The following is a 57,157-nucleotide window of genomic DNA, read 5'->3' as shown; positions in this document are numbered from 1 at the left end:
TGTTGGATCAGGCGCTGGCTATGCGGTTGCGCCCCTGCGCCTTGGCTGCATAAAGCGCGCTGTCGGCGCGCGCGAGAAATGTGTCAGACGTTTCGTTCGGATTGAGCGTTGCAACGCCGGCGGACATGGTCACCTTCATGCCGGGCGAGAATGCGCTCCAGTCGAGTTCGGCGATCATGGCGCGCAGGCGGTCCACCGCACGCGCCGCGCGCTCGGTCTCCATGTCCGGCAGCACCAGCAGGAATTCCTCGCCGCCATAGCGGCCGAAGCGGTCGACGCTGCGGATGTTGGCGAATGCGGTGATTGAAAACGTGCGCAGAACCTCGTCGCCGGTCGGATGGCCGTAGGCGTCGTTGATGCGCTTGAACCAGTCGAGGTCGATCAGCGCGATGGAGCAGGGCGAACCGCTGCGTCCGGCCCGATCGATTTCCTCCTGCAGCATGCGCATGATGCTGCGGCGGTTGGATGCGCCGGTCAGCTCGTCGATTTCGGCAAGCTCCTCGATCCGCTTGTACGCCGCCTTCAGCTCGAAGCTGCGGTCGTAGAGCATCTTGCGCATGGTCGAGCCGTACAGCCCGACAAAGGCGCATTGGCCGATCGTCAGCACGAAAGAAAGCATCGCGGCGACGCGTTCGGTCGGGGTGGTGATCGGCAGGCCGATCGGGGTGCTGGTAAAGAGGAAGATCGGCGCCAGGCCGATCATGGTCAGCGTCCAGGAGGTGATCGCCTGGCGGGAAGTCATCCGCAGCGCACCGAATCCGAAGATCAGGAACACCACGCTCAGGAAGAAAAATCCGATCTGCGGGGCTGCCAGCAGAAAGCAGAGCTGGAGCGCGACGTGGCCGGCGACCTGGTAGATCGTGAGATAGTGGTCCTCGAAGCGGTCGTTGAAATGCGCTTCCGACAGCACGACGAAGACCGAAAGCAGGCCGACGCCGCAAACGAAATACGCCGAGGGCAGAATGAGCGGGATGCTGCCGGCGTAGCAATAGACCAGCATGACCAGCGTCATGAGCACGTAGCTCACGCCCTGGACGGCCAGCATGTGGCGGCGCTGGCCGACCCGGCGCCTCAACATTTCCGGCGGCCTGAGGACGACGGGCGCGGTCGTACTCTGGGAGCCTTGCCCCTGAAGCAATGAAGCCGCGCTGCTCATGTCCCGTCGCTGTTGGTGTCTGCCGACGAAACTTTAGGAATAAAGCCTTTAGGTTTGGTATCTTTCGGGATCGAATCGGGTCCGTTAGAACCCTGTCAGTGCACTGTTTTCCCAATGGAATCTGCCGGATTCCGATAGTACGGTGCCTAACTTAGCGACAACCTGCGGCGTCAGGCGGCTGCTGCCCTGCCGGTGAAGCCTTGCTAAGGTTGCGGTGGCGCGTCTTTTGGAAAGTGTTTCCGTAATATGGTACCAGCTTTGGGACTCAGCTCGCTTCTGCCGGGGACATGGCCCGGCACCGCTCGTCTGTGGGGTAGGTCACACATGCAACTACGGCATTGCCGTATTGTGAATAATCTCACTCTTCACATCGAACCGCAGGCCACCTCCGTCCGACCAACGTTGCGAGACGGCCATTGAGCGCGGCACAGGCGGCTTCAGACGACGTTCTGATCGCTCGGATCGCTCAAGGCGACCGGCTCGCCATGCAGGTGCTCTATGGAAGGCACCATGTCAGGGTGTTCCGTTTCGGGCTTCGGCTCGTAAGGGATGAACAAGTCGCGGAGGATCTCATCAGCGAGGTTTTTCTCGATGTGTGGCGTCAGGCCGGCAAGTTCGAAGGCCGCTCCGCCGTTACCACCTGGCTGCTGGCGATTACCCGGTTCAAGGCCCTTTCGGCACTTCGGCGCCGCAAGGACGTTGGATTGGACGACGAGACCGCGAACGCGATCGAGGATACGTCCGATGATCCGGAAGTGGCCGCACAGAAGAAGGATACGGGTGAGGCGTTGCGCAAGTGCATGACGGCACTTTCGCCGGAGCACCGGGAGATCGTCGATCTCGTCTACTACCACGAGAAGTCCGTGGAAGAGGTGGCCGAGATCGTCGGAATTCCGGAGAACACCGTCAAGACGCGCCTGTTTTATGCGCGCAAGAAATTGGCCGAGTTGCTCAAGGCAGCAGGCATAGAGCGAGGTTGGCCATGATGGCTGCGAGCAGGCAAATGCTGGATCAAGAGCCCGGCGAGATCGAGATGCTGCTGCCGTTCCACGCGGCCGGCACCCTGAACGCGCGCGACGCTCGCCGCGTCGAGGACGCGCTCGCCAGCGATCCCGCGCTCGCCCGGCAGTACGCCGTCATCCGCGAGGAATATGCCGAGACGATCAGCCTCAACGAGAGCCTCGGTGCGCCGTCCGCGCGTGCCATGCAGAAGCTGTTCGCCGCCATCGATGCCGAGCCGGTGCGCGAGCCGCAGCGTTCGGTGAGCCTGTCGGTGCACGTATCGGAGTTTTTCGCAAGCCTGTCGCCGCGAACGCTCGCCTGGTCGGCAAGCCTCGGCGCCGTGGCGCTCGTGTTGCAGGCCGGCGTGATCGGCGCGGTGCTGATGAAGAATCAGACCGCCTCGTTCCAGACGGCATCGCTGAGCATGAACGAGCCGTCGTCCGGGCCGATTACACGCGGTCTCGAGAGCGGCCTGGCGCCGGCGCGCGTATTGGTGCGGTTTACGCCCGAGGCCCGCATCGCCGACATCACGGCGCTGCTCGACAATTACCAGGCCTCGATCATCGACGGCGCCAAGGGCGGCATGTTCCGCCTGCAGTTCGGCAAGGCGATGAGCAAGGACGAAACCGCCGGCCTGATCGCGAGGCTGCAGCGCGAGAAGATCGTCAGCCTGGCGGTGGCGACGCCGTAAGTCCGCCGCGCGGGACGGTCAAGCCGAGGTCCCATGGTTCATGATCGCAAGAGTTCGCGGCCAGGCATCCTGCGTATGGCAGGGGCGATGTCGGCCGCGCTGCTGCTGCCATTGATCGCGGTCGGACCATCCGCGGTGCAGGCGCAGAGCATCATGCGCACCCCCAATCTGAACGTTGGCGCGCGGGTACCCACCATCAACCCGACGGTGGCGCCGCGCATCAACCCCACGATTGCCGCCCGGCCGAATGTGAGCGTGGACAGGGTCGCGCGCACGCCGCCGACCCGGATCGGCACCATGAGTTCGACCCTGCGCGTGCACCCCGGCGCCGGCGTGCAGTCGACGCTTCCCCATGCGCGGCTTTCGCCCAACCTGTATCCGGGCTGCCAGGCTGCGATGCGCGGCCCGGGTGGCGAGTGCTTCGATCGTCCGGTCACATCGGCCGGAGGAGGCGGCGGCGACAGCACCTCGGGCAGGAAGGGCAAGGGCGGATCGGGCAAGAACAACGCCCAGGCCGCGGTCAATCTGAGCGCGGTCAGGAACGAGCTCGTCGCCGAGATCGACGGCGCGCTATCCGACACGGAAGCGGATGCGCTGGCCCGGCGTCACGGCCTGGAGCGCATCGCCTCGCAGAGCTTCCCGCTGATCGGCGGGACCATCGGCCTGTTCCGCATCGTCGATAACCGGCCCGTGGACACCGTGCGCCGCCAACTTGCGGCCGATGGCAGCGTGCGCTCGGTGCAACTCAATTTCCGCTATGTCCTGCAGGACCAGAAGAAGCCCGTGGTCGAGGGCGACGCCGCGCAATACGCGATCGCCCAGCTCAGGCTGCCGCAGGCGCACGCGGTGGTCCGCGGCATGAACGTCACCATCGCGGTGATCGATTCCGGTATCGACGCCAGGCATCCCGAACTTGCCAATTCGGTTTCCGACAGTTTCGACGCCCTCGGCAGCAAGGAAGGCCCGCATACCCATGGCACCGGGATTGCGGGTGCGATCGTCGCGCACGCCAGGCTGATGGGCAGCGCGCCGGAGGCGAGGCTGATCGCGATCCGCGCCTTCGCCTCGGGATCGAAGGGCGCGGAGAGCACCTCCTATGTGATCCTCAGGGGATTGGACTATGCGGCGCAGCATGGTGCGCAGATCATCAATATGAGCTTTGCCGGCCCCAAGGATCCGCTGATCGAACGGGGCATCGCCGCGACGGCGGCCCGCGGGATCCTGATGGTGGCCGCGGCCGGCAATGCCGGCGCGAAATCGCCGCCGCTCTATCCAGCCGCCAATCCGAACGTCATCGCGGTGAGCGGCACCGACGCGCAGGAAAGGCTGTTTGCAGCGTCGAACCGCGGCAACCACATCGCGATCGCTGCACCCGGCGCGGACATCTTCCTGCCGGCGCCGGATGAAAAATATCAGATCACCTCGGGCACCTCGTTCTCCGCCGCCTATGTCAGCGGCGTGGCGGCGCTGATCATGGAGTGTAATCCGGCACTGAAGCCGGGCGATGTTCGCGCCATTCTGACCAGCACGGCCCGCGATCTCGGCGCCCCCGGCCGTGACGATCTGTTCGGCGCAGGCGAGGCCGACGCCTTTGCCGCGGTGACCGCGGCTGCCGCGGCCCCGGGGCTTCCGCTCGCCGCGGCCTCCGGCAAGCCGGCTGAAAAAGCTCCGGCGCTCGATCCGGCCGCAGATAACGCTTCCGTGAGCCGGGCGCTCAACGAACCCCCGCCGTCGACGGCATCGGAAAAATCGGCCGCAAACGCCGCCAAATAGCGCCGATACGCCGCATTTCGCGGCAATCGCTCCCAAACACGAGGTTAAAAAAATCCTCCGGCGTTTTGAACGTCCGGCGACGGTGCCGCGACTTATCAATGTGGGAGCGGTAATCCCTCCCCAATGGCTATATTCGGCGCGAGCGCCCATCCACCCCAAGCGCCCATATGGCTTGACCCGTCCGGTTGTCCCCCCGGACGGGTCTTTTATTTTCGGCAAATGCCTTTCAACGAAGTCGCGCGACACGCGGTGCCGCGTTCACCGCAGTTACACGTTTTTCGCTTGCCAGAACGGTGAACAATTATTGCGTGTGTCATCGCGAGTGGCATCGTCGGGCGTGCTCTGTGGATAGAGCAGGTAAACTCCGTATTTGTCCGGGTGCTTTCGATCCTTTTGCGCTTTAGTAGCTTTCGCGCACTGGACAACGAAAAAGTTTTCCACAGAATATCCTGGTCATCTCCAAACTGATTCGTCGCTGGTTGCGTCTGCGTCCGTCTCTCTCTTACGGGCTAATTTATGGCACATCCTGCAGACGTGGCACGCGGCCGCAACATCGTTGCGCGCTGGTGCAACCTCGCCGAGCAACGGCTGGACTACCTCACTGAACTGTTCGAGACCGGGCGCTGGCGCCGCTTTCACAGCGAGCGCGAATTTCTCGAAAACATCCAGGAGGCCAAAGCCGCGGTCGCAACGTGGCGCGATCTCCTGAACCGCGAGGCCTCGCTCGACAACACGACGATCGACCTGGCCTGGCTTGGCCGCCGTGGAACCTTGCGGCTGCCGCTGACGCCGCTGCCGCGCGACGAGGGGTACCGCCGTCCGATTGTGTCGCTTCAGCCGCAAGCGGCGCCGATTGCCGCCGCGCCACCGCCGCGCGACATGCCCGCTGACTTCCTGGTCGCGCTGGAGAACCGGATCGCCGTTGCGGAAGACGCTCTGCCCGCGCCCGACGTGGTCGCGCTCGACGAACTGCCGGTCCCGGTGCTCGATCTCGACGCGATGAAGAATCGCTATCCGCTGCTGCGCAACGCGCTTTAGGCAGCGGCGAACGGCGCAGACTAGCGCCGCACCGCATTGCCGCCGACCACGACCTGCACATGGCGCTGCGCGCCCTCGGCCGACAGATCGGTCGTGATGGTGCGGGCGTGGTCGAGCCCGACCACGGCGCCGCGCGGGGTTTCCGAGATCATGTTGTTGCTGACCAGCGCCGTGCCGGCGCCCGGCAGCACCGAGACGCCGACGCCGACGAAGGCGTTGCGGATCACGTTGCCCGTGATGGCGACATCGCGGAGATATTTGCCCCAGCCGGCGATGATGCCGAACGACGGCGCGTTCTCGACCACGTTACCCGTAACCGTCGTATCAGCTTCGACATAGATGCCGATCCCGGCGTCGTCGTCGGGCGCGGTGCCGATCGGCCGCTTCGGCAGCAGGTTGCGGATGATGTTGCCCTGGACCACCGCGATGCGGCCGCCCTCGTTGAAATTGCAGACGGAGACGCCGACGGCCGCGCCGTCCACGGTGTTGTTGGCGATCACGGCGGCCTCGAACGCAAATTCCGAATAGAGCGCGACCTCGCGGACATTGCTGACGCTGTTGTCCGTGATGTGGATGTTGGACGCCGAATTGCCGCGCACCGCCGAATAGTCGCAATTTTTGATGCGGTTGCCGCGCACGATCACGTTGCCGGCGCGGAATGCGTTGATCGCGTTGCCGTACTGCCCGGAGCCGCCGGGGCCGGCCTTGATGTCCTCGATGCGGTTGTCCAGAACCAGCGTGCCGTCGTCGCCGATCGCGGTGCGCAGGATCTCGATGCCGTTGTCGTTGGTATCGATGATGGTGTTGCGCGAGACGATCAGGCCTTTGCCGTCGAACGACACGACGGCGGTGGCCGCGATCTTCCGGAAGATGTTGTTGGAGATATCGCCGGAGACCTGCTCGAGCCAGATGCCGTTGCCGCCGCTTGCTGTGATTTCGCAGCCGGCGATGCGCACGTCGCGGCCGCCGAGGCAATGGATCAGTCCCTGGCGCGGCGGCAACGGGATATTGCCGCCATCGAGGGTCAGGCCGGTCAGGCCGAGGCTGCCGGCGCTTTCGCCCAGGAACATCGAGCTGCCGCCGGTGAATACAAGTTTGGTCGCGCCGCGCACGCCGACCAGTTGCGTGCCGTTCGCAAGCCGCAGCATGCCGGTGCGATAGACGCCCGGCGGCAGCGCCAGCGGCGCCTGCGCCCGCGCCGCCTCGTCGATTGCACGCTGCAGCTTGGCCGTCTGGTCATCCGGAGCGCCCGGACGCACGCCGAATTGCGTGACGTCGCGACCGAACGTGGAGGTGAGGGGTGCCGCGCGGGCGGCGTCGGGCGACATCGCGAGCGCGCCGGCCACGCCGGCGGCGGACCCTCCAATGAGATGGCGGCGGTTCATGTCCATGATGAGTGGCCTTCGCGCTCCAGACATTCGCGTTTTCCCCAGGTATCGCGGAAATCCGGCTCCGCTTGGTGAAGATGCGGGGCGGGAGCGGTGATTGTTGGGGGTAGGGTTAATCATCCCCGTCGTCCCGGGTTAGCCGGCCCTTCTTGCCAGCCGCACCATTTCCAGCAGCATCGCTTCGCCGGCGTCGACCAGTTCCTCGAGCGTGATGCGCGGAGAACCCTTGCGCCTGACGGCGCCGGCGCGCGCCAGCGGCGGGATGTGAACGAAGGCGGCGAGACGGGGGCCGGTGTCGGCGCCGGCCGTCTCGATCGCGCGCCAGCTCAGATAGTTGCAGAGATAGCTGCCGGCATCGCGCGAGGCGCGGGCATCGAGGCCGGTGGCTTTTGCCGCGCGCAGCAGCTTTGCGGTATGCGGCCCGAACCTGCGCGCGTCGGCGGCGGCGGCGATCGAACCTTTCCGGACCCGCGTCTGCGCGGCGTCGGGCCACAGCATGGTGACGGCGTTGCGGGCGCGGGTTTCGATCCGCAAGTATGGAGTTCGCGAGGCGAGGCCGAACATCAGCAGCGCATGCGGCCTGTGCTGCAGGAGTGCGAGCGGCAATTCGCGATCGACCGCGGCATAGGTGACAGGAAAGATGTGGCTGGAGAGTTCGACATCGCCGAAAGCGGGGCGACGCAGCCGCGTCAGGCGCGCCACCAGCGGCTGCGTCGGGTTGTGGGGCGCGCCGGGAAACGGGCCGAAGCCGGTGACGAGAACGCGCAGTCCTTCGCTCACCGCAGCCACTCCGCGATCTGTTCGGCCGCGAGCGCCGGCGTGATGCGGCCCTCGGCGACGTCGGCCTCGGTCTTCTTGACCCTGGCGCGGATCGAGGGGTCGGAACGCAGCCGCGCCATCATGCGCTGCTCCAGCATCGACCACATCCATTTCACCTGCTGCTCGCGCCGCCGGCCTGCAAATTCGCCCGAAGCGTTCATCGCAGTGCGGTGATCGACGACCTTCTGCCACAATGCGTCCATGCCGATGCCCGTCAGCGCCGAATAGGTCACGACCGGCGGATGCCAGTGCTGCGAGCGCGGCGTCAGGATATGCAGCGCCGAGCGATATTCCGCCGCCGCCATGTTGGCGCGCTTGATGTTGTCGCCGTCGGCCTTGTTGATCGCGATCATGTCGGCAAGCTCGACCAGGCCCTTCTTGATGCCCTGCAATTCGTCGCCCGCGCCGGGCAGCATCAACGCCAGGAAGAAGTCGGTCATGTCGCAGACCGCGGTCTCGGACTGGCCGATGCCGACGGTCTCCACCAGCACCACGTCGAAGCCGGCCGCCTCGCACAGCAGCATCGCCTCGCGGGTCTTGGCCGCGACGCCGCCGAGCGTGCCTGATGAGGGCGAGGGCCGGATGAAGGCGGCCTCCGAATTCGCAAGCCGCGCCATCCGTGTCTTGTCGCCGAGGATCGAGCCGCCGGTGCGGGCCGAGGAGGGGTCCACCGCCAGCACCGCGACCTTGTGGCCGCGCTCGATCAGGAACATGCCCAGCGCGTCGATGGTGGTGGACTTGCCGACCCCGGGCGAGCCGGTGATGCCGACGCGGAATGCCTTGCCGGTCTCAGGCAGCAGCGCCTGCACCAGGTCGCGGGCGGCGGCCTGGTGATCTCCACGCCGGCTCTCGATCAGCGTGATCGCGCGCGCCAGCGCCGCGCGCTGGCCGGCACGGAGGTCCTTGGCGAGCTTCTTGATGTCGAGGGAAGCAGTTTTCGGCAGGGTCATGCCGCTGGTTTACAACGGCCGTGCCGTGCAGGCGAGGGGCCTGCACGGGTCGTTCACCGGGACGACGTGGCGGGGACAGGTCCGCGCTTCATCTTGCGCCACACCCAGACCAGCACCGGCCAGATCAGCGCGCCGATCGCGAAGGCGGCGAGGATCGCCGCGATCGGCCGCTCGAAGAACGGCAGCACGCTGCCGTCGGACTTGATCAGCGAGGTGACGAAGCTCTGCTCGATCATGGTGCCCATGACGATGCCGAGCACCATGGCGGCGACCGGATAGCCGTTCTCCTCCATGACGTAGCCGATGACCCCGAAGGCCGCCACCGTCACGACGCCGAACATGTTGTTGCCGATCGCGAAGGAGCCGACCGCGCAGCACAGCATGATGACCGGCATCACGCTGGAGCGCGGCGCGCGCAGCACGAGGCTCGCCAGGCGGATCATGACGATGCCGAACGGGATCATGATGACGTTGGCGATGATGAACATCAGGTAGATCGCGTACATGCTCGACGCTTTTTCGGTGAACAGCGTCGGCCCCGGGTTGAGGCCCTTCATGTAGAGCACGCCGATCGCGATCGCCGCGATGGTGTCGCCGGGAATGCCGAACAGCAGCGAAGGCACCCAGCCGGAGGCGATGCTGGCATTGTTGCTGGCGCCGGCCTCGACCAGGCCCTCGACATGGCCGGTGCCGAACTTTTCCGGTTCCTTGGAGAAGCGTTTCGACATGGCGTAGCTGACCCAGGCCGCCATGTCGGCGCCGGCGCCCGGCAGCACGCCGATGATGATGCCGATGATGTTTCCGCGCGTCATCTGCCAGTGATATTTCCTGGTCAGCAGCCACTGTCCCGCCATGATGCTCCCGAACCTGCGCCGCGGGATCGGCGGCGGCTCCGGCGTCAGCATCGCGCGCATCACCTGCGCCACCGCGAACACGCCGACCAGCGCCGGGATCGGCTCGATGCCGCCGAGCAGGTTGGTGACGCCGAAGGTGAAGCGGGGAACGCCGCCGGGATTCTCGATGCCGACGCAGGACACCAGCAGGCCGATGAACATGCCGGCGATCGCCTTCACCGGCGAGGAGCGCGCGACCAGCGTGGCGCACATCAGGCCGAGCAGCGCCAGCCAGAAATATTCGAAGGTCGAGAACGACAGCGCGATCTCGGCCAGCGGCGGCGCCAGGATCATCAGCGAGAGCGTGCCGGCGATGCCGCCGACCGCGGAGAACCAGACGCCGGCGCCGAGCGCCAGTTCCGCCTCGCCCTTGCGCGTCATCGCATAGGCTTCGTCCGCATAGGCCGCCGAGGCCGGCGTGCCGGGGATGCGCAGCAGCGCGCCGGGGATGTCACCGGAAAAGATCGCCATCGAGGAGGCCGCCACGATGGTGGCGATCGCGGCAATCGGCGACAGATAGAAGGTGACGGGAACGAGCAGCGCGGTCGCCATCGTGGCGGACAGCCCGGGCAGCGATCCGATGACGAGGCCGTAGACCGATGCCGCCAGCATCGCAACGATGACTTCCCAGGTGCAGATCAGCGAGAAGGCTTGGCCGAGTGTATTGAGCATCGATCACCAGGGCATCGGCAGCAGCCCGGCCGGCAACGGCACGCGCAGCAGTTTGGAGAAGATCAGGTGAATGCCGATCGGCGCCAGCGCGGCGAGCGGCAGCGACAGCTTCCAGCGGGCACCGAGTGCGGTGGAAGTAACGTACACGATCAGCCCCGCCGTGATGATGAAGCCGAGCAGGTCGGCCGCCGCCACATAGAACAACAGCAGCGCCGGCGGCAGCAGCGCGCGCAGGCCGTAGAACCTGCTGGCCGGAGGCGGCGGCTGGCCGCCCTCGACCGGAATCAGTTCTTCTTCCTCTTCGAAGCTGTGGCCGATGCCGAGCGCGATGGCGAGCCCGCACAGTGCGAGGCCGGTTCCGATCACCAGCGGAAACACATTGGGTCCGACCGGCTGGCCGGGCACCGGGGGCAACTGCCAGCCGCCATAGGCGGCGGCAGCGCCGAGGCCAACGAGAAACAATCCCGTGACGCGATCGGGAAGACGCATGAAGTGGCTCCGCAGAGGACGATATCAGCCGACGAAGATCAGGCCTTCGAGAGACCGGCGGCCTTCATCGCCACGCCCATCTGGGCATCGCCCTTGTCCATGAAGGTGGCGAATTCATTGGCATCGCCCCAGACCGTCCCGAAGCCGCGGTTGCTCATGAACTCCTTGAACTCCTTGGAGTCGTAAACCTTCTTCAGCGCCGACGTCAGCTTGGCCGAGACATCGGCGGGCAAGCCCTTGGGGCCGGCAATGCCGCGCCACGCGCCGGTCGAATAGTCGATGCCCATGGCTTCCTTCAGCGTCGGCACGTCGGGGAAGGCCGGGTTGCGCGTATGCGACATCAGCGCGAGGCTGCGCGCCTTGCCGGCCTCGATGATGGCGCGGGCTTCGGGCACCGAGCATGTCGTGAGGTCGAGGCCGCCGGCCGCGAGGTCCTGCATCGCCGGCGCGGCGCCGTTCGAGGGCACCCAGGCGACATGGTTCGGCGCCAGTCCCATCGCCTGCATCCAGCCGACCAGCGCCAGATGCCAGATGCCGCCCTGGCCGGTGCCCGAAGCCTTCATCTTGCCCGCGGGCGCTGCCTTGATGGCATCGGCGAGTTCCTTCACGGTCTTGTAGGGCGAGGTGGAACTGACCTGGATGCCGGGCGGGTCCTCGTTCATCAGCGCCAGCGGCGTGTAGCTCTTCGGCGCGAGTTCGGTGAGCCCCTGCCAGTGCATCATCGAGATTTCCACCGTCAGCATGCCGATGGTGTAGCCGTCGGGCGCGGCGGTCGCGATCGCGGAATGGCCGACCACGCCGGAGCCGCCGGTGCGATTGACCACGTTGAAGGGCTGGCCGAGATCCTTCTCCAGCAGCGCCGCCACGATGCGCGCGGTCGCGTCGGTGCCGCCGCCGGCGCCCCAGGGCACGATCACGGTCACCGGCCGGGCCGGATAGGCCTGCGCCAACGCCGGCTTGAAGCCAAATCCGGCAACGGCCGCGGCAGCCGCGGATGAAGCCGCAAAGGCGCGGCGCGTGATCTTCCTGGACATCGGTGATCCTCCCTGCGGCATCCGTGAAGCCGGACGCTCTTGTGATGCGCCATTCTAGGCGGCTTTGCGCTGGGGTCGCAAGGCGTTGGCTGATGATGCGGGCATGCTGCCGGTGGGCATCTCGCCACAGCCGGAAATCGGGTGGCGGCGATCAGGCTACCCGAAATAGGTATCCATGTGCGGCTCGCCAATCGGGCCGCGATCGACCGCAGAGAGAACCATGACGACAGCCTATTACAGCAGCGTGCTGAACCATCCGCTGGAAACCGTGTGGACCTTGATCCGCGATTTCAACAACTACCCGGCCTATATCGACGGCGTCAGCGAGAGCATCATCGAGGACGACAAGGGCGGTGACGAGATCGGCGCCATCAGGCGCTTCTGCTATCTCGGCAACTGGATCCGGCAGCGCCTCGCCGGTCACTCGGATGAGGCGCATTCGCTGACTTATGCGGGGATCGAGCCGCTGCCGTTTCCGTCCGAAGCGTCGACGGATACGCCCGCACCGACGCGCTACGAAGGCACGATGCATTTGCGTCCGGTCGTCGCGGGCAACCGAACCTTCATCGAATGGACCGTGACGCTCGACACCGCGCCTGACGACGCCGAGCGTTGGCAAACGCTGTTTCAATCCTGGATTCCGGATTGGACGCATTCGCTCGAACGGGCGCTGGGCCGTGTACCCATGAACCCGGCGGCGTGATGCGGCGAAGGCTGCATCCGCTTTGTCCCGATGGCGACTCAATGTCATGCGGCGCAGCATAACACCTATTCGATCACCTCATCGGCACTGGCGAGAACGGATGGTGGGATTGAAAGACCGAGCTTGTTGGCTGTCTTGAGATTTAATCTCATCTCAAATCTGGTTGGCACCTGCACGGGAAGCTCTGCTGGGTTAGCGCCGTGGAGGATGCGGTCGACGTAAAGGGCGGCACCAAGAAACAAGTCCTCGTCGACCGGCCCGTACGAGAGCAGGCCACCACTCTGAGGAGGAAGCGTTTGATCAGAGACCGCAGGCACATTGTGTTGGGTCACGAGCGATATGATCTTTGCGCGATGGCCAACCATGAAGCCGTCCGACTGGACGATAAGGCCACCGCCCGGCTGTTGTGCCAGCATCGTGATTGCTGTTTCAATTTCGGCCTCGCTGTGAACGGGTACTGTAAGTGGTACAACGTCAAGGGATCGCGCGGCCGCCTCGAACGAGGGGAGAAAATAAGAACCACCTCCGGGCGCAGTATTGGGGTTAAAGATAATTGCGACGCGCTTAACGCTGGGTGCGATCTCCTTGAGAAGTTCTAGCCATTTGCCTCCCATTGTCGGCTCAAGATTAATGAACCCGGTGATATTTGCGCCGGGATGAGACAGGCTCGCGGCGAAGCCAGCCCCAACCGGGTCGGAAACAGTTACAAATACAATTGGAATGGTTCGTGTCTCTCGTTGGAGCGCTGCGGTCGCAGGAGTGGTAGCTGTGACAACTAGGTCGGGTTTCAGAGCAACCAACTCTTTCGCGAAGGCCTGCATCCGTTCAAGATTTCCCGCCCCCCAGCGAACATCAAATCGGATGTTGCTGCCTTCTCTCCAGCCCGACTCGCGAAGCCTTTGTGTAAATTTGGCAAGAAGGAGCTTTCCCGAGGGATTGCCTTCCTCCCATCCGATCAGGATGCCAACCCGTCGTATGCGCTCCTGCTGCGCTCGTGCAGCGAACGACCACACGATTGCAATAGTCGAACCAGTAAGAAGTTCGATGAACTCCCGCCGTTTCATTCGATCACCTCGTCAGTGACGCGCGGGACGGACTGTACCTGGTTTCACGTGCAATTAAAGCGGTCATCTGACTGAGATTGCGCCACGTCCGCTTAGACAAACAAAGCGGACTTCCATCGACCCGACCTCAAAGTCGGCTCAGGGCCCAGAAGACGACCCGGTGTGTCCTTCAACACCAAACGGCTTACAATCACGCGCTGCGACAAACTCGCGCTATCTCGCAGAACAACCTTCCACGCCAGCAGCCCGCGATTGCGGGATGGGTTCGCGCTGGCGAAGGCTTCGGCCGGCGCGCGAGTAATACTAAGCATTACCCGAGCTACTAAACGGAAGAACACGGACTCGCTTGCCGGTCGCCTGAAAGTAGGCATTGGCAACGGCCGGGCCGACAGGCGGGACGCCTGGTTCTCCGACGCCGGTCGGCGGCGCCGATGACTTGACGAGATGAACCTCGACGCTCGGCATCTCGTTGAGGCGCAACACGTCATAGCCGTCGAAATTGCCTTGTACGACTCTGCCCTTGTCGAGCGTAAGCTCCGATTTCAAGATGGCACCGAGGCCAAAGCCGATGCCCCCTTCCATCTGCGCCCGCACCTGGTCGGGATTGACAGCGACGCCGCAATCGACAGCACAGACCACCCGGTGAACGCGCGGTATGCCTCCCTTGCCCACCGAAATCTCGGCAACTTGCGCCACATATGAGCGGAAGGACTCCGCCACTGCAATCCCGCGATAGCGACCGGCCGGCAGAGCTTTATCCCACCCGGCTTTTTCCGCCGCGAGTTTCAGTACCGCGACGTGGCGCGGCTTGTCCTTCAACATCGCCAGGCGGAACTCTACCGGGTCTTTCCCGCCGCTGTGCGCCACTTCGTCGATGAAAGTCTCGAGCGCGTACGCAGTGTGCGTTGAGCCCACCGCGCGCCACCACAGGACAGGCACCTTCACATCCGTCGTTGTCAGGTCGATCCGGACGTTCGGGATGGCGTAAGGCTGGTTGGCGACCCCCTCGACAGAGAGGGCGTCGACGCCCCCCTTTACCAAGGCTTGCTCCAGCAACGTGCCCTTCGCTATCGACTGGCCGACAAGCGTATCGCGAAGGGCGATCAAGTTGCCGCTTTCGTCCAGCGCGGCCCTCAGCTTGTGGACGAAGGCTGGTCGATAGCGGCCGCCGCGCATATCGTCCTCGCGCGTCCATTGCACCTTTACTGGCGCGGTCCAACCAAGCGCCTTGGCAGTGGCAACCGCCTCGACGATGATATCGGCATCGGGCGTGGCGCGGCGGCCGAAGCCGCCACCGGTCTTCATCACCCGGAGAATCACCTTGTCCGGAGTCACGCCGGCGACCCTCGCCGCAACCGCCTGATAGAGATCTGGCATCTGATGCCCGCCCCAAACCTCCAGCGTACCGTCGGGGTTCATTCGCGCCGCGGCATTGATCGGCTCGAGCGGCGCGTGAGCCAGATAGGGAAACTCATAGCGAGCCTCGATGACTTTCGCGGCCTTGGCGAATGCGACGTCAACGTCGCCAATGTTGGTCGCGACCACCGCGCCGTCATCGTCGGAAGCAGCCCTGTACTCGGCAGCCAGTTCCGACGAACTCCGCTTCTCGGCTTGAGAATCATCCCATTCGACAATGACGGCGTCACGGGCCTTCATCGCCTCCCACATGCCACTCGCGACGACGGCGATCCCAAGCGGCGTCACGACTACGTCAGCGACGCCCTTCATCTGCTTGGCTTTCGATGCGTCGAAGCTTTTGAGCGTTGCGCCGAATAGAGGCGGGTGGATCATCACTGCGGTCAGCATGCCCGGCTCTCGCAGGTCGATCGTATATTGCTGCCGTCCATTCGATTTTGGCGCAGAGTCATAGCGAGGCAACGTCTCGCTGCCGATATATTTCCAATCCTTCGCGTCCTTCAGCGCGACGTTTGAGGGTACTGCCGCAACCGCGGCAGCGGACGCCAACGCGCCATAGGTCGCTGACCTTCCGGACGGATGACTCACCACACCTTTCTCGACCTTGATCTCGCTGTCTGGAACGCCCCACTGAGCCGCTGCAGCCGCAACGAGCATGGCTCGTGCAGTCGCGCCTGCGCGCCGGTAGCGCTCCCAGGACGAAGCGGTGCCAGTCGAGCCGCCGGTGAACTGCATTTTTCCACCCAGGCGGACGTTTCCGTAGAGCGCCGTGTTGCCGGCACGGCCCACAACCGTCACCTTCGCCCAATCCGCGTCCAGTTCCTCCTGAACAAGGCTGGCGAGGCCGTGGTAGATGCCTTGCCCCATTTCCATATGAGCGGAAAAGACTGTTACCGTCTCGTCGGGCGCGATTTCCACATACCCAGCAAACGGGTTAGCCGCAGGTTTCTCCGGGTCCTGCGTGCTTTGGGCGTGGGCGGCAAAGCCGACGATAAGGCTTGAACCTACGGCGGTCGCGCCGATGAGGAACGAGCGACGGGAGGGGAATGTGTCTTGCAGGAGGCGTACGGATGCCATGTCGATCATGTCAAGCTCCCAATATCCTGGCAGCCTCATGGATGGCGCCACGGATGCGCTGATAGGTGTTGCAGCGACATAAATTGCCGCTCATCGCGTCATCGATCGCCTGGTCGGACGGCTTGCTGTTCTCGCTCAACAGATTGATGGCCGCCATTACCTGGCCGGATTGACAGTAGCCGCATTGCGGTACGTCCAACCTGGTCCACGTCGCCTGCACCGCTTCAGCGACCCTGCCAGACACGCCTTCGATGGTAACGACGCCTCGTCCATCAACGTCAGTGATTCTGGTTTGGCAAGAACGTGCGGGATGGCCGTCGACGTGAACCGTGCAAGCGCCGCAGAGCGCCTGGCCACAACCATACTTGGTACCAACAAGACCCAAATCGTCGCGCAAAACCCAGAGGAGAGGTTTGTCAAGATCAACGTCAATTTCCCGTGGCTCACCATTGAGAGTAAAGCGGATCATATTCTCCTCCCACTTCTGAAGGCTTTGCGCGGATCCGAGCTACTGGAAAATTTCAGATACCCCTTCTTCGTCGGGGAAAGTCGGATGCCTGAGCTGATCTTGTCGCTTCGAAAAATATGTAAGGAATACGAAATTGCAGTAGGACTCTTACACCCAATGACCGATCGAAAATACTATCTTCACCAATTGATTTGTCAGAAGGTCACCCATCCTGACATAGAAAAGTGAACCGAAAATTGGATGAGTAGATTGAGCGACAATCCACAATGCTCAATGCCGCGTTCGGATCAAAAAGCTGACTTCGGGGAGTCGCGTGCGCATCGTGTCGTCGCGGAGTTCCGCGCCGCGGTGACAGGCTATTCCGACGATCCGGATATTCGCCGGCTCGTCGACGAACTGAGAATTGGAAGCTCCGACTTCGAGCGCTGCTGGCAGACGCAGGGAGTCTTGGCGCGCGAAGGGGGCGAACGTGCGTTTCAATCATCCGACCATGGGACTGCTGCACTATCAGCAGGTGTCGCTGTCGCTAGCGGGCTGGCCCGACTATCGACTGACGATGCTTCTCTCTGCACCAGCCACACGCGATCGATGACCTGTATCGATGCCCCGCGCTGTGACCTGCGGGAACTTTTTGGGGGCGATGCGGCCGCCGATTCCTGCTTTTGCGCCGCAATAATTCCTCAATTGAGGATGCCAATGCGCCCGCGCCTGGGGGTCAGAGCATGGGGAAACTTCATGACTGACAACGTAAATTGGAAGGAGCGCAGAAATCAAATAGCGCGCTATCGGGCGATGGAGCAGGGAACTACGGATCCGCTCGCAGCGCGTTTGCTTCACGACATCGTTTTGGATTTGGAAGCAGAGTTGGAAGAATTGCGGCAAAGCATCGGGCTTGATGCTGCCGCGTGAAAATCCCAGCATCGGGGATGTTCTACGTCGGGGGCACCTGAGGCGATCGAGATGATCGCACGGTGCCCCCTCGCGACACCGCGCAATCGCATATGTGTGCTCCCTGTCGGAGCGCTACTCCGCCGCCTCGCTGCTGTGGCCGAGCCGGGCGTTCAGCTTCTGGATCAACTCCTCCGCCGCATCCGAGATCACAGTGCCGGGTGGGAAGATCGCTTCGGCGCCGGCCTTGTAGAGCGCGTCATAATCCTGCGGCGGGACCACGCCGCCGATGATGATCATGATGTCCTCGCGGCCGTGCTTCTTCAGCGCGGCCTTGAGTTCAGGCACGGCGGTGAGATGGGCCGCCGCCAGTGACGAGACGCCGAGGATATGCACGTCGTTCTCAACCGCCTGCCGCGCCGCCTCGTCGGCGGTGGCAAACAGCGGCCCGATATCGACGTCGAAGCCGACATCGGCGAAGGCCGATGCGATCACCTTCTGGCCGCGGTCATGGCCGTCCTGGCCGATCTTGGCGACGAGGATGCGAGGGCGGCGGCCCTCGGCATTCTCGAACGCATCGATCAGTTCCTGCACCTTCTCGACCCGGTTGGACATGGCGGACGCCTCCCGCTTGTAGACGCCGGTGATGGATTTGATCTCGGCGCGGTGACGCCCGAATACCTTCTCCATCGCGTCCGAAATTTCGCCGACGGTTGCCTTGGCGCGGGCCGCGTCGATCGCGAGTGCCAGCAGATTGCCGTTGCCTTCGCCGGCGCTCCGCGTCAGCGCCGCCAGTGCCTGATCTACTTCCTTCTGGTCGCGCTCCGAGCGCAGCCGCTTCAGCTTGTCGATCTGCAGGCGCCGCACCGTGGAGTTCTCCACCTTGAGCACGTCGATCGCGGCCTCGCTGACCGGCTTGTACTTGTTGACGCCGATCACCGCCTGCCGCCCGGCGTCGATCCGCGCCTGCGTCTTGGCGGAGGCTTCCTCGATGCGCAGTTTCGGCACGCCGGCTTCGATCGCCTTGGCCATACCGCCGAGCGCCTCGACCTCCTGGATATGTCCCCACGCTTTCGCCGCGAGGTCGCGGGTCAGCCGTTCGACATAATAGGAGCCGCCCCAGGGATCGATGATGCGGTTGGTGCCGCTTTCCTGCTGCAGGAACAATTGGGTGTTGCGGGCGATGCGGGCCGAGAAATCCGTCGGCAGCGCCAGCGCCTCGTCGAGCGCGTTGGTGTGCAGCGACTGTGTATGCCCTTGCGTCGCCGCCATCGCCTCGATGGTCGTGCGCATCACATTGTTGAACACGTCCTGCGCGGTCAGCGACCAGCCGGACGTCTGGCAATGCGTGCGCAGCGACAGCGAGCGCGGGTCCTTCGGGTTGAACTGCTTCAGCAGCTTGGCCCAGAGCAGCCGCGCGGCGCGCATCTTGGCGACTTCCATGAAGAAGTTCATGCCGATCGCCCAGAAGAACGACAGCCGCGGCGCGAAGCGGTCGACATCGAGTCCGGCGGCAAGGCCCGCGCGCAGATATTCGACGCCGTCGGCCAGCGTGTAGGCGAGCTCGAGATCCTGCGTCGCGCCGGCTTCCTGCATGTGGTAGCCGGAAATGGAAATCGAGTTGTACTTCGGCATCTTCTGCGAGGTGTACGCAAAGATGTCGGAGATGATCCGCATCGATGGGCTGGGCGGATAGATGTAGGTGTTGCGCACCATGAACTCTTTCAGAATGTCGTTCTGAATGGTGCCTGAAAGCTTCTCCGGCGGTACGCCCTGTTCCTCGGCGGCGGCGACGAACAGCGCGAGGATCGGCAGCACCGCGCCGTTCATGGTCATCGACACGCTCATCCGGTCGAGCGGAATGCCCGCAAACAGCGTGCGCATGTCGTAGATGGAATCGATCGCAACGCCGGCCATGCCGACGTCGCCGGAGACGCGCGGATGATCGGAGTCGTAGCCGCGGTGGGTCGCGAGGTCGAACGCGACCGACAGGCCCTTCTGGCCGGCGGCGAGGTTGCGGCGGTAGAAGGCGTTGGAATCCTCCGCCGTGGAGAAGCCGGCATACTGCCGGATGGTCCAGGGCTGGTTGACATACATGGTCGGGTAGGGGCCGCGCAGGTAGGGCGCAATGCCCGGCCATGTCTCGAGGAAGTCGATGCCCTCGAGATCGGCCTCGCTGTAGGCCGGTTTGACCGGAATGCCCTCGGGCGTCAGCCACGGCTCGGCGCTGCCGGTGGGCGCAGCGGGTGCTACGGCTTCAAAGGTGATGTCTGCGAAATCAGGTATGCGGCTCATGGTACCCATCATAGCATATGCGAGTTGAGGAGACGTCGCTCCTAATCATGGTCCGGATGCTGGTGGCTCATGATCGTCGCCATCTTCTCCGGTCCGTAATTCTGCATCGTGGTCAGGCTCGGCAGGTTGGCGATGCCGACCACCCAGCCGAGCCGGGATTCGGTTCCATATTGCCGCGTCGGCACCACCCGGTCCGGGCGGTCGAAGGCGCCCGTCATGATCTCGATCCGGGGGCCGCCGATCCGCCGGTAGGTGAGCGGCGTGCCGCAGGCCGGGCAGAAATCGCGCTCGGCGATGGAGGAGGATTGGAACGTCGCCGGCTTGCCGCGGGTCCAGCTGAAATGCTCGTGCTCGATATCGGCGAGGGAGGCGAAGGGCGCGCCCGATGCCTTCTGGCACATCCGGCAATGGCAGATGCTGACCCTGCTCGGCACCTGCGACATCGCAAAGCGGACGGCGCCGCACTGGCAGCCGCCGGTCAGAACCGCCTTGGGATTGGCTTCCGTCATGCCTGCTCCATCCGCCGCCACGCGTCCTGCAGCATCGCCAGCGCATCGCCGCCGGCAAAGATGAAGTCACCGACGCCGGCTCCGCGCAGCGCGGCCTCCTGCTCACCCGGCCGCCCTGCCAGATAGATATGCCTGGCGCCGGCGGCTTGAAGGGCCTTGGCGGCGGCGACTGCGTGTTCCGCATAGACCTTGTCGGACGAGCACAGGCAGGCGATGTCGGCGCCCGACGATTTGAAAGCCGCGGCAAGCGCCGCAGGATCGGCGAAACCCTGCGTGTCCAGTGCTTCGATGCCGCCGGTCTCGAAGAAACTCTTGGCAAAGGTGGCGCGCGCGGTGAAATCAGCGGCCGTGCCGAGATTGGCGAGGAAGACGTTTGGCCGGGCGCCCGATGCCTTCAGCTTGTCGTCCGACTTGTCGCGCAGTGCTTCGAACGGCGCAGCGAGCCGGATCGGCGGCAGCGGATCGAACTTGATCTTCGCCTCGCCATAGGGCGGCAGCACGATCGGCGCCGCATCCAGCACCGCGATGTCGTCTTCATGCAGGTTCGGGAATTCGCTGGCGCCGGTCAGGACGTCCCGCCGCTTGGCGATATTGGCCTCCCGCGCAGCGCGGGTGGCGGCGACCTTCTTCTGGAGCAGGTTCTGTTCGAGTGCGGCGAAGATGCCGCCGGCCTTGTCGATCTCCTGGAACAGCGACCACGCCGCTTCGCAGAGTTGCCTGGTCAGCGTTTCGATGCCGCCGGAGCCGGCGGCGGGATCGCTCACCTTGGCGAGGTTGGACTCTTCCAGCAGCACCAGTTGCGTGTTGCGCGCGACACGCCGCGCAAACGGATCGGGCAGGCCCCGCGCCAGCGTATGCGGCAAGACCGTGATGGCATTGGCGCCGCCGAGACCGGCGGAGAAGGTCGCCATCGTCGCGCGCAGCATGTTCACGTTGGCGTCGCGCTGCGTCAGCATGCGCCAGGCGGTATCGGCCGAAACGAACAACGGCTTCGGCGTCAGCCCGCAGGCCTGCTCGACCCGCGCCCAGAGCAGCCGCAGCGCGCGGAATTTGGCCAGCGTCAGGAACTGGTCCGCATCGGCGCGCAGCCGCGCATAGATCATGCCCTGTGCGTCTTCGAGCGCAATGCCAGCGCCTTCGATCGCGCGCAGATAGGCGACGCCGCACGCCAGCACGAACGCCAGCTCCTGGACTTCCGATCCTCCGGCATCATGGATCACCCGCCCGTCGGCGGCGGCAAGCGGGCCCTTGAAGCCCATCGCGGCGAGGCCCTTGATCGCGCCGGTGACGGCGGGAACGATTTCGTCCCAGCTATAGGGGCTGTGCCCCCACACTGCGCCGGACCCGAGCGGGTCGAGGCCGAAACGGATGTCACAGGCGGCGAGGTCGATACCCCCGCGCTTGATGTGTTCGGCGAGGTGAATGGCGGCCATCCGCGACTGCGGGCCGATCTGCAGCTCGATAGCGATGCCGGCGTCGAGATAGATGCCGTCGAGGACCTGCGCGACCGCTTCCGGCGAGGGATCGAGCCCGAAACCATGGGCGCCGTTGGCGCCGGCGAATACCAGTGTCAGCCCGGTCGCGCCGTTCTCCAGGTCGTGCAGCGTCTGGGCATTGGCCGCCTTGGCATCGGGATGGTCGATCCGCTGCATGATCTGCCAGGGCGCAGCGGCGGCGCGGCCGGCAACTGGCGACGCGCCCCTGGCGCGACGGTAGATCGGGTCGATTTTCAGCCCGTCGGACGTCTTGCTGACCAGTTTCTCGAACGCGGCGCCCTTCAGCACCCCGTCGACCAGCTTGCGCCAGTCATCATAGGTCGCCTGCGGAAATTCCGCTGCCAATGTCAGCTCGTCAGTCCTGGTCATCCGGCCCATTATTCCCTGGTCGTCTTCCGATTTGGCCGGAAATTGCCACGCCGCGCCCGCCAAGCCAAACGGTTGTTTGGGGTCTTTCGGGGGTCAATCGAGGTCGGGCAGCCGCCGGATACCCTCGGTCGAAACCTTAGCCAGCGCGTCGCTGACGCGGTGTCCCGCAATGACACGATCGGGGGCGATCTCGGCCAGCGGCACCAGCACGAAGGCGCGCTCGAACGCGCGCGGATGCGGCAGCGTCAGTTCCGGCTTGTCAAGCCTGACATCGTCATAGGCGATCAGATCGAGGTCGAGGGTGCGTGGTCCCCAGCGCGTCTCCTGCGCGCGGTCGCGGCCGAATTTCTTCTCGATCTTGTGCAGCGTGAACAGCAGCGCATGCGGATCGAGGCTGGTCTCGATCTCGATGCAGGCGTTGGTGAAGGGGGCCTGGTCTTCCTCGCCCCAAGGCGGCGTGGTGTAATCGGACGATCGCGCGATCAGGGCGGCCTGCGTCATGCCGCAAATATTGGCGATGGCCTTGCGGAATGTCGTGCGGACGTCGCCGACATTGCCGCCGAGCGCGATCAGCACATCAGCCATCTCAGGGCGAGCGCCGCTTGCGCATCAGCACCACGCCGACATCCTCGAAGATCGCTGCAATCGGCGCGTGCGGCTTGTGGACGGTGACCTTGACCGCATCGATGCGCGGGAAGGCCGCAAAGATCGCGTCAGAAACGGCGCCGGCCGCGCGTTCCAGCAGCTTGTAATTGGTGTTCTTGAACGCCGCGGTAGCGGTCGCGACCACGCTGGCGTAGGACACCGTGTCGGAAAGTCGATCGGTGTGCGAGGATTCCGACAGGTCGACGGAGAGCTCGAGATCGATGACAAAACGCTGGCCGACCTCGGTCTCGTGATCCATGACGCCATGGCGGGCGTGAATGACGAGGCCGGTGACGAAGATGGTATCGCTCATCCCTGTTCCCTGATTGCGGCCGCCACGCGCAGCGCCTGTACGGTTTCGGCGACGTCATGCGCCCGGATGATCCGCGCGCCGCTTTCGGCTGCCAGCAGATGGGCCGCAATCGAGCCGCCGAGACGCTGTTGCGGTTCCGACGGCGTGACCGTGCTGATGAAGCGCTTGCGGGAGGCGCCGACCAGTAGCGGCAAGCCGAACGACTGCAATTCCCTGAGCCGCGCCAGCGCGATCATGCTCTGCTCCGGCGTCTTGCCAAAGCCGATACCGGGGTCGAGCACGATATTGTCGGATGAAATGCCGGCTTTCGCAGCGATGTCGAGTGAACGGGCAAAGAAAGCGGCGATATCCTGCATGATGTCGATGGCTGGATCGGCGTGCTCGCGGTTGTGCATGATGATGACGGGCACGCCACGTTCGGCGATCAGTCCGGCCATGTCGGGATCGCGCTGCAGGCCCCAGACATCGTTGGCGATGACCGCGCCGTGGTCGAGCGCCCAGCCGACGACGGCGGATTTCATGCTGTCGATCGAAACGGGAACGCCGAGTGCTGCGACGTCGGCCAGCATCGGCTGCAGGCGCCCCAATTCCTCTTCCGCCGAGATCGGCTCCGATCCATAGGGGCGGGTGGATTCCGCGCCGATATCGATGATGTCGGCGCCCTCGGCAATCATCCGCCGGGCCTGCGCCAGCGCGTGCTCGGGAGTTGAGAACTGCCCGCCGTCGGAGAATGAATCGGGCGTTACATTCAGCACGCCCATCACGGCCGGGTAAGGCATCGACAGCAGCGCAGGCAGCACCGCATGGCCGGCATGACCTGATACGGCTGATGTCCTGGGCTTGGCTGCGATCATGCGGTCGCTTTGCGCGGTCCGCGGCGGGGAGTCAAGGCGCGAGAATGGTATCGAGGCCAGTCCTAATAGCTGATCTTGGGTGGGAGCTTGCGGGCCTGTTCGATCAGTTGCTCCACCGACCTTTCGGAGGGCAGGATCCGTACGAGCTTACGCTTGACATTGACGTCTTTCATGTTCCGGGCGAGCCGCGCCGGATTGCGATGGGCAAGTTCTCGCACCGTGGCGACGCCTGCCGCGCGCACCAGGCCGACCTTGGCCTTGCCCATTCCGGGTATGCGCATGTAGTCGGAGAAATTGGCCCATTCCAGCAGTTGCTGCTCGCTGATGCCGGTCTTGGCCGAAAGCGTCTTGCGACCCTTCACCGTACGTGCGGCTTCCAGCAGCGCATCGGTGGTACGAATGCCCAGCGATTTGAGCTTCGAGGCAGAGTAGGCGTTCAAGCCGTCGATCTCGGAAAGAGGATAAGTCATGATACCGGATGAAAAGGAATGTGCCGCGTAGAGTGTGCTAAAAAGCTCCCTTGCTATGCGAACTGGCCGAGACCCGGCGTGCCTGAAATGATTTCACCCATCTGATCCGCTCCGATTTTGTCGCGTCCGAACTTGAAAAGTTCACGCGCCACGCTCTGAATTTCGTTCATGCCCAGGCCAAGCGCCATCAGCCTGGTACCAACCGCCACCAAGCCACCGCCCATCAGCCGCGAAAATCCGCTGGCGCCGTTGGCTGCGATCGCAGCTTCGGCCCCCGGTATGTGGTCAATCAGCGCCTGAACCTTCTCGGCGGGGCCCTCGTTGCGGAGAAACCCAAGAACGATACCGATGGTTTTTTCAGCGACAGCGCTATCGATGCCGGCCTTGGAGGCCAGCCGCCCAATCAGTTCGTCCATATTTGCCCCGTCCCCCAACCGGCCGTTTGACGGGCCGCTTGCTCAAAATTGATCTTGAGCGCCCGCGTTCTGAAATACAAGCGACCAGGACGGTCTTGATTCGAGACGCGGCGCAAGTGTTGCAACAATGCAAGCGTGAAGGCCGGATTCACTCAGAATTATTGCGCTGCGTTCTCGATTTCTTCGCTGAAGATTGGACAAAAGCATCAGAAACGGGAACGACGAGGCGAGCGAACACTCACGTATCCGCCGCTGACGGTTTTAATCGGCGGGCAGGATGCGATATGATCGTCTACCAAATTTCCCCGATGCGCGCGAAGAGGCGATGCGATGGCGACTTCCGATAAGACGGCCGATACCGACGAGAAGATCTTTATCGGAAAGGGCGACGAGACGGCCTGGCTGACGCTCGCGCTCGCCAATCGGCATGGTCTTGTCACCGGTGCGACGGGCACGGGAAAGACCGTGTCGCTTCAGGTGATGGCGGAGGGCTTTGCCCGTGCCGGAGTTCCCGTATTCGCGGCTGATATCAAGGGCGATCTGTCCGGAATTGCCGAGGTCGGCGAGGCCAAGGACTTCCTGCTCAAGCGCGCCGGCGAGATGGGCCTCAAATTCCAGCCTGACCAGTTCTCGACGGTGTTCTGGGACGTGTTCGGCGAGCAGGGCCATCCGGTGCGCGCGACGGTGACGGAAATGGGTCCGCTGCTGCTGTCGCGGATGCTCGATCTGAACGACGTGCAGGAAGGCGTCCTCAACGTCGCGTTCCGCGTCGCGGATGAAAATGGCCTGACGCTGATCGACATGAAGGATCTGCGATCGCTGCTGGATGCGATCGCGCCGGCCGGCGGCAAGAAGGGGCCGGATGCCGAGCCCGATCCTTATGAGGAGATACGAAAGGCCGCGCAGAGCTACGGCAACGTCAGCAAGGCGACGATCGGAACCATCCAGCGTCAGCTCCTGGTTCTGGAAAACCAGGGCGGAACGAAATTCTTCGGCGAACCGGCGCTGCTGCTGAAGGATTTCATGAAGGCCGACAGCGACGGCAGGGGCATGGTCAACATCCTGGTCGCCGACAAGCTGATGCAGAGCCCGAGGCTGTACGCCACGTTCCTGTTGTGGATGCTGTCGGAACTGTTCGAGGAACTGCCCGAGGCCGGTGACCTGCCGAAGCCGAAACTGGTGTTCTTCTTCGACGAGGCGCATCTGCTGTTCAACGATGCGCCGAAGGCGCTGCTCGACAAGATCGAGCAGGTGGTCCGCCTGATCCGCTCCAAGGGCGTCGGCGTCTATTTCGTCACCCAGAATCCGATCGACGTGCCGGACAAGGTGCTGGCGCAGTTGGGCAACCGCGTGCAGCACGCGCTGCGCGCCTTCACGCCGCGCGACCAGAAGGCGGTCAATGCGGCGGCGCAGACTTTCCGCCCCAATCCCAAGCTCGATACCGCGCGCGTCATCATGGAGCTCGGCAAGGGCGAAGCGCTGGTGTCGTTCCTCGAAGGCGGCGGCACGCCGACCATGGTCGAGCGCGTCATGATCCGGCCGCCGACGGCGCGGATCGGGCCGGTCACGCCGGAAGAGCGCAAGGCGATCATGAGCAACAGCCCGGTCAAGGGCAAATACGACACCTCGATCGACGCCGAATCCGCCTACGAGATGCTGCAGAAGCGGGTGGCCGGAACGGCCGCGCCCGCCGGCGGCACGCATGGCGATGGAGGCGGCGGTGGAGGAATTTTGGGCCAGATCGGTTCGATCGTCGGCACGATCTTCGGCACCAACGTCAAGCGCGGCCGGCTCTCCACCGGCCAGGTCATTGCGCGCGACGTGACGCGGTCCGTCACCAACAAGGTGGTCGGTGGCATCGCCGCCGATCTCGGCAAATCGGTCGGCGGATCGCTCGGCAGTTCGATCGGGCGCACGCTGGTACGCGGCGCGCTCGGCGGATTGCTGCGGCGGTGAGTGCCGGGTGGAAGCGGCAGCCAGTGCGCGTTAAGAAGTGTGGCGAAGTCTTCTCTGAATCCGGAACGAGCGCGTGCTGAGATATCCGTCGCTGCGAAGGCCGCTCGACATCCTGTTCCTGGTCTGCTGCATCGCCCTGACGGCCGATGTCCTCGTTCCGGAAATCTGGGGCAACGGCAAGACCAAGGACTATCCGCTGTGGTTCTGGGCTGGGCAGCAGGTTCTGCAGGGCGGGAATCTCTACCCGGGAAGTCCCACCGCCTATTTCGAATTCATCTATCCGCCGCTGCCGGCGGTGCTGCTGGCGATCCCGAGCTGGTTCGGCAAGATCCCGCTCTATCTCTGCCTGTCGTTGCTCAACGTGGTCGCATGGTGGCTGACGGCGCAGTTCTCCCATGCGATGGCGGGGTCGGGGCAAAAACCCGGGCCCTGGCTGGAAGCGTTGCCGGGCATTATCACCGTCACCTTCGTGTTCGACATGTTCGACCTCGGCCAGCCGAACCTCGTGCTGCTGGCCTTGATGCTCTATGGCTTCTGGCTGCTGCGGGATCAGCGCGGCTGGATGGCAGGCAGCATGTTTGCGCTCGCCACCGCGATCAAGGTGTTTCCGGTCGCGGTGCTGCCGTATCTGGTGTGGCGCAGGCAGTGGGCCGCCGCCGCGAGCATGCTGGTCTTCATCGGCATGTTCCTGTTCGTGCTGCCCGCGCCGTTTCGCGGCCTGCAGCACAATTTCACCGAGCTTAGCACCTGGTACCAGGGCATGGTGGGCACGAGTTCGGAGAAGGGGTTCGGGCAGCGCGACGAGCAGAACTGGTCGTGGGTCAACCAGTCGATCATCGCGATGACGCATCGGCTGACGCGGCCGGTGAACTACAATCAGGACAATCCGTCCAAACCCGCGCGGACCATGAATATCGTCGATGTCGACTTCAAGACCGCGAATATGATCGTGCTGGCGATCTCGCTGGCGATCGGGCTCGGCTACGTCGCCGTCATGCCGCCGGCATCGCGCCGCACCGAGCGGTCGGATGCCGAGGAACTCGGCATCCTGTTCTGCCTGATGACGGTGGCATCGCCGCTGGCCCGCCAGTACTATTTCCTGTGGCTGTTCTTTCCGATCACGGTGCTGCTCCACCGCGCCGCCTATGATCCGCGTCCGGCGGTCAGGAACGCCACATGGGCGCTGCTTGCGTTGTCCTGCGGCTTGCTGGGCCTGTCGCTACCGCTGTTTCCGACCGACCTGCAGGCATTTGGCAACAATCTTGCTGCAACCGTCGTGCTGGCGGCGGGGCTGACCTGGCACATGCGTCATCCGCCCGCGGATGCCGCCTTGCCTCAGGCCGCGGGCAAGCTACAACGTGGCGTCAACAGCACGGCTCATAGCCAGGGATAACCAGCCATGTCCAACGCGAAGATCCAGCCGGTCCTCGATCACATCGACGCCGATTTCGACAATAGCCTCGAGCGGCTGTTCGCGTTGCTGCGGATCAAGTCGATCTCGGCCGATCCGGCGTTCGTCGACGATTGCAAGGCCGCGGCTGACCATCTGGCAAAGGACATCGCGACGCTCGGCTTCAAGGCCGAGGTCAGGCCGACGGCGGGGCATCCCGCGATCGTCGCCAGGATGAATGCGGGCACGAACGCAAGTACCAACGGAAGCGCCGACGGGCGTCCGCACGTTCTGTTCTACGGGCATTATGACGTCCAGCCGGTCGATCCGCTCAATCTGTGGCACCGGCCGCCGTTCGAGCCCGTCGTCACCGACCATGCCGATGGCCGCAAGATCATCGTTGCGCGCGGCGCCGAGGACGACAAGGGACAGTTGATGACGTTCATCGAGGCCTGCCGCGCCTGGAAGAAGGTCACGGGCTCGCTGCCGATCGATGTCACGATCCTGATCGAAGGCGAAGAAGAGGTCGGCTCGAAGAATTTCGTGCCGTTCATGGAAGCCATCAAGGATGAGCTGAAGGCAGATTTCGCTGTCGTCTGCGACACCGGCATGTGGGACCCGAACACGCCCGCGATCACGACCTCGCTGCGCGGCCTGATGTATGACGAGGTCACCATCAAGGCCGCCAACCGCGACCTGCATTCCGGCGTGTTCGGCGGCGGCGCGCGCAACCCGATCCGCGTGCTGACCAGCATCCTCGGCGGCCTGTTCGACGACAATGGTCGCATCACCATTCCCGGCTTCTACGACGGCGTGAAGGATCTGCCGCCGGACATCCTGGCGCAATGGAAGAACCTGAACCTGACGGCGGAATCGTTCCTGAAGCCGATCGGCCTTTCGATCCCCGCCGGCGAAAAGGATCGCCTGCTGATCGAACAGATATCCTCGCGTCCGACCTGCGACATCAACGGTATCGTCGGCGGTTATATCGGCGAGGGCTCGAAGACCGTGATCCCGGCGGAAGCTTCCGCCAAGGTCTCCTTCCGCCTGGTAGAAGGGCAGGATCCGCAGAACATCAAGAAGGCGTTCCGCGACTACGTCACCGCGCGGCTTCCGGGCGACTGCAAGGCCATCTTCACCGAGCACTCCAGTGGCGCCGCCATCGCGCTCGACTGGAACATGAAGCCGCTGGCGGCGGCCAAGCGCGCGCTGACGGAGGAATGGGGCAAGGAGGCGCTGCTGGTCGGCTCCGGCGCCTCGATCCCGATCGTTGCGGATTTCAAGCGCACGCTCGGCCTCGACAGCCTGCTGATCGGGTTCGGCCTAGACGACGACAACATCCATTCGCCGAACGAGAAGTACGACCTCAAGAGCTACCACAAGGGCATCCGCTCCTGGGCGCGGATTCTGGGGGCATTGGCGGAAAGGGCGCACTAAGCGCGGGAGATGACCGGGCATTGGATCTGGAAGGCGGTAATCGCCGGTTTCTGCGGGAGCGTTGCGCATACTCTGTTGATGTATTCGAAGTCCCGGTTTGGCCTGCTTCCTGCTTTTCAACCCTATGAGAGCCTGCAGGCCGCGCTCGCTCATCTGACGGGTAGCCAGGTCGACCCGTTGATTCCGTGGATGCTGTCGTTTCTAAACGGATCGACCATCCTCGGTTTCTGCTTCGGACGGCTTTATCCCTGGTTGCCAGGCAATAGTGGCGCCGCGAAGGGCGTGACGTTCGGAATGTTCGGCTGGGCGGCGATGGGATTGATATTCTTCCCGCTGCTGGGCCTGGGAATGTTCGCGACCAAACTTGATCTCGGCATCCAGCCCGCGCTGTTCTCGCTGACGATGCTGTTGACCTACGCTGTTGTTCTCGGCGGCGTGTATGCCGCGCTGGATTCCCGGCATCCCGAGCAGCCGCCTCCGGCGACGCTCAAATGAAAACGCCGCCCGACATTGGGCGGCGTTTTGATTCCGGAATGTAGAGCCGTAGGATGGGTAGAGCGAAGCGAAACCCATCAACTTGTCACGCTGGAAGTCCATGACGGCTTACCGTCGCAATTTCATTCCCGGCGGATGTTTCTTCTTTACGGTCAATCTTGCCAACCGGCGGTCACGGCTGCTGACAGAATACGTCGAAGTCCTCCGCTTTGCATTTCGCGAGACCCGCCAGCGTCATCCGTTTACGATCGACGCGATGGTCGTGCTACCAGATCACCTACACGTCGTCTGGACCATGCCCGAAGGAGATCGGGATTTTGCGACGCGCTGGCGGCTGATCAAATCGACATTCTCCCGAAACGTCGTTGCCGGCGAGCCGATTTCAGCCAGTCGCGCCGCCAAGGGCGAGCGCGGCATCTGGCAGCGGCGATACTGGGAACATACTATTCGCGATGAGAACGATTTCGCTCGTCACATCGACTATGTTCATATCAATCCGGTGAAGCATGGACTTGTAACGAGAGTCGGGGATTGGCCGCATTCGTCATTTCACCGCATGGTCCGGCTCGGCATATATCCCGAAGATTGGGCCTGCGATGTTGCCGAACCAGACTCAAGATTTGGCGAACGGTCTTGACGCGGGGACACGATGGGTTTCGCTTCGCTCTACCCATCCTACGGCACTTCAAATGAAAACGCCGCCCGGGATTGGGCGGCGTTTTTGACGTGTAGAGGTATATAGTCGCCAGTTTAGCACATCTGCGCCATGCGTCTACCGCTGCCGATTTCGCACGTCAGCCCGCCTCAGGTCTTGTAGCTCGGATCGATGCGGTCGAGCTTGCGGAGCAGTGGCGGCCACACCAGCTGGGTCGAGCGTCGCTCGGCGAAATCGGGATTGCTGAACAGTTGCTCGTTCCTGTCGATCACGGCCTGCTCGATCGGGTAGGCGGTCGGTCCCAGCATGCGGGTGCGCACCTGCATCGTGCAGGCCCGCTCCAGGTGATACATGCGCTCGAAGGCGGAGGCGACCGAGCGGCCGACGGTCAGCGTGCCGTGGTTGCGCAGCAACATGTGGTTCTTGTTGCCGAGGTCGCGCTGCAGCCGCGGGCGCTCGTCGTGATCCAGCGCCACGCCTTCGTAGTCGTGATAGGCGAGGTCGTGGGTAACGAATTGCGCGGTCTGATTCATCGGCAGCAGGCCTTCCATGCAACTCGCCACCGCCGTTCCGTCGGGCGTATGCAGGTGCAGCACGCAGCCGGCATCCTCGCGCACCTCGTGGATCGCCGAATGGATGGTGAAGCCGGCCGGATTGATGCTGTATTCGCTCTCGCTGAGCTGATTGCCGTGCAGATCGACCTTCACCAGGCTCGACGCCGTGATTTCCTCGAACATCAGCCCGTACGGATTGATCAGGAAGTGATGGTCCGGTCCCGGCACGCGCGCCGAGATGTGGGTGTCGACCAGATCGTCCCAGCCATGGAGCGCGACGAGGCGGTAGCAGGCGGCGAGATTGATGCGCTGGTTCCACTCCGCGTCCGTCATGTCGGACGGTACGTGCTGCAGGCGAGCTTCGGCTGGCGACATGGCGCTTCTCCCGTGCGTCGTTGGTTTCGGGAGCGAGCCTAATCCCGCGCCGGACCGCCAGCAAGGCAGCCGTCGCAACTGGCCGCCATGCCGTTGCGGAGCTTACGGCGCCGGTATTGGTCCGGGCTTAGGTTCGGCGCTTAACGGCAGAGGCGGACATCAACCTGCCGACAACACCAGCCGAATCCGTCGAAAATGATCATTAGCGGGCATAACCGTCGATGAGGCGATGTCGACTTTGACCCAGCGGATATCAGCCCTTCGACCTCTTACCCTGATTAAAGGCAATAAGCGGCTTTAGCCATGGCGGCTGGTCGTGGCCCGACCAACTGATAGTTTTTGGTGCTGGAATTCCGGCTCTCCTTTAAGCTCCCTTCAGAGATCGCTTGATCAGCCGTCCGACGGAACTAGGCGATGACACCAATCGAACCCGGCAGTTCAGCTTCGTCGGCGAAGTGGCTCCGATTCGATCGCTACGTTCTGGATTTGGATCGCGGTTGCCTGCTTCTGGACGAGAACGAGATTGTTTTGCGGCCGAAGACGTTCGCCGTGCTACGATTCCTGGTCGAAAATCCCGGCCGGCTGGTGTCAAAGGACGAGCTTTTCGCGGCGGTATGGCCGAACATTGCAGTCACCGACGACGTGTTGGTCCAAAGCGTTGGCGAATTGCGGCGAGCGCTCATTGATGACGGACAGCGACTGATCAGGACAGTGCCAAGGCGGGGCTATCGATTTGAATCGGTTGTTTCCGCAGACACGACTGTCCATTCCCGGTCTCTCGATGATGGTACGACGACAACTTCGACCGCTGGGCGCGTCCCCGCATTGGCGCCGCAGAGTGAGAGAAAAGAGTCCTCCTCGATGCTCGGTCTTGAGCGGCGCTGGCCGGCGTTGGGTCTTGTGCTCGCTGTTCTGCTCGTCGGCCTGTTCCTGACGATCAATCGTGCCGGCTGGCAGGTGGAAACGGATGCTCAATCTGCTGTTGGCGGCGCCAAGCCTGCCATCGCCGTTCTGCCGCTTGTCAATCTGGGCTCCGACTCGTCGAGAGACTATTTTGCGGACGGGTTGACGCAGGACATCATCAATGCCCTTGGCCGCTTCCGCGGACTGACTGTGATGTCGTGGAATGCGGTTCTTCCCTACAAGGCGAACCCGGTAAGTCCTGCCGAAATGGCCCGCAAACTCGCAGTACGCTACCAGGTTGAGGGGAACATCCGCCAGAAGGACAACCGCGTTCGTGCAACAACTCAACTTATCGATGCAAGCGGTCAGGTGTTGTGGGCTGCAAGTTTCGACGAATCTTTGTCCGATGTCTTTGCTCTCCAAGACGCGATCGCAATGCAGATCGCAGGAACATTGGCGAGCCGCGTGACGCAGTTAGAGCTGAGCCGGGTCTTTGCCAAGCCGACAGGCAACCTCGAAGCTTATGACTATGTCCTGCGCGCGCGGCCGGCGCTGCAGCATCCCGACCGCGGAAACATTGTGCAGGCTCGAGTGCTTCTTAGAAGCGCAGTGGGAATCGATCCAGGCTACGCATCTGCATACTCTTCGCTCGCGGAAACCTATTTCATCTCAACCTCCATGGGTTGGGCTGAGTCCCCCGCTCATTTCCTTGCGCGTGCGGAGGAAATGGCGAACAAGGCCCTGACCCTGGACGATGCCGATGTGCGCGCCCGCGTGATACTTGGCCGCATTCACATCTTCTATCAGCGATACGATCAGGCCAGAACCGAAATCGAACGGGCCATCGCGATCAACCCCAGTGACGCCGGCGGGATTGCCGGCCGGGGCAACATCCTGTTGTGGTCAGGACAAACCGATGCCGCGATCGCGGGACTGGAATTGGCCCAGCGGATAGATCCAGAGCTCAGTCCAAGCGACCGCTTTACGCTCAGTCTCGCCTATTATCTCAAAGGACGCTACGATTCTGCGATCGAGCAGGCCGAGCTCATTCTTCGCAAGACGCCGGGCGCAAATTTCAGCCGAGTTATTCTCGCGGCGGCCCACGCCGAGCTCGGTCATTCCGACGATGTCGCTCGCACGGTGAACGTAATCCGTAGACTGGATCCAGCCTTCGATGCCAGTGAATTTGGAACCAAGTTTCTGCGCGCAGAGGATCTTGATCAACTGCGCGCGGGCTTACGCAAGGCCGGCCTTTGGTGAAGCAAGCGGTCCCGCGCTAGTTCGAGTCCTTGGGGAGGATCGACCTGTTCTGGTGTGCCTTGTTAATGTTGCCGGCTAAATCCCTCTGGAATAGCTCAGGCCCCTTTGGAGCGGGCGAGCCGAATACATAGAGCTTGCCGTCGTTGATCAACCAGTTTTCCGGATCCGCCTTGACGATTTTGCCAAGCGCCAGTGCCATGGCGCAGTAATTTCCAAACTGCGGGGTGTAGTGGATGGGGTCGGCCTTGAAGAGCTCGCGATGCTGAGCGCTGGCAAAACGATAGGTATGCTCATCCCATTGATACTCGAATTCCGCGGTCCCACGGACGGGCTTACCCGCGGTGAAATAGGCAACGGGGTCATAGCCCAAGATGGCGAGCGGCATGTCCATGGCAAGCGACGGAAGCGGTGTCGCCAGTGCAAGCGCGGCCATCAGGCCGACCTGGAAGGCAGTGCGTCTGGAGAAATTGTCCATTGTGCTCTCCTCGGGATTGGCAAGATTGCCTGTCCGGCTGAACTGAAGCCGGATAGTCCCCGCAATAGGCCTTGAAAGAAGGGGAGAGTAACGAAAGAACGACGAAAATGCTCCGAAATCTGCACCCGCGACTATCTCAATGAATCCGGCCCGACCGGGCAAAGACGCGGGCTTTGCGGAGGTTATGGCGCCGGTATCGCCAGCAGCGTCGAGATGGCGCGGCCGCGGATGTCGTAGACACGCGCGAACACGACGTCGTCGCGCTTGATCTCCACCATCACGGGCGCGGTCAGGCCCTTGCAGTAGAACTCGCCCAGCGTCATCGCGAAATCGGCGGACTGGCTGTCCCAGCCGATCGTGAAGTCGGGTCCGAGCGCGACCTGTGCCGGGCGCTGCGGGCCGCACACCGCGACCTTCCATTTGCGCCCCTGCGGCGGCACTTCCTGCCGCTCGACCAGTTCCTCGCGCAGGCCGTCGGACGCCTGCTTCAGCGCCAGTCCCCAATAGTCAAGCATGAAGAAGTTGTCGGCGGTGCGCACCGTGCCGGCGATGTGGTTGAAGTGGGTATACTCGTAGGGGTGCAGGCGGATCATCTCGCTGAGCGGCAGCAGCAGGCCGAACATGAACATCGCGAGCGCGGCAGGTTGCCAGCGGCGATGATTGTCCTTGAGCCAGTTCATGCCCCAGGCAAAGGAAACGCCGGCCAGCACCGCCATCGGCGGAATGACGAACACGAAATGCCTGATGCCGTTGTAGAGCGCCGGCCGCTTCACCATCGCGATCACCAGCGGCAGGGTCGCCGCCAGCGTCAGCATCAGGAAGATGGTCTTGCGGCGGGCCGTCACGTCTACCCGCGAAAGCGACATGAAGGTTCCGACGATTCCGGCCAACAGCAGCCAGAGCAGCACTTCGGGAAGCTGCAGCGCGAACAGCGTCGGCAGGTAGGACCACGGCATGTCCGGCACCGAGACCAGCGCGCCGTCGAACATTTCCTTCCAGGGCTTCTCGAAGAAGTGCGAGAAATAGGTCAGCGCCTTGAAGGGATGATCCGCTTCCATGATCGACCACGGCCATACCAGGCCCATGATCAGGTAGCCGAGCACCAGGCCCGGCAGCAGCACATAGACGACATGGGCGAAACGGCGGGCCGCCTCGCGCGGGCCTTGCTTGCGCGCTTCTTCGATCAGCAGCGGAACGAAGCCGACCAGCGCATAGACCAGCGCCAGCCCGCCGAGAATCCGGCAGCCGATGGAGAGGCCGGCGCCGAGGCCGACGATCAGGATGGTTCGCGGCGAAGGCGAAGGATATTCCTCCGCGAGCCGCACCAGGCCCAGGATCAGGATAATCATCGAGACGGCAAACGGCGCGTCCTTCGGGTTCATGAACATGTGCCCGTAGAAGGTCGGGCACAGCGTCAGCAGCAGCAGCGTGGCGAGCCCGGCCAGCGGGCCGCCGATGCGCCGCGCCAGCCGCCAGGTCACGGCAAGACCGATCAGGCCGACGATTGCGCCGAGCAGGCGGCGCGTTTCAAACAGTTCGAGCGGGATGATCTTGTGCAGCAGGGCCGCCGCCATGTCGAAGCCGCCGCCATACATGTAGAGATTGGCGAACGACAGCGCGCCGGTGTCCTTGAACCCGGAACCGTACATACGGAGCAGCAGGTCGGCATATTCGGCGTGCGTGTAGTCGTCCCAGCCGAGCCCGTAGTCGCGGAAGGTCAGGCTCGCGACGAGCGCGACCACGGCCAGCACGAAGATGGCAAGGTCGTCACAGGTCCGCTCCACCGAGCGCCGCACAGGCGTATCGAGGGCAGAAGTTGTGATGGAAGACATGGCGATTGGTAACCCAGCGTCCCTATGGCCCAGTTTGGATATTCTTGAGCCGCATTCCCCGGGTACCCATATAGCGTAGTTCCATTACCAAGTAATTGGGAATTGTGGCCTAAATCCCTGATGCAATGCAACAAAAGGGTAGCAATTGATAGATGGTAGAATTACGGCCGGCGGGCTGAACGGCACCTGAATGGAACGATTGGTGCCGAAACGAATACTTCAATTGGACGACGCTATTACGGAATCCCGGACGCAATTGGCGTTGGCGGGGCATGCCATATGACGGTATCGTGGCGCGGGGCGGCTTGCGAGCGTTTTGGCGCGGCTGAGGGGTGAGTTCGATGATGTTTGTTATGTTGGTCGTCGCGATCGGCCTTGTTTTGGCTGGTCTGCTGGCGACCGCATTCGGAACCTCGGTCCAGCTCAGCACCGGCAACACGCTCATCCTTGCCGGCGTTATGCTGTTTTGTACCGGCGCGATCATGCTTGGGCTGTGGATGACCGTCCGCGAGTTGAAGAACATTGCGCGACGGATCGGCGGCGCTTTGCCTGAAGCCCACGACGAAGCCGCGATGCCGCCGGCAATTCCGATCGCTGCGGCGCGGGATTCCGTTCCTCCCGGCCTGCCGGCCGCCGAAGAGGCCGGCACGTCAGCACCGTTCGCGCCGCCGGCACCGCCGCCATGGCAGAACGAGGCGGTTCTGCGCGATCATCCGATACCGGAGCCGACCCACCCCGAGCCGTCGGCAACGAAACCGAAGCGCAACCTGTTGTTTTCCTCGACATCGCGAAAAGAGCGCGAGCGTAGCCAGGCACGTGGCGGCGAGCCGTTGTCGATGGACCTGTTGTCATCGGAACTTCGCTCCAGGCCGCCCAACAGGTCGTCGCTCGAATCGGCCGAACCGCCGCCGTCACCGTTCGAGGATGGCTGGGCCAATCGCGCGAAACCTGCGGAAAGCCCGCTGTCGCGGCGCGGCGGCCGCACGCCTCCGCCGGTGACCGAACCCGATGGCGGAGCGGTGCGGAACGAGGATCAGCCGGGGGGGGTGAAGGTGCTTAAATCGGGCATCGTCGACGGCATGGCCTATTCGCTGTTTTCCGACGGTTCGATCGAGGCCCAGATGCCGGAGGGCATGATGCGCTTCAACTCGATCGACGAACTGCGGGTGCACCTCGACCAGCGGACCTGAGACCGGCAATACTTGCCGTGACCTCGCGATCGAAAATAAAGCGCCGCCGTTCTTGTCAGTTTCCCGCCACTTCGTTCATATTCGCCAAGTCGTATCAGATGCCACGGATGTATAGGCGCGGTTGGATACTATCGAGTTGCCGACAGCCGCGTCCGTGATCCCAGAAGGTTGAGCCATGACCGATTCCGCCGGCAAAACGCCCGTCGAACTGACTGCCAGTATCGTATCGGCCTATCTCAGCAACAATCCGACGCAGGCCTCCGAGATCCCGAACCTGATCAGCCAGGTGCATGCGGCCTTGATGCGGGTATCGAACGGCCGGCCCGAGACGCCGCTGGAGCCGGCGAAGCCGGCCGTGTCGGTGAAGAAATCGCTGACGCCGGAATATCTGGTCTGTCTGGAGGACGGCAAGCGCTTCAAGTCGCTGAAGCGCCATCTGCGCAGCCAGTACAACATGACCCCTGAGCAGTACCGCGACAAATGGGGTCTGCCGCCGGACTATCCGATGGTGGCGCCGAACTACGCGGTGGCGCGCTCGCAACTCGCCAAGAAAATGGGCCTCGGCCAGCAGGCCCGGAAGCGGAAATAGATTCCGGCCGGTTCGTGGCTATGAGGCCGCGGCGAGTGTCTCGCGCGCGTCGGAGCGGATGCGCTCGACCATCGAGCGCAGGCCGTTGGAACGCTGCGGCGTCAGGTGCTCGCGAAATCCGAATTCGTCGAATACGGCCAGCGCATCGGTTGAAAGGATCTGCCGCGGCGTATGGCCGGAGTAAAGCGTGAGCAGAATGGCGATCAGGCCGCGCACGATGTGGGCGTCGCTGTCGCCGAGATATTTCAGCCGCGGCTCGCCAGCGCCGCTGCGGTCGATCTGTCTGGAAAGCCAGACCTGGCTGACGCAGCCATTGACCTTGTTATCGGCGGAATGCTCGGCCTCCGGCATGGCTTCGAGCGTGCGGCCGAGTTCGATGACGTACCGGTAGCGGTCGTCCCACTCTTCCAGCAGTTCGAAATTTTCCCTGATTTCGTCGATCGTCATCGCGGTCCGCGTCCGTTTCCTTGATTGCCTATATAGGATGCGGACCGAGCGAAAGCGACGGAAATGGAACCGGTTCCGCCGCCTTATTTTTCGGCCGCGGGCTGCGGCAGACGCCATTCGATCGCCATGTCGTCGTTGGTCAGCGCATCGGCGGGCGCCGCGGCCGCGACCATGGCCTCGGCATCGACCGAACTGGTGTGATCGGGCTTCTTGCCGGGAACGTTGGGCTGCACGCTCGGCTGGTCGGGCTTCTTGTCGGTGATGATCTTGTAGAGCTGGCGGGCGCCATCCTGCGCGCGTTGTCCGATCGCGGTCGCCGCCTGGCCGCCGACCTCGCAGGCCGCCGGCTGGCGCTTGCAGAACTGGCTCATGTCGGTGACGGCGGCGGTTGCGGCCGACACGGCTTCGGATGCGCCGATCTGCGGCGCCTTGTCCGCTTCCGGCGTCTTCTCCCTGGGCAGCAGCACGAGCACCAGCCCGAGCCAGAATGCCATACGAAGCAGAAAAGACATGTCGCGATCCCGGTCGTCTTTTGGTTGTGCCGCGGTTAACCCGCAGCTTCGTTTCTGACTAGCAGTCGTGGATAAAGCGTAAGTGTTTTCCTTGAAGTAAATTCGGCGAAAACTTGCAGAAAGTTGCAAAGTTTCGATTCGACGTAAATTTTCGATTGAAGGCGCTTAGTGCAGGAAAATCAGCCGCTAGCGACGCATCCACCATTTCGAAACCATAGATCGATCACGCCGGAAACCTGTCGTTCACCATGCGCGCCGAATGGGGGCCGCGCGGCACGCGAAATCACCGCGCAAAGACCGTGTCGGGCGCCAATGCTGTGCGCCTTAGCGTTCGCTTAATTTCGCTCTGACACGGTGGCGCCAAGGATAATGGGGGCGTTCCGGCGCGTCTGTCTGACGATTGAGCCGAAGCGCGAGAGCATTGATTGTTTTGAGTACCATTCGCGATTGTCTCGATGCCCTGCTGCATCCCTCGGCGCGATACGATGCGCTGACGCGTGCGCGTCATCGTGCGTTCATGGCGCCACGGCTGCTCGGCAGCCTGGCAGCGCTTGCGGCCTTTCCGGTCTACCTGGCGATGCGCGGCGCGCCTACCGCGCTCGAGGTCGCCGCCTTCGCCTGGCTGATCGCGCCGATTCTGCTGTCCTGGTTTTTGTCGCGCACCGGCCGCTACGAAGGCGCGCATATTCTCTCCGCGCTGGCGCTGGCCGGCCTCGTCATGATGGTCGCGGTGACCACCGGCGGCATCCAGTCGTTCGCGGCGGTCTGGCTCATCGTCGTTCCGCTGGAAGCGTCGCTATCGGCCTCGCGCCGCGTGGTGGCGTTCGCTTCCGCGCTGGCGCTGGCATGTGCCGCGCTTCTGATCGTGCTCGGAAATTTCCACCTGCTGCCGGAGGCGGCGCCGAACGCCGCGCTGAGCGGCGTTCTGATGGGAGCGGGCGTCGCTTCCGCGACGCTCTATGCGGCCGGACTTGCCGTCAGCGCGGAATCGCTGGCGCGCACATCGGTGTCGCTGCTCTATCTCGAAGAAGACCGCTACCGCCTGCTCGCGCACAACATGAGCGACGTGATTTCGCGTCACAATCGCAATGGCGCGGTGGAGTTCATTTCGCCGGTCGCCGAAGCGATGCTCGGCACGGCGGTCGCCCGGCTCACCGGCCACGGCCTGTTCGATCGTGTCCATGTCGCCGATCGGCCGGCATATCTTACGGCGCTGTCGGATGCGGCGCGCGGCAGCGAACAGCGCAGCGTCGAATTCCGTCTGCGCCGCGACGCGGCGCGCGGTCAGAACGCTTCCGATTTCATCTGGGTCGAGATGCGCTGCCGGCCGCTCGAACGGGCTTCCTCCGGGGCCGAGGTCGTCGCCGTGATACGCGACATCACCGACCGCAAGCTCCAGGAGCAGGCGCTCGAGATGGCGCGCACCGCTGCCGAGCAGGCCGATGCCTCCAAGACGCGCTTCCTCGCGACCATGAGCCATGAACTGCGCACGCCGCTGAACGCCATCATCGGCTTCTCCGAGATGATCGTGCACGAAGAGGCGATGATGCTCGATGCGGCACGCCGCAGGGAGTACGCGCAGTTGATCAACGATTCCGGCCAGCATCTGTTGTCTGTGGTCAACGGCATCCTCGACATGTCGAAGATGGAAACCGGAAATTTCGAAATCTCGCCGGAGCCGTTCGCGCCGCGCGCTGCGCTGTTGCACTGCTGCAACCTGCTGGCGCTGAAGGCGCGCGACAACGGCGTCGACCTGATCACGCGCGCCGCGGATGATCTGCCGGTGATGAACGGCGATCCCCGCGCGTTCAAGCAGATCGCGCTCAATCTGATCAACAACGCCATCAAGTTCACCGAGCGCGGCGGCAGCGTGACGGTTTCCGCCGCGATCGAGGGAACGCGGTTGATGCTCGTCGTCACCGATACCGGCGTCGGCATCGCGGTGGAGGATCTTGCCCGGATCGGTGATCCATTCTTCCAGGCCGGCAAGACCTACCAGCGCAAGCACGAGGGCACCGGCCTTGGGCTGTCGATCGTGAAGGGGCTGGTCGGATTGCACCATGGCGAGATGAACGTGCAGAGCACGGTCGGCGAGGGCACCACGGTAACCGTTACCCTGCCGCTTGATTTTGTGCCGCTGCTGTCGCCTTCAAACGTTGCGACGCTGGTACCGGCGCAGCGAGCGGAATCGCAGGACCAAGAGCACCAGGTGAAGAAAAGTGCCTAGGCGTACCGACGATGATGACGAGATGCCGCGTCGCCGCCGCAAGCGCGGCGCGAAGGCGGCAGCCATTGGAGCGGAGCAAGAGCGCGGCCTCCTGATGCGCGTCTTCCTGCATAGCCCGAAAGACGTGCTCGCGGGCCTGCTCGCCGCCGCTGCGATCTGCGCCATCCTCGCCAATGCGCTGTTTCTTCAGGCGGGACGCCATCCGTCGCCGATGTTCGGCACGGTCGTGACGCTGCCGGCGCCGCAAGCTGCCGCCGCAAGTCCGTTGCCGCGTCCACGCCCGGTCGAGGTGACGGGAAGGCCGTTCGAGTCCGATCCGCCGGAGATCAGGCCGGTCGAGGCGAGGGGCGCCGATCCCAGGCATGCCGAGATCAAGAGCGCCGAGCCCAAAAGTGCCGACCCCAAAATTCCTGACCCGATGACCAGTCTGGTGGTGAAGTCGACCGGCGCGCCCGCAACCGCCGCGCCTGCCAACGTCGCGCGTCCGCCGGCGCCAATTCCGGCCAACGCGCAAAACGCCGGCGCGCGCCGCGTGGCGGCCGTGCAGCGCGCGCTGACGCAGTATGGCTATGGCCAGCTCAAGCCGACCGGCGCGGTTGGCGCAGACACCCAGACCGCGATCGCGAAATTCGAGCGCGACCGCAAGCTCCCGGTGACAGGCCAGATGTCGGATCGCCTGGTGAAGGAATTGGCGGCGATGATCGGGCACCCGATCGACTAGCTTCTGCCGGCTCGCTGGCCTATCGTCTGAACATGCGATTGAAATCATCCATCTGGGTGGCTGCTTACCTGCGCCGCTGCCAGACCGAGGGAATCTTCGGCGCCGTGCGCAAGCGCGGGGCGGAGGAGGCGGGGGCGGTGTTCGTCAAGGTGGCGCTGCTCGACGGCAACGCCATGCTGTATTCACCGGCGCCGCAGACCGTCTACGACGAGAGCCGCCCGGCCGAACGGCTGTTTGCGCCGGCTTCGCCGCAGCCGGTGCCGGAACAATCGGTCGAGGAGCGGCTCGTCAAGGAAATCCGGTTCGATCCCGACGCATGGATCGTCGAGACCGAGGACCGGGCAGGGCGTCACCTCCTGGATCTGGCGAAGGCCTAATGCGCGATGAGATTGGGATGAATCATCATCGCGCTTTAGGTTTTTGTTTGAGCATGATCTTTTCGGAAAGCCGCTGCGCACTTTTCCGGATCATGCTCTAGCGCTTCGAGCCGTCGGTACCGGTGCGGATCGCAGGCGCCGTGCCGGGCTGCAGCGTGGATCGCGTCGGCGGGTTGGCACGCGCGCGGTGGCGTTCGTCGTCGTACAGTGCGGCCCGGTATTTGGCGCGTGTAACCGCCATGGTCGAACCGCGCCAGGCGGCCAGCATCACCAGCGCGGAGCGTTCGCTGAGGCGATCGTAGAGCCGCGACAGGCGATAGACGTTATGCACGGATGAGCCGAATTCCGGATTGAGGAACAGCAGCACGCGCTGGAAGATTGCGCTCGACATGCCGAGCGCCTTCGCCGCGCAAGCCAGCGGCTCGCCGCCGGGATCGTTGACGACCTGCGCTGCGATTCGCTGCGGCAGGATCAGGGCCTCGCCGAGTTCGAGCGTGAAGTTTTCGATGTCCTCGGCGAATGCGGCCATCTCCAGGATATGGAGCGCGCGGGCGGCGCGGGCGGCGGGAAGGCGCGCCGAGGCTTTCAGCGGCGTGTCGGCGACATTGTGCAGGATCAGCGCGCGCTCGCTGGCGCCGGCTGCGAAGAACATGTCGCTGATCTCGGCGGCATCGTTCGGCCGCATCGCCAGGCTGGATGCCATCCGCAACTGCGCCTCGGTCGGAAGCTTTACCGTCGGCGTATCGGGCGGTGCAGTGGCAATCGCCGCTGCCAGCGGCAGCGGCCCGCTCGCGTGCGGACGCCGCAGTCCGAGCTGGTCCATGACCTCGGCGGGCGTCGCCGGATAGATCGCGAGACGTGCCCGAACCGCAGCGCGGGTGGCGTCGTCGACCTGATCGATCAGGCGGGAGGTCAGTTCGACGAACTGCCGTTCCTCGTCCGCCGAATGCGCGTTGGTCTGGACGTAAAGATCGGTCAGCACGCGCAGCAGGGTCGGCCTGATATCGACGCCCTCGCGGCGCGAAAGCGTCATCAGCCCATCGAAACCTGGAAACAATGCAGCTGCGGTCATGTCGGGTGTACGCGACTTCGGTAATCCTTCGCGTCAGCCTACGTTAGGCGGCTTTAAGAGCTGGTTAAGGAAAACAGGCCGTGAAGGAATTCCGTAAAATGCGAGGTTTCGGAAGCACACGAAGCGGCCAGGACCCGTAACTGTACCGGCTCCCCAAATTAAGAAGCCGTTAACCACGTTCTGTTCTGAATAATGGAATGTCGCCGGCCAAATCATGTCCGTGCGGCAACCAGAGAGAACGGAATATGGGCACCATCATTGAATTTCCGGCGGATGCGGCTTCGCGACGGTCGGGCTCAACCACGGATGGCGCTCCACGCGATGGCCTGGGTACCGTGCTGATTCTTCCTGTTGTCCGTATTGAACGCGAAGCCGGCGGAACCGGTGATGGGCGCGGGCCGGAAGAGGGGACGGCGCCCGGTCGCCGTCGCCGTCGGCGCCCCTGAACGACGGACGTCTGAAATGCCGGAGAAGTGCCTCCCGATCCGGACCGCCGGGCTTCGGTCACTCCCGGCTCTCATGCTGCTGGCGGCAGGTGCTGTGCTCGGGGCCTGCAGCGGCGGCGATTTCGGCCGTACCCGCGCCGACATGCGCAATGACGACATGCACCGCTGGATCGGCGCCGAGGCTACCGCAAGCGTCGGCATCAAGCCGTCCGCATTCCAGCTTACCGAAAACGAGCGCCAACTCCGCGATCTCGCCTATCCCCTGATCGAGCCGCCGCATTCGCGCCCCGCCTGGAAGAGCGTGTTCGGCGATTACCAGCCGCTGCCCTCGCCATGGCGGCAGAAGGTGGTGTTCGATCGCACCACCTACGGCCGCGCCCTGATCGATGAGCCGCACCGCTCGCACACCTCGCGCTATCAGCAGTTGATCGAGGACGTTCGCAACGACATCACGCGGTTCGAGCCGTTCTTTGCCTCGGCCGCGCGGGTCCTCGAACTCGACAACAAGCGCAACGCCAGCATGAGGATGGTGTCGGAACTGTCGCCGCGCGAACAGGCCGATGCGATCGCGCGCATGGAAGAGAACACGCTGATCGTGCAATGGGTCCAGCAATGCCTGGAGCGGCGCATTTCGTCGTACCGCTGGGCGCTGGAGCGGCTGGTGATCCAGGCGCCGGACGGCATCGCAGCCGACGCCGATCGCCTGATCGGCGAACTCGCCGCGCAAACCGCCAACCCACCTGTCGCCGCCCAGCCGGTGATCGGGCGTGCGGTCGTGGTGAAGGGCTGAGCCACGATCGCAAGGTGCCGTCTATCCGGAAGCCGGCATTTGCACTAGGCTGACTGCTTCAACGTCGAACGCAGCCAATTGAGCATCGGCGGAAGACTGGGTGACGGAAGTTGATCCCATAGCGCATTGTGCTCTTGGCTAGCGTGAGAGGGGGCTGACATGGGACGATGGATCAGGGAAAAGCTTCAGGAATGGCTGATCCTGGTAATCGGCCTTGTGGCCATTCCGGTCCTGATCGGCATCGGAGCCCTGTTCCAGTCGGCCTCGGAAGCGCCGGCGCCTGTTGCGGTTGCAACTGCCAAACAGGATGTTCCGCCCAGACCGGTTGTCTCGCAGGCTGCGCCGGCCGCGCCAAACGCCAAACAGGCGGCAGCCGCGCCTTCCGGCACAACACAGCGCGCCGAAGCAAATACCGGAACTGGCGGCAAGCAAGCCTCCGACACGAAGGCGGCGGCCGTTCCTCCTGCTGCTCCCGCAGCACCGGCTGCCCAGACCGGCGCGCCCGCCGCGGCTGCGCCCGCACCGCCACCGACCCAGACGGCTCAGGCTGCTCAGCCGCCTCAGCCGGCTGCGCCCATGACGCACAATCATGCGCCGACGCCAGCAACCACAGGACAGTCGCCTGCGCCTCAACCCGCCATGACGGGCGATGCGGCCGCGGGCCGCCAGGTGTTCCGGAAATGCCAGGCTTGCCATTCGCTTGATGCCGGCAAGAACGGCGTCGGGCCGTCCCTCGCCAGGATCGTCGGCGAAAAGGCCGGTGCAGTGCCCGGATACAATTTTTCATCTGCGATGAAGGCGAGCAACCTGACATGGGATGCCGCGACGCTGGACGCCTATCTCACCGATCCGCAGAAGGTCGTGCCGGGAAACAAGATGCCGTTTCCGGGACTGAAGACCGATCGCGAACGCAGCGCCGTCATCGCCTTGCTCACCGAGACTTCGAAGCCGGGCGGCGCGGCGGCTGCGCCGGCGCCGGCCCAGAGCGCGCAAGCTCCTGCGCCTTCCACGACACAGGCGGAGCCGCTGCCATCGACTTCGGCGGCAGCAGTTCCGGGACCAAGCTATGTGCCAGGGCTGCGCTACACGCTTCGCAGCGGGATAGCGGAAGGCCGCATGGTGTTCATCGGTGTCGGCGGCTCCATCGACGGACAGGTCAATCCGCTGTTGTCAGCCGCGGAAGGCCAGGTTGTTCAGGTGACGCTGATCAACGGCGAGGGGGCCGAGCACGATATCGTCTTTGAAAGTCAGGGACCGGCGGGAAGCTCGGCACACATTGTCGGAAGAGGCGCCAGCACAAGCATTGCATTCCCCGCCGCCGCGGCTGGCGACTACGTCTACTATTGCAGCGTGCCGGGGCACCGGCTGGCCGGCATGGAAGGGAAATTCGTCGTTTCGCCTCAACCGCCGCCTCAGACCGTGGTGGAGGCCGATATTTCGCAGAAGCCGGGCGACGTGCCGCCTTCGGTCGGCAATCGGGGGCCGCAGACGGTGCGGGTGGATCTCGTCACGGTCGAACTGGAGGCACGGCTCGCAGAGGGCACGACGTTCGGCTACTGGACCTTCAACGGCAAGGTACCGGGCCCGATGTTGCGTGTTCGTGTCGGCGACACGGTCGATGTCCACCTGAAAAACGCCGACGGCAGTTCGATGCTGCACTCGGTCGACTTCCACGCGGCTACCGGTCCCGGCGGCGGTGCCGCCTCCACCCAGACCAATCCCGGCGAAGAGACGAGCTTCAGGTTCAAGGCGCTGACCCCGGGCCTGTTCGTGTACCATTGCGCTACGCCGATGGTCGCCCATCACATCGCCAACGGCATGTATGGAATGATCCTGGTCGAGCCGGAGGGCGGCCTGCCGCCGGTCGATCGCGAATACTATGTGATGCAGGGAGAGATTTATACTGACGGCGCATTCGGCCAGCACGGCAGTCAGGAGTTCAACGTCGAGAAGCTGTTGAACGAACGTCCGGAATATTTTGTGTTCAACGGATCGGTTGGCGCGCTTTCCAACTTCCATCCTTTGCAGGCGAAGGTGGGCGAGACCGTGCGCATCTATTTCGGCGTAGGCGGACCAAACTTCATCTCATCGTTCCATGTTATCGGGGAGATATTCGACAAGGTCTACAATCTCGGCGGTGTGATGAGCGAGCCGCTGCGGGGCGTCCAGACTGTGTTGGTCCCCGCCGGTGGCGCCGTCATCACCGAGTTCAAGGTCGACTTCCCCGGCAACTATACCCTCGTCGATCACGCGCTGGCGCGGGCCGAGCGGGGACTCGTGGGTATCCTGCATGTCGAAGGGCAGCCAAACACTGAAATTTACGACGGAAAGATAAAGCCTGGAATGGGGCACTGATCGACAAATGCGGAAGTGGCGCGGTTGCTGAACTGCGCTACTGCTCCGTGAAGCCCACCCTCACTCGGATGGGCAGAAGGCGCAACCCAGGATGCGGATCTGGAAGGCTCGACGGTGGCGCCGTCTTCGGACGTAGTCTGACTCTTGAGAAGAGTTCGCTGAGCAGGCGTCTAATGGCAGGCTCTATCTTCTCGCAGATGAACCAGCAGATCAGGACGAGCATGCCCAGGCCGGCCCATAGGGCCAGGGAGACATCCAGGCCGGCATCGATCAGGACACGAATGATCGCCGAGCCAACGATGTTGTGGGTCAGATAAAGCGGATAGGTGATCAACCCGAGCGTCCGCAAATACCCCGCCGCTTCAGGAGAAGCTGATACGGCAGAGCGCCTGCTCCTGTTCGCGGTAACGGCAATGAGGAACACCGCCGCAGCCCAAACGACGATCGGCACGAAGGCTGATTGATCCGAGATGGCGGGGATGTTCGTCAAAAGGAAGGAGGAGAAATAGTAGATTTCTGCACACCCGGAGAGGCATGTCCCGGCGACGGCAAGCCATTCTAGCGACGTCAATTTTCTGTTTGCGGAACTGAACAGCCAGATCCCCAGCGCAAAGAAACAGCCGTGGCACAGCAGCCATGCCGCGCACGGCACCCGGAACATCAAGACAACATAATAGAGGATGTCGGATTGGATCACGCCTGACAGCACCAGCATGGCAAAGGCGTTGAACACGGCGCTATAGATGGTGAGACCCCAGGCAAGGTGTCGCAGCGTGACTTTCTTGGTGAGCAGCGCGCAGAACACCAGCCCGTAAAAGGCCATTTCAGCGGCCAGCGTCCAATAGATGCAGTCGAGCCATTGACCTCTGATTCCCTTGGGGATCAGCAGCATGGCCCTGATGTAGGGGAGAATGAATTCGGATGCCGACCCGCTCGCAAAGAGAAGCAGGACGATGAAGGTCAAGGTCGAGCAAACCCAGACCGCCGGATAGAGCCTGAGTGCACGACCAAAAAGAAACTCTGTCGCGGAAGCCCTGCTCGCGGAATTCGCGATGACGAAACCGGAAATGACAAAGAATATCTCGACTCCCACCCAGCCGAACCACGTGAAGGGCGCAGCCGACGGGAATTGAAGGTCGGCGGCGACGTAATGCTCAAAACCTGGAGCGACGCCAAACACGGAAGACCAGGCCCAGGACCAGAACGTCAGGTGAAAGACCGCGACGCTGAGGGCAGCCCCGAAGCGCAGCGGATCCAGCAATGAGAAGTAGTTTTTCACGGGAGTTCTTCAAATCCATTGAACAATCCCGCTGAGGTACCGGGTCCGGCCGGGAAACTATGCGACACGGGTCACACAGGCCGGGCCGAGCCTTCAAATGCAGGGGCCGAGCAGCTTGTTGAAGAGGTGCGAAGGGCGCTGGATGGGCCGACCTTCAGCGAGTCTGCCTTGAGCCGGAGGCGGCCCGCAGGCTCCGATTGCCGGACTAAGAAAAAACGGCACAATGCGGCTCCGAAAACTTCATGCCGTCGGGAGGTTGCGTCAGTGGCTCGTTTGAAAGTTCTCATCGCGGGCGGAGGCATCGGCGGCATCACCGCGATGTTGGCGCTGCGACAACGCGGTATCGACGTGGAACTGTTCGAGCAGGCGGCTGCGTTCAGACAGGTCGGGGCTGGCCTCCAGGTCTCGTCAAATGCCGCGCGCATCCTGCTCAAGCTTGGACTTGGCGAGGCGCTCAAGCGCGTGGCAACCTATCCCGAAGGCCGCGACTATCGCGGCTGGGACACTGGCGAGCGGCTCTATTACACGCCGCTCGGGCAGAAGGCGGAGGCGCATTTTGGCTCGCCCTACTATGCCGCCCACCGGGCCGAATTGCTCGACGTCCTGCTAAGCGGGCTTGGCGAGCACGGGTTCCGCCTTGGCGCGCGCGTCGAGCGTGTGGATCAGGATGAAAGCGATGTCTCGCTGACGCTTGCTGACGGGTCGATTGCGCATGGGGACATTCTGATCGGCGCCGACGGCATTCATTCGACCGTGCGGGCGCAATTGTTCGGCAAGGAACTGCCGCGCTACACGGGCAATGTTGCGTGGCGCGGCCTGGTGCCCGCCGAACGCGTGGCGCATCTCGATCTTGGTAGTGTCGTCGGCGTCTGGATGGGGCCGAACCGGAGCATCGTTCAGTACTATGTCTCCGCCGGCAAGACCTTCAACTGGATCGGAATCAGCCGCTCGGCGCAGCCCGCGCAGGAATCCTGGCTGGCGGAAGGCAGGATCGAGGATGCGCTGGCCGAATATGACGGCTGGAATTCGACCATCAGAACGATCATCGCGGAGACGCCGAAAGTGCTGCGCCAGGCTCTCTACGACCGCGAACCTCTGCCGGATTGGCAGGTCGGTCGCGTCGTGCTGATGGGCGACGCCGCGCATCCGATGATGCCGTTCTACGCCCAGGGCGGCGCCCAGAGCATCGAAGACGCCTACGTGTTGGCCGGCTGCATCGCCGAAGCCCAGGACCGGCCCCTCGATGCGCTCACTCGCTTCGTCAGGATGCGGCAGCCGCGCACCGCATGGATGCAAGGCCTCGCCCGGCGCGAGGAGGAGCTCTATCAGATGAACGACGCCGCGGCGATCAGGGCGCGCAACGATCGCATGCGCACGAACCGGATTCCCGAGACGGCGACGTTTCCGCCGGAACAGGAGCGGCTGTACGGTTACGACGCCGAGGTCGAATTGCGCAAAAGCGTGTGACCGAACTCCGATCAATCTCCGCGCAATCGCACAACGACGCGGATTCATATTCAAGGCAGCAACATGAAATTCAGCAGATCGTGGGCGCTTGCATTGTGGGTCGTGACTGCTTTGGTCTCCGATGCCGCAAGCGCGGAAAGCTTTCCGAGCCGGCCCATTACGGTGATCATGCCGTTTGCCGGCGGCAGCGCCAGCGACGTGGTCAGCCGGGTCCTCTTCAACAAGATGGCGACGATACTCGGTCAGCCGATCGTGGTGGAGAACAAGCCGGGCGCCGGCGGAAATCTCGGCACCGCGCTGGCGGCCAAGGCGGCTCCCGACGGCTATACGCTGGTCGGCGCGGCCTCGGGTCCGATGGCCGCCAATCTCACGCTCTACAGGGAGCTTGGCTACGATCCGCAAAAGGAACTTGTCCTGATCTCGCCGTTCGCGAGCTTCACCATCGTGGTCACGGCGAGCAAAAAGCTCGGCGTCACCACGATCAAGGATCTCATCGAGCGCGCGAGGAAAGAGCCGGGAGCGTTGAACTACGGATCGGTCGGTATCGGCTCGTCGCAGCATCTGGCGGGGGAATATTTCGCCCAGGTCGCGAAGGTGAAACTCACCCACGTGCCTTATCGCAACATCGCGCAATTCGGACCGGACTTGATCGCCGGCACCGTGCAACTCGGCTTTGCCTGGTATCCGAACGTGTCGGGGCCGCTGTCAGCCGATGGGGCCATCGCACTCGCCGTCGCGGGAGATACCCGGCTGCCAGCGCTGCCGACTACGATGACGACGTCGCAGGCGGGCCTGCCACAATACAAGTTCGACGGCTGGTTCGGTTTGGGCGCGCCCGCCGGCGTGCCGAGGGACATTCTGGAGCGATTGAACGCCGCGCTGAACGAAGCGCTGAATGATCCCGTCGTACGCGTCAGATTTGAAGAGATCGGCGCCGTACCGATCGGGCTCGAACTCGACAGGGCGACGACTTTCCTGGCGGATGAGGTGGTGAAGTATCGCGACATCGTCACCAAGGCCGGGATCGCCAGGATCGAATAGTGGATTGAAGAGCCGGCGAGTACCCACGCAGTGCCAGCCCAGGCTGGCCGTGATCAGCGCCTGGACTTTGGGGCGGGGGCCGGTGCGGGCGTCGCCGGCTCGGGCTGCTTGGCCGGTGGCGGTTCGGTCTGCAGCGTGCAGCGCGATGCCGCGAGCGAGGCCTGCGCCTGCGGCATCAGGCCGGGCTCCGGCGCCAGCGCCTTCAGCACGATCAGGCCGGTCGTGGTGGGAGAATCGATGATCAGCCGGTCGGCGGCGGTGACTTCCTCGTCTTCCGGCAGTTCGGAGTGCTGATCTTCGGTCATCAGGTCGAGTTCGATCACCTTGCGGCCGGCCGAGCGGTCGTTGATGGCGTAATAGGCGACCTCGTTACGCGTGTAGAACGACACCGAGGTATAGGCCTGGCTGACCGGCACGGTCAGCTTGAGCGGACCGTTGGTAAGATCGTAGCGGCAGATCGCGACCGCAAAGGCCGGGTCCATGTAAGGCATCGGCGCGTTGCCGGGTTCGGCGAGCGGCAGCGCCGTGACCGCGTTCTCCCTGGTCATCGGCGTCAGGCGCGAATAGGCGTCCTGGGTCGCGATGCGCGGCAGCGCCAGCACGCTGACGAGATGCACCACGCCGCCCAGCAGCACGCCCGCGATGATGGTGAAGGCCAGCCGGATCATGGACAGTTCACCGTCGCGATGGCGGGCATCGGCGCGTCGCGCTGCGTCCGCGTCGCGACGCCCACCGGCGTATCGTAAAGCCGCATCATCAGCGTGTAGCGCTCGATGCCGCCGGTCGGCAGCCAGTTTCCGGCGCGCGATCGTGCCGCCACGCGGATCTCGAACGTGCCGTCGGAGCCGCGTACGATCTCCTGGCTGGTGAACCCGTAACGCTGCAGCGAATTCGCAACCAGTTGTCCCTTGCGGTCGAACAGCGTCAGCGTCCAGAACCGCGCCGCCGGCGTCACCCCGCTGACGACCACGTCGCAGCGGCCGTCGAGCGGCTTCTTCCTGTCGTCGGTGTTGGCCGTAAAGGCGATACCGTCACCGGTGCCGATCGGCAGTTCGCCGCTGCGGGCGATCGAGGCGCGGGAATAGGGATCGATTTCGGAACTGCCGCTCTTCGGGCGGGCGGTCCATGCGCCGATCGTGAGCGTGCCGAGATCGGTGCCGCGTGTCGACGTCACGTAGGTCGAGCCGAGACCGACGGCGGTCGCGAGCGCCAACGCCAGCAAGGTGATCAGGATCAGCCGCACGGGCCAGCGCTCCGAACTCTCACGGCACCAGGTTTCCGCTTGAACCGGCTTCATCCGAAAGCTGAAACGCTTGTCGCGGTTCGAGCATACCAGCGCGGACGCTCCGCGACTGTTCCGGGGAATGCCGGATAAGGTTCTGCGGGATCATGCGCTCTAGTTCTTCCGCCCTGCCGGTGGTGCAGCCTGTTGTTCGCCCGCAGCCGTCACATAGTTCTCCGGGAACGCCAATGCGCCCGACGTGACGGGCTTGGCGGGCTGATCGCTGGACGAGGTCTTGCCGGCGACCTTGCCGGCCTCGTCGAGCAGCCGCTCGACCCGCACCAGGATATCCGCGCCGCGCTTGGTCAGCACCGGCGGCGGTCCTGGCTTGGTGTCCAGCACCCGCGGCGCGCCGGCGGCGACATTGGCGGGCTGGGCCGGCTGGGGCAGTTTCGCGCCCATGCCGATGCCGGGGATTTCCTTCACCTCGACACCCTGATGCGCCACCACCATGATGTCGTGCCAGGTTTGCGCGGGCAGCGATCCGCCGGTCATGCGGTTGGTCGGCGAGTAGTCGTCATTGCCGTACCAGACCGCGCAGGTGAAATTGCCGGTGTAGCCGACGAACCAGGCGTCGCGGTAGGCGTTGGTGGTGCCGGTCTTGCCGGCGGTCGGAATGCCGTCGATCGCGGCGCGGCGGGCGGTGCCTTCACTGACGACGTGGCTCATCATCTCGGCCATGTCGGCGGCCACCGAGGCCGGGATGGCCTGCGTCGGCTTCTTGCCGTCGCGGTCGAAACGCCAGACCAGGTCGCCGGTGCCGGTGCGCACTTCCAGCACCGCGTGAGGTTTCACGGCCTTGCCCCGGTTCGGGAAGGTCGCATAGGCGACCGCGTGTTCGAGCACGGTGACTTCGTCGGAGCCGATCGGCATCGACGGCGTATCCGGCAGCGGTGCGGTGAGGCCGAACTTCCGCGCCACCTCGGTGATCTTGACGCGACCGGCCTTGGCGGGGTTCGGCGACTTGCCGCCGAGCGCGATCGAGAGCTTGACCGGCACGACGTTGATCGAGCGGGTGATCGCCTGGGTCAGCGTCACCGAGCCGGAATAGGAGTGGCCATAATTCTGCGGGCACCAGTTGCCGATGCAGACCGGGCCGTCGACCACGATCGAGGTCGGCTTGTAACCGTTGAGCAGCGCCGTGGTGTAGACATAGGGCTTGAACGAGGAGCCGGGCTGACGCATCGCGTCGGTCGCGCGGTTGAACTGGCTCGCGCCGTAGTCGCGACCGCCCACCATGGCGCGGACGCCGCCGTCGAGATCGGCCACCACGACGGATGCCTGGGTCGCGTGATAGTCGCGGCCGAACTGGCGGAGCTGGTTTTCGACCGCGTCCTCGGCGGCGCGCTGCACGTTCATGTCGATCGCGGCGCGGACCACGAAGACGCGCTCGGTGTAGGATTTCGGAAAGGTATCGACCAGCTTGCGCATCTCGTCGAAGGCATAGTCGAGATAGTAGTTCGGCGAGTTCTCGTCGCGGCGGTCGACGGCGACCGCGGGGTTGCGGCGGGCACCGAACACCTGGCCCTCGGTCATGAAGCCGGCATCGACGAGGTTGTCGAGCACGACGTTGGCGCGGGCGCGGGCGGCGGGCAGGTTGATGTGCGGGGCGTATTTGGTCGGCGCCTTGAACAGGCCGGCCAGCATCGCGGATTCCGCGAGATTGACGTCGCGCGCCGACTTGTTGAAGTAGAAATGCGCCGCGCCGTCGACGCCGAAGGTGCCGCCGCCCATATAGGCGCGATCGAGGTAGAGCTTCAAAATCTCGTTCTTGGTGAGCCGCGTTTCCAGCCAGATCGCGAGGAACGCTTCCTTCACCTTGCGCTCGATGGTGCGCTCGTTGTTCAGGAACAGGTTCTTGGCAAGCTGCTGGGTGATCGACGAGCCGCCCTGGCGAACGCCGCCGGCCTGCGCGTTGGTGACCAGCGCGCGCGCCAGGCCCGGAAAGTCGATGCCGAAATGGTCGTAGAAGCGGCGGTCTTCGGTCGCGAGCGTCGCCTTGATCAGATTGTCCGGAAAATCCTCCAGCGGAATCGAGTCGTTGTGCTTGATGCCGCGGCTGCCGATCGGGTTGCCGTAGCGGTCGAGGAACGACACCGCGAGGTCGGACTTCTTCAGCCAGTCGTCATCGGCGGTTTCGCGGAAGGCGGGGATCGCGAGCGCCAGCATCATGACGAGGCCGCCGAGGCCGATCGTGGCCGCTTCCGACAACGGCTCGATGAAGACCCAGCGCTTCCAGCGGCCGACATAGAAGCGGTCCATGAAGGTCGAGTAGCGCTCGTACAGCTCGCGCAGCCCCTTGCCCGACGAGAACAGGGTCGAATCGATGCGCGCGTCCAGATCCAGGAAGAAATTCCGGATCTTCTGCTTCCAGTCTGGCGGGAGAATCTGGCGCACCGGGACCCTTGGTCGGTTCGAAACGCTCGCGCGCCCGTGCTAGGCGCCAGCGATACGTCATGCTTCGATGTTGCGGCAAACCCAAGGCGCTTTTAGGACCCTTGGGGGCTCGCAACTGTTCTATCCGAGCGGGGGCGACAAACCAATGCTCCCGCTCGCCAATTTGGTGATCAGCCCTAACGTGTTCCAGATCTTTCTGCGGCTCGGTAAGCCGTTTTTCGCCCGTAATGAGCCCGCTTGCGCCCGCCTTGGCGGACCCCCTAGAAGGGCTTACCGCCGAATCCGACCCGAAACCGATCGGACTGAATGACCGCACCGCCCAAACGAGATTCCGGCCAGGAGGGTTTCTTCTGGAAAACCAAGACGTTGGAAGAGATGTCCAACGCCGAATGGGAAAGCCTGTGCGACGGCTGCGCGCGCTGCTGCCTGGAAAAGCTCGAGGACGAGGATACCGGGAAAATCTACTTTACCCATGTCTCGTGCAAGCTGCTCGATTCGGACCTGTGCACCTGCAAGGACTACCCGAACCGTTCCGACAAGGTTCCCGATTGCGTCCGCCTGACGCCGGAAAACGTCCGCACCCTGAACTGGCTGCCGCCGAGCTGCGGCTACAAGCTGGTCGCGGAGGGACGCGACCTCTATTGGTGGCACCCGCTGATTTCGGGCGACCCCGATACCGTGCATGAAGCAGGCGTTTCGGTGCGGGGGCGGGTGCAGGGCACCGAGGACGAGATTCCCGACGAGGACCTCGAAGACCACATCGTGCAATGGCCGGCGCTGTTGCCGAAGCGGGCGCGGCTGAAGAAGCGGCCGAAGATATAAGCGCGCATCGCTGCGTTCTTGCGCTTCCACCGCTGGACATCAGGCAAGCGCGATGGTCCGCGCGCGGGATGCTCCCATGCGTGCGCGGTGCTGCCGCTGGAGAAGTTTGCCCTTTATGGTGCAGTGCAAATGGCGATTCCATCTCGGCGGCTTTGGCCGCGTAGAAATTTATTGCGCTCGACATGAACAAGCACCAACGGCAGGGCGGCGAACCTGTCGACCAGACGACGTTGCCCGACGATATCGGCGAGGAACTCTCCCGCCTCACCACCGAGGTGATCGACGTCAGCGATGCACCGCCGCTCGCGCCCCCGGCGCCGCTGACCCAGGATGAAGTTCGTACCATCCTGATGAGCCTGCTGCTGACGATGTTTCTGGCGGCGCTCGACCAGACCATCGTGGCGACGGCGCTGCCGACCATCGGTCGCCAGTTCAACGACGTCAGCAGCCTGTCCTGGGTCATTACGGCTTATCTGCTGGCCTCGACCGCGGTGGCGCCGGTGTTCGGCACGCTGAGCGACATCTACGGCCGACGCGTCATGATCACCGTCTCGCTGGCGCTGTTCACGGTGGGCTCGATCCTGTGCGCGGTGGCGCCGAACATGACGGTATTGATCGTCGCGCGCGGCCTGCAGGGGCTGGGCGGCGGCGGCATCATGCCCGTCGTGCAGACCGTGATTTCCGACGTGGTCAGTCCGCGCGAGCGCGGCAAATATCAGGCCTATTTCAGCGGCGTCTGGATGGCCGCGGGCCTGATGGGGCCGGTGCTCGGCGGCGTGTTTGCCGAGCATCTGCACTGGTCGATGATCTTCTGGATCAACGTGCCGCTCGCGGTCGGGGCGCTGTTCCTGCTGCTGCCGAAGATGGGCAAGATTCCGGTGTTCCACCGCCGGCGCAAGGTCGACTGGCTCGGCGGCGTTCTGTTGATGGCGTCCGCCGTCGGCATCATGCTGGTGCTGAGTTGGGGCGGCAACCGCTACGCCTGGCTGTCGCCGGCGATCATGGCGATGATCGGGGCGTCGGTGGCGCTGGCGTTCGCCTTCATCTGGCACGCGCGCAACGCCGAGGAGCCGTTCCTGCCGCTGCCGCTGCTGGGCGGAACGGTGGTGCCTTACGCCATGCTTGCCGGCGGCTGTGCGCTGGGCGCCATCACGGCGCTGACCGTGCATCTGCCGCTTTACTACGAGGTCGTCTATCATCTGACCGCGAGCGAGGCGGGGCTGGCGCTGATCCCGCTCGCCGCTGTCTCCACCTGCGGCGCGGCCATCGCCGGTCGGACCATGGCGCGCGCCAAGCACTACAAGCGCGTCGCCATCGCCGGCACGTCCGCGGCCACGATCTTCGGACTGGTGCTGAGCGTGACGACGCTACCGCTATGGGGCCTGCTGATCGTGCTGTCGCTGTTCGCGCTCGGGCTCGGCACCACGTTCCCGGTCAGCGTGGTCTCGCTGCAGAATTCCGTGGCACGCGCGCAGATCGGCACCGTGACCGGCGCGATGAACTTCTTCCGCGCGCTGATGTCGTCGTTCATGGTCGCCGCCTTCAGCGCGATCCTGCTGATGGCGCTGGGTGCCGGCATCTCGCTTGGCGAACATCGGGGACCGGCGAATGCCATACCCGTCGCCGACATGGTCACCGCGTTCCACTACGTGTTTGGCGCGGCCACTGCGCTGTTGGCCTGCGCCGCGCTCAGCATCATCCTGATGGAAGAACGCCCGCTGGCCGGCCCCTCGACGCCGGCGGAGATGGCAGAGTAAGGCGTTACGGGCCTCTTCTACTTTGCATGGGGTTGTTTTCGCGATTTTGTGTCCTGGCCCGCCGGTACACCGCAGCAGCCAGGTCGTGACGCGCGCATCGGCGCCCGGGCCTCAGGTGCCCGGCCGCGACACCTCGGTCTCCTTGCTGGTGATGAACTCCAGCAG

General features: G+C 63.8%; 52 protein-coding genes. 24 read left to right on the top strand and 28 right to left on the bottom strand.

Going from position 1 to position 57,157, the window contains the following annotated elements; translation table 11 throughout:
- Positions 1-7 precede the first annotated feature (7 nt).
- On the bottom strand, positions 8-1,078 hold the full coding sequence (locus V7E26_RS11775) for a GGDEF domain-containing protein (RefSeq protein WP_324415963.1): 1,071 nt from the start codon (positions 1,076-1,078) through the stop codon (positions 8-10).
- A 494-nt stretch (positions 1,079-1,572) separates the two neighbouring features.
- On the opposite strand from V7E26_RS11775, the gene V7E26_RS11770 reads away from it, so the two are divergent.
- The 4 genes from V7E26_RS11770 (at position 1,573) to V7E26_RS11755 (ending at position 5,660) form a co-directional block, all read left to right on the top strand.
- The gene (locus V7E26_RS11770; protein WP_324415961.1) at positions 1,573-2,142 is read left to right on the top strand and encodes a sigma-70 family RNA polymerase sigma factor; all 570 of its coding nucleotides are present in this window, start codon (positions 1,573-1,575) and stop codon (positions 2,140-2,142) included.
- Complete coding sequence (locus V7E26_RS11765; RefSeq protein ID WP_324415959.1) at positions 2,139-2,849, top strand: hypothetical protein; 711 nt, start codon at positions 2,139-2,141, stop codon at positions 2,847-2,849. Before V7E26_RS11770 ends, V7E26_RS11765 begins: the two co-directional genes overlap by 4 nt.
- 33 nt (positions 2,850-2,882) lie before the next feature.
- Complete coding sequence (locus tag V7E26_RS11760; RefSeq protein WP_324415957.1) at positions 2,883-4,622, top strand: S8 family serine peptidase; 1,740 nt, start codon at positions 2,883-2,885, stop codon at positions 4,620-4,622.
- Positions 4,623-5,138: 516 nt separating this feature from the next.
- The gene (locus V7E26_RS11755; RefSeq protein ID WP_324415956.1) at positions 5,139-5,660 is read left to right on the top strand and encodes a TIGR03809 family protein; all 522 of its coding nucleotides are present in this window, start codon (positions 5,139-5,141) and stop codon (positions 5,658-5,660) included.
- A gap of 20 nt (positions 5,661-5,680) precedes the next feature.
- Here the strand turns inward: V7E26_RS11755 and V7E26_RS11750 are convergent, their stop codons facing one another.
- From V7E26_RS11750 to V7E26_RS11725, 6 genes are all read right to left on the bottom strand, one after another.
- Positions 5,681-7,051, bottom strand: a complete 1,371-nt coding sequence (locus tag V7E26_RS11750) for a TIGR03808 family TAT-translocated repetitive protein (RefSeq protein WP_324415978.1) — start codon at positions 7,049-7,051, stop codon at positions 5,681-5,683.
- A gap of 132 nt (positions 7,052-7,183) precedes the next feature.
- The gene (locus tag V7E26_RS11745) at positions 7,184-7,828 is read right to left on the bottom strand and encodes a pyroglutamyl-peptidase I (RefSeq protein WP_324415954.1); all 645 of its coding nucleotides are present in this window, start codon (positions 7,826-7,828) and stop codon (positions 7,184-7,186) included.
- Positions 7,825-8,817 carry a methylmalonyl Co-A mutase-associated GTPase MeaB gene (meaB, locus tag V7E26_RS11740; protein WP_324415952.1) on the bottom strand — a complete coding sequence of 331 codons (993 nt, stop codon included), beginning with the start codon at positions 8,815-8,817 and terminating at the stop codon, positions 7,825-7,827. Before meaB ends, V7E26_RS11745 begins: the two co-directional genes overlap by 4 nt.
- A gap of 53 nt (positions 8,818-8,870) precedes the next feature.
- A complete protein-coding gene (locus V7E26_RS11735) occupies positions 8,871-10,382 on the bottom strand; it encodes a tripartite tricarboxylate transporter permease (protein ID WP_324415950.1) in 1,512 nt (503 codons plus the stop codon).
- A 3-nt stretch (positions 10,383-10,385) separates the two neighbouring features.
- Positions 10,386-10,871: a tripartite tricarboxylate transporter TctB family protein gene (locus tag V7E26_RS11730; protein ID WP_324415948.1), complete on the bottom strand. Its 486-nt coding sequence runs from the start codon at positions 10,869-10,871 to the stop codon at positions 10,386-10,388.
- Positions 10,872-10,909: 38 nt separating this feature from the next.
- Positions 10,910-11,905, bottom strand: coding sequence for a tripartite tricarboxylate transporter substrate binding protein (locus V7E26_RS11725; RefSeq protein WP_324415946.1), 996 nt, complete (start codon positions 11,903-11,905; stop codon positions 10,910-10,912).
- Positions 11,906-12,125: 220 nt separating this feature from the next.
- Here V7E26_RS11725 and V7E26_RS11720 point away from each other — a divergent pair, with 220 nt between their 5' ends.
- Complete coding sequence (locus tag V7E26_RS11720) at positions 12,126-12,608, top strand: SRPBCC family protein (RefSeq protein ID WP_324415945.1); 483 nt, start codon at positions 12,126-12,128, stop codon at positions 12,606-12,608.
- A gap of 65 nt (positions 12,609-12,673) precedes the next feature.
- Here the strand turns inward: V7E26_RS11720 and V7E26_RS11715 are convergent, their stop codons facing one another.
- From V7E26_RS11715 to V7E26_RS11705, 3 genes are all read right to left on the bottom strand, one after another.
- A complete protein-coding gene (locus V7E26_RS11715) occupies positions 12,674-13,672 on the bottom strand; it encodes an ABC transporter substrate-binding protein (RefSeq protein ID WP_324415943.1) in 999 nt (332 codons plus the stop codon).
- A gap of 303 nt (positions 13,673-13,975) precedes the next feature.
- Positions 13,976-16,174, bottom strand: a complete 2,199-nt coding sequence (locus tag V7E26_RS11710) for a xanthine dehydrogenase family protein molybdopterin-binding subunit (protein WP_324415940.1) — start codon at positions 16,172-16,174, stop codon at positions 13,976-13,978.
- Between the two features lies 1 nt (position 16,175).
- Positions 16,176-16,634: a (2Fe-2S)-binding protein gene (locus V7E26_RS11705; protein WP_324415938.1), complete on the bottom strand. Its 459-nt coding sequence runs from the start codon at positions 16,632-16,634 to the stop codon at positions 16,176-16,178.
- Between the two features lie 249 nt (positions 16,635-16,883).
- Between V7E26_RS11705 and V7E26_RS11700 the strand changes: the two genes are divergently transcribed.
- Positions 16,884-17,543: an MmyB family transcriptional regulator gene (locus tag V7E26_RS11700; RefSeq protein WP_324415936.1), complete on the top strand. Its 660-nt coding sequence runs from the start codon at positions 16,884-16,886 to the stop codon at positions 17,541-17,543.
- A 114-nt stretch (positions 17,544-17,657) separates the two neighbouring features.
- On the opposite strand, the gene scpA is transcribed toward V7E26_RS11700, so the two are convergent.
- The 8 genes from scpA to V7E26_RS11660 all read right to left on the bottom strand — a co-directional run bounded on the left by scpA (position 17,658) and on the right by V7E26_RS11660 (position 24,889).
- On the bottom strand, positions 17,658-19,817 hold the full coding sequence (gene scpA / locus V7E26_RS11695) for a methylmalonyl-CoA mutase (RefSeq protein ID WP_324415934.1): 2,160 nt from the start codon (positions 19,815-19,817) through the stop codon (positions 17,658-17,660).
- Between the two features lie 41 nt (positions 19,818-19,858).
- Entirely contained in the window at positions 19,859-20,326 is a 468-nt protein-coding gene (locus tag V7E26_RS11690; protein ID WP_324415932.1) for a GFA family protein, read from the bottom strand.
- Positions 20,323-22,191, bottom strand: coding sequence for a methylmalonyl-CoA mutase subunit beta (locus tag V7E26_RS11685; RefSeq protein ID WP_324415930.1), 1,869 nt, complete (start codon positions 22,189-22,191; stop codon positions 20,323-20,325). The genes V7E26_RS11690 and V7E26_RS11685 overlap by 4 nt, the downstream gene beginning before the upstream one ends.
- Before the next feature lie 93 nt (positions 22,192-22,284).
- On the bottom strand, positions 22,285-22,776 hold the full coding sequence (gene folK / locus V7E26_RS11680; RefSeq protein WP_324415928.1) for a 2-amino-4-hydroxy-6-hydroxymethyldihydropteridine diphosphokinase: 492 nt from the start codon (positions 22,774-22,776) through the stop codon (positions 22,285-22,287).
- A 1-nt stretch (position 22,777) separates the two neighbouring features.
- Positions 22,778-23,149: a dihydroneopterin aldolase gene (folB, locus tag V7E26_RS11675; protein ID WP_324415926.1), complete on the bottom strand. Its 372-nt coding sequence runs from the start codon at positions 23,147-23,149 to the stop codon at positions 22,778-22,780.
- Positions 23,146-24,003 carry a dihydropteroate synthase gene (gene folP / locus V7E26_RS11670; RefSeq protein WP_324415924.1) on the bottom strand — a complete coding sequence of 286 codons (858 nt, stop codon included), beginning with the start codon at positions 24,001-24,003 and terminating at the stop codon, positions 23,146-23,148. The genes folB and folP overlap by 4 nt, the downstream gene beginning before the upstream one ends.
- Positions 24,004-24,065: 62 nt before the next feature.
- Positions 24,066-24,473: a DUF4332 domain-containing protein gene (locus V7E26_RS11665; RefSeq protein ID WP_324415922.1), complete on the bottom strand. Its 408-nt coding sequence runs from the start codon at positions 24,471-24,473 to the stop codon at positions 24,066-24,068.
- Between the two features lie 53 nt (positions 24,474-24,526).
- On the bottom strand, positions 24,527-24,889 hold the full coding sequence (locus tag V7E26_RS11660; RefSeq protein ID WP_324415920.1) for a DUF2267 domain-containing protein: 363 nt from the start codon (positions 24,887-24,889) through the stop codon (positions 24,527-24,529).
- A gap of 330 nt (positions 24,890-25,219) precedes the next feature.
- On the opposite strand from V7E26_RS11660, the gene V7E26_RS11655 reads away from it, so the two are divergent.
- The 5 genes from V7E26_RS11655 to V7E26_RS11635 all read left to right on the top strand — a co-directional run bounded on the left by V7E26_RS11655 (position 25,220) and on the right by V7E26_RS11635 (position 30,804).
- Positions 25,220-26,845, top strand: coding sequence for a helicase HerA-like domain-containing protein (locus tag V7E26_RS11655; protein WP_324415918.1), 1,626 nt, complete (start codon positions 25,220-25,222; stop codon positions 26,843-26,845).
- A 73-nt stretch (positions 26,846-26,918) separates the two neighbouring features.
- On the top strand, positions 26,919-28,238 hold the full coding sequence (locus V7E26_RS11650) for a glycosyltransferase family 87 protein (RefSeq protein ID WP_324415916.1): 1,320 nt from the start codon (positions 26,919-26,921) through the stop codon (positions 28,236-28,238).
- A 6-nt stretch (positions 28,239-28,244) separates the two neighbouring features.
- Entirely contained in the window at positions 28,245-29,672 is a 1,428-nt protein-coding gene (locus tag V7E26_RS11645) for a M20/M25/M40 family metallo-hydrolase (RefSeq protein ID WP_324415914.1), read from the top strand.
- 9 nt (positions 29,673-29,681) lie between these two features.
- On the top strand, positions 29,682-30,167 hold the full coding sequence (locus V7E26_RS11640; protein WP_324415912.1) for a DUF6789 family protein: 486 nt from the start codon (positions 29,682-29,684) through the stop codon (positions 30,165-30,167).
- 100 nt (positions 30,168-30,267) lie between these two features.
- A complete protein-coding gene (locus V7E26_RS11635) occupies positions 30,268-30,804 on the top strand; it encodes an REP-associated tyrosine transposase (RefSeq protein WP_324415910.1) in 537 nt (178 codons plus the stop codon).
- Between the two features lie 167 nt (positions 30,805-30,971).
- Here V7E26_RS11635 and V7E26_RS11630 read toward each other — a convergent pair whose 3' ends face one another.
- On the bottom strand, positions 30,972-31,751 hold the full coding sequence (locus V7E26_RS11630; protein WP_324415908.1) for a class II aldolase/adducin family protein: 780 nt from the start codon (positions 31,749-31,751) through the stop codon (positions 30,972-30,974).
- Between the two features lie 414 nt (positions 31,752-32,165).
- Here V7E26_RS11630 and V7E26_RS11625 point away from each other — a divergent pair, with 414 nt between their 5' ends.
- A complete protein-coding gene (locus V7E26_RS11625) occupies positions 32,166-33,914 on the top strand; it encodes a winged helix-turn-helix domain-containing protein (protein WP_324415906.1) in 1,749 nt (582 codons plus the stop codon).
- Between the two features lie 16 nt (positions 33,915-33,930).
- Here V7E26_RS11625 and V7E26_RS11620 read toward each other — a convergent pair whose 3' ends face one another.
- Entirely contained in the window at positions 33,931-34,389 is a 459-nt protein-coding gene (locus V7E26_RS11620) for a YHS domain-containing (seleno)protein (RefSeq protein ID WP_324415904.1), read from the bottom strand.
- Positions 34,390-34,571: 182 nt separating this feature from the next.
- Positions 34,572-36,221 carry a glycosyltransferase family 39 protein gene (locus V7E26_RS11615; protein WP_324415902.1) on the bottom strand — a complete coding sequence of 550 codons (1,650 nt, stop codon included), beginning with the start codon at positions 36,219-36,221 and terminating at the stop codon, positions 34,572-34,574.
- A gap of 344 nt (positions 36,222-36,565) precedes the next feature.
- Between V7E26_RS11615 and V7E26_RS11610 the strand changes: the two genes are divergently transcribed.
- Together V7E26_RS11610 and V7E26_RS11605 are read left to right on the top strand one after the other, a co-directional pair.
- Positions 36,566-37,411 (top strand): DUF308 domain-containing protein, encoded by an 846-nt coding sequence (locus V7E26_RS11610; protein WP_324415900.1) that lies wholly within the window; start codon positions 36,566-36,568, stop codon positions 37,409-37,411.
- Between the two features lie 175 nt (positions 37,412-37,586).
- Positions 37,587-38,000, top strand: a complete 414-nt coding sequence (locus V7E26_RS11605) for a MucR family transcriptional regulator (RefSeq protein WP_324415898.1) — start codon at positions 37,587-37,589, stop codon at positions 37,998-38,000.
- An 18-nt stretch (positions 38,001-38,018) separates the two neighbouring features.
- Here V7E26_RS11605 and V7E26_RS11600 read toward each other — a convergent pair whose 3' ends face one another.
- On the bottom strand, positions 38,019-38,447 hold the full coding sequence (locus V7E26_RS11600) for a SufE family protein (protein WP_324415896.1): 429 nt from the start codon (positions 38,445-38,447) through the stop codon (positions 38,019-38,021).
- Positions 38,448-38,530: 83 nt separating this feature from the next.
- Entirely contained in the window at positions 38,531-38,959 is a 429-nt protein-coding gene (locus V7E26_RS11595; protein ID WP_324415894.1) for a DUF5330 domain-containing protein, read from the bottom strand.
- A gap of 430 nt (positions 38,960-39,389) precedes the next feature.
- Between V7E26_RS11595 and V7E26_RS11590 the strand changes: the two genes are divergently transcribed.
- Genes V7E26_RS11590 through V7E26_RS11580 form a run of 3 tightly spaced genes read left to right on the top strand, consistent with a single transcriptional unit; the run spans position 39,390 to position 42,284 of the window.
- On the top strand, positions 39,390-41,186 hold the full coding sequence (locus V7E26_RS11590) for an ATP-binding protein (protein ID WP_442893389.1): 1,797 nt from the start codon (positions 39,390-39,392) through the stop codon (positions 41,184-41,186).
- Positions 41,179-41,907, top strand: coding sequence for a peptidoglycan-binding domain-containing protein (locus V7E26_RS11585; RefSeq protein WP_324415890.1), 729 nt, complete (start codon positions 41,179-41,181; stop codon positions 41,905-41,907). Before V7E26_RS11590 ends, V7E26_RS11585 begins: the two co-directional genes overlap by 8 nt.
- 32 nt (positions 41,908-41,939) lie before the next feature.
- Positions 41,940-42,284 carry a DUF1491 family protein gene (locus tag V7E26_RS11580; RefSeq protein WP_324415888.1) on the top strand — a complete coding sequence of 115 codons (345 nt, stop codon included), beginning with the start codon at positions 41,940-41,942 and terminating at the stop codon, positions 42,282-42,284.
- Positions 42,285-42,381: 97 nt separating this feature from the next.
- On the opposite strand, the gene V7E26_RS11575 is transcribed toward V7E26_RS11580, so the two are convergent.
- Positions 42,382-43,356, bottom strand: coding sequence for a DUF2336 domain-containing protein (locus V7E26_RS11575; RefSeq protein WP_324415886.1), 975 nt, complete (start codon positions 43,354-43,356; stop codon positions 42,382-42,384).
- Between the two features lie 245 nt (positions 43,357-43,601).
- On the opposite strand from V7E26_RS11575, the gene V7E26_RS11570 reads away from it, so the two are divergent.
- From V7E26_RS11570 to nirK, 3 genes are all read left to right on the top strand, one after another.
- Positions 43,602-43,802 carry a hypothetical protein gene (locus V7E26_RS11570; protein WP_324415884.1) on the top strand — a complete coding sequence of 67 codons (201 nt, stop codon included), beginning with the start codon at positions 43,602-43,604 and terminating at the stop codon, positions 43,800-43,802.
- Between the two features lie 16 nt (positions 43,803-43,818).
- Positions 43,819-44,592: a hypothetical protein gene (locus tag V7E26_RS11565; protein WP_442893388.1), complete on the top strand. Its 774-nt coding sequence runs from the start codon at positions 43,819-43,821 to the stop codon at positions 44,590-44,592.
- A 159-nt stretch (positions 44,593-44,751) separates the two neighbouring features.
- Positions 44,752-46,947: a copper-containing nitrite reductase gene (gene nirK, locus V7E26_RS11560; RefSeq protein WP_324415880.1), complete on the top strand. Its 2,196-nt coding sequence runs from the start codon at positions 44,752-44,754 to the stop codon at positions 46,945-46,947.
- 37 nt (positions 46,948-46,984) lie between these two features.
- Here the strand turns inward: nirK and V7E26_RS11555 are convergent, their stop codons facing one another.
- Positions 46,985-48,226, bottom strand: coding sequence for an acyltransferase family protein (locus V7E26_RS11555; protein WP_324415878.1), 1,242 nt, complete (start codon positions 48,224-48,226; stop codon positions 46,985-46,987).
- Between the two features lie 18 nt (positions 48,227-48,244).
- Between V7E26_RS11555 and V7E26_RS11550 the strand changes: the two genes are divergently transcribed.
- Both V7E26_RS11550 and V7E26_RS11545 read left to right on the top strand, forming a co-directional pair.
- The gene (locus V7E26_RS11550) at positions 48,245-49,693 is read left to right on the top strand and encodes an FAD-dependent monooxygenase (RefSeq protein WP_324415876.1); all 1,449 of its coding nucleotides are present in this window, start codon (positions 48,245-48,247) and stop codon (positions 49,691-49,693) included.
- Between the two features lie 63 nt (positions 49,694-49,756).
- The gene (locus tag V7E26_RS11545; RefSeq protein WP_324415874.1) at positions 49,757-50,734 is read left to right on the top strand and encodes a Bug family tripartite tricarboxylate transporter substrate binding protein; all 978 of its coding nucleotides are present in this window, start codon (positions 49,757-49,759) and stop codon (positions 50,732-50,734) included.
- A 53-nt stretch (positions 50,735-50,787) separates the two neighbouring features.
- Here the strand turns inward: V7E26_RS11545 and V7E26_RS11540 are convergent, their stop codons facing one another.
- The 3 genes from V7E26_RS11540 to V7E26_RS11530 form a co-directional block, all read right to left on the bottom strand.
- Positions 50,788-51,402 carry a DUF1254 domain-containing protein gene (locus tag V7E26_RS11540; RefSeq protein ID WP_324415872.1) on the bottom strand — a complete coding sequence of 205 codons (615 nt, stop codon included), beginning with the start codon at positions 51,400-51,402 and terminating at the stop codon, positions 50,788-50,790.
- On the bottom strand, positions 51,399-51,977 hold the full coding sequence (locus tag V7E26_RS11535; protein WP_324415976.1) for a DUF1214 domain-containing protein: 579 nt from the start codon (positions 51,975-51,977) through the stop codon (positions 51,399-51,401). The genes V7E26_RS11540 and V7E26_RS11535 overlap by 4 nt, the downstream gene beginning before the upstream one ends.
- A gap of 153 nt (positions 51,978-52,130) precedes the next feature.
- Positions 52,131-54,413 carry a transglycosylase domain-containing protein gene (locus V7E26_RS11530; RefSeq protein ID WP_324415870.1) on the bottom strand — a complete coding sequence of 761 codons (2,283 nt, stop codon included), beginning with the start codon at positions 54,411-54,413 and terminating at the stop codon, positions 52,131-52,133.
- Positions 54,414-54,719: 306 nt separating this feature from the next.
- Between V7E26_RS11530 and V7E26_RS11525 the strand changes: the two genes are divergently transcribed.
- The gene (locus tag V7E26_RS11525; protein ID WP_324415868.1) at positions 54,720-55,235 is read left to right on the top strand and encodes a YcgN family cysteine cluster protein; all 516 of its coding nucleotides are present in this window, start codon (positions 54,720-54,722) and stop codon (positions 55,233-55,235) included.
- A 182-nt stretch (positions 55,236-55,417) separates the two neighbouring features.
- Positions 55,418-56,992: an MDR family MFS transporter gene (locus V7E26_RS11520; RefSeq protein WP_324415866.1), complete on the top strand. Its 1,575-nt coding sequence runs from the start codon at positions 55,418-55,420 to the stop codon at positions 56,990-56,992.
- Positions 56,993-57,157: the final 165 nt, after the last annotated feature.

Source organism: Bradyrhizobium sp., from assembly GCF_036735945.1.
In the GTDB taxonomy this organism is placed as follows: domain Bacteria; phylum Pseudomonadota; class Alphaproteobacteria; order Rhizobiales; family Xanthobacteraceae; genus Bradyrhizobium.
Note: the sequence above shows the minus strand (reverse complement) of the source record. Positions and strands in the feature narration are given on the sequence as shown.

Bases quoted from the DNA above. Each gene is read 5' to 3' on its own strand.
- V7E26_RS11775 (WP_324415963.1), bottom strand. From the start codon at position 1,078: ATGTTGAGGCGCCGGGTCGGCCAGCGCCGCCACATGCTGGCCGTCCAG.
- V7E26_RS11765 (WP_324415959.1), top strand. From the start codon at position 2,139: ATGATGGCTGCGAGCAGGCAAATGCTGGATCAAGAGCCCGGCGAGATC.
- V7E26_RS11760 (WP_324415957.1), top strand. From the start codon at position 2,883: ATGGTTCATGATCGCAAGAGTTCGCGGCCAGGCATCCTGCGTATGGCA.
- V7E26_RS11755 (WP_324415956.1), top strand. From the start codon at position 5,139: ATGGCACATCCTGCAGACGTGGCACGCGGCCGCAACATCGTTGCGCGC.
- V7E26_RS11750 (WP_324415978.1), bottom strand. From the start codon at position 7,051: ATGGACATGAACCGCCGCCATCTCATTGGAGGGTCCGCCGCCGGCGTG.
- meaB (WP_324415952.1), bottom strand. From the start codon at position 8,817: ATGACCCTGCCGAAAACTGCTTCCCTCGACATCAAGAAGCTCGCCAAG.
- V7E26_RS11735 (WP_324415950.1), bottom strand. From the start codon at position 10,382: ATGCTCAATACACTCGGCCAAGCCTTCTCGCTGATCTGCACCTGGGAA.
- V7E26_RS11730 (WP_324415948.1), bottom strand. From the start codon at position 10,871: ATGCGTCTTCCCGATCGCGTCACGGGATTGTTTCTCGTTGGCCTCGGC.
- V7E26_RS11725 (WP_324415946.1), bottom strand. From the start codon at position 11,905: ATGTCCAGGAAGATCACGCGCCGCGCCTTTGCGGCTTCATCCGCGGCT.
- V7E26_RS11720 (WP_324415945.1), top strand. From the start codon at position 12,126: ATGACGACAGCCTATTACAGCAGCGTGCTGAACCATCCGCTGGAAACC.
- V7E26_RS11715 (WP_324415943.1), bottom strand. From the start codon at position 13,672: ATGAAACGGCGGGAGTTCATCGAACTTCTTACTGGTTCGACTATTGCA.
- V7E26_RS11710 (WP_324415940.1), bottom strand. From the start codon at position 16,174: ATGATCGACATGGCATCCGTACGCCTCCTGCAAGACACATTCCCCTCC.
- V7E26_RS11705 (WP_324415938.1), bottom strand. From the start codon at position 16,634: ATGATCCGCTTTACTCTCAATGGTGAGCCACGGGAAATTGACGTTGAT.
- scpA (WP_324415934.1), bottom strand. From the start codon at position 19,817: ATGAGCCGCATACCTGATTTCGCAGACATCACCTTTGAAGCCGTAGCA.
- V7E26_RS11690 (WP_324415932.1), bottom strand. From the start codon at position 20,326: ATGACGGAAGCCAATCCCAAGGCGGTTCTGACCGGCGGCTGCCAGTGC.
- V7E26_RS11685 (WP_324415930.1), bottom strand. From the start codon at position 22,191: ATGACCAGGACTGACGAGCTGACATTGGCAGCGGAATTTCCGCAGGCG.
- folK (WP_324415928.1), bottom strand. From the start codon at position 22,776: ATGGCTGATGTGCTGATCGCGCTCGGCGGCAATGTCGGCGACGTCCGC.
- folB (WP_324415926.1), bottom strand. From the start codon at position 23,149: ATGAGCGATACCATCTTCGTCACCGGCCTCGTCATTCACGCCCGCCAT.
- folP (WP_324415924.1), bottom strand. From the start codon at position 24,003: ATGATCGCAGCCAAGCCCAGGACATCAGCCGTATCAGGTCATGCCGGC.
- V7E26_RS11665 (WP_324415922.1), bottom strand. From the start codon at position 24,473: ATGACTTATCCTCTTTCCGAGATCGACGGCTTGAACGCCTACTCTGCC.
- V7E26_RS11660 (WP_324415920.1), bottom strand. From the start codon at position 24,889: ATGGACGAACTGATTGGGCGGCTGGCCTCCAAGGCCGGCATCGATAGC.
- V7E26_RS11655 (WP_324415918.1), top strand. From the start codon at position 25,220: ATGGCGACTTCCGATAAGACGGCCGATACCGACGAGAAGATCTTTATC.
- V7E26_RS11645 (WP_324415914.1), top strand. From the start codon at position 28,245: ATGTCCAACGCGAAGATCCAGCCGGTCCTCGATCACATCGACGCCGAT.
- V7E26_RS11640 (WP_324415912.1), top strand. From the start codon at position 29,682: ATGACCGGGCATTGGATCTGGAAGGCGGTAATCGCCGGTTTCTGCGGG.
- V7E26_RS11635 (WP_324415910.1), top strand. From the start codon at position 30,268: ATGACGGCTTACCGTCGCAATTTCATTCCCGGCGGATGTTTCTTCTTT.
- V7E26_RS11630 (WP_324415908.1), bottom strand. From the start codon at position 31,751: ATGTCGCCAGCCGAAGCTCGCCTGCAGCACGTACCGTCCGACATGACG.
- V7E26_RS11625 (WP_324415906.1), top strand. From the start codon at position 32,166: ATGACACCAATCGAACCCGGCAGTTCAGCTTCGTCGGCGAAGTGGCTC.
- V7E26_RS11620 (WP_324415904.1), bottom strand. From the start codon at position 34,389: ATGGACAATTTCTCCAGACGCACTGCCTTCCAGGTCGGCCTGATGGCC.
- V7E26_RS11615 (WP_324415902.1), bottom strand. From the start codon at position 36,221: ATGTCTTCCATCACAACTTCTGCCCTCGATACGCCTGTGCGGCGCTCG.
- V7E26_RS11610 (WP_324415900.1), top strand. From the start codon at position 36,566: ATGTTTGTTATGTTGGTCGTCGCGATCGGCCTTGTTTTGGCTGGTCTG.
- V7E26_RS11605 (WP_324415898.1), top strand. From the start codon at position 37,587: ATGACCGATTCCGCCGGCAAAACGCCCGTCGAACTGACTGCCAGTATC.
- V7E26_RS11600 (WP_324415896.1), bottom strand. From the start codon at position 38,447: ATGACGATCGACGAAATCAGGGAAAATTTCGAACTGCTGGAAGAGTGG.
- V7E26_RS11595 (WP_324415894.1), bottom strand. From the start codon at position 38,959: ATGTCTTTTCTGCTTCGTATGGCATTCTGGCTCGGGCTGGTGCTCGTG.
- V7E26_RS11580 (WP_324415888.1), top strand. From the start codon at position 41,940: ATGCGATTGAAATCATCCATCTGGGTGGCTGCTTACCTGCGCCGCTGC.
- V7E26_RS11575 (WP_324415886.1), bottom strand. From the start codon at position 43,356: ATGACCGCAGCTGCATTGTTTCCAGGTTTCGATGGGCTGATGACGCTT.
- V7E26_RS11570 (WP_324415884.1), top strand. From the start codon at position 43,602: ATGGGCACCATCATTGAATTTCCGGCGGATGCGGCTTCGCGACGGTCG.
- V7E26_RS11565 (WP_442893388.1), top strand. From the start codon at position 43,819: ATGCCGGAGAAGTGCCTCCCGATCCGGACCGCCGGGCTTCGGTCACTC.
- nirK (WP_324415880.1), top strand. From the start codon at position 44,752: ATGGGACGATGGATCAGGGAAAAGCTTCAGGAATGGCTGATCCTGGTA.
- V7E26_RS11545 (WP_324415874.1), top strand. From the start codon at position 49,757: ATGAAATTCAGCAGATCGTGGGCGCTTGCATTGTGGGTCGTGACTGCT.
- V7E26_RS11540 (WP_324415872.1), bottom strand. From the start codon at position 51,402: ATGATCCGGCTGGCCTTCACCATCATCGCGGGCGTGCTGCTGGGCGGC.
- V7E26_RS11525 (WP_324415868.1), top strand. From the start codon at position 54,720: ATGACCGCACCGCCCAAACGAGATTCCGGCCAGGAGGGTTTCTTCTGG.
- V7E26_RS11520 (WP_324415866.1), top strand. From the start codon at position 55,418: ATGAACAAGCACCAACGGCAGGGCGGCGAACCTGTCGACCAGACGACG.